Source organism: Micromonospora sp. CA-263727, assembly GCF_050942455.1.
Taxonomy (GTDB): Bacteria; Actinomycetota; Actinomycetes; order Mycobacteriales; family Micromonosporaceae; genus Micromonospora.
In genome coordinates, this window is sequence record NZ_CP192031.1 from 2,119,560 (window position 1) to 2,176,107 (window position 56,548).

A 56,548-nucleotide genomic window follows, 5' to 3' on the forward strand; every position below is an offset into this window, starting at 1 on the left:
GGTCCCGGACGGCCCAGCCGACCACCCGGACCGGCACGTCCCGGTACGGCCAGGCGTTGTGCCCGACCATCACGTCCATCCACTTCTTGTACTGCCGGGCCAGTGTGGCGTGGATCTGGTCGCGCTGGGTGCTGGTGACCGTGGCGCTGGAGTCCCAGCGGACGCAGAAGTTCAGGTAACCCCGGTTGGCCATCACCTGGTCCCAGCCGTAGTTCCGGAACCCGTACAGGTTGCCGTTGTTGTAGGTCTGCTCCACGTGCTGCCACACCTGGTTGAGCGGGGTGACCAGGTTTGCCGGCGGGTTCCAGCCGCTGGTCGGCGGTGGGCTGGTCGGGCTGGGCGCCGGGGTGGTCGGCGCGGGCGTGGTGGGCGCCGGGGTGCTCGGCGCGCCGGTGCAGGTCACGCCGTTGAGGGCGAACGAGGTCGGGGCCGGATTGCTCCCGCTCCACGAGCCGTTGAAGCCGAACGAGGTGCCGGCGCCGGTGCCCAGGGCCCCGTTGTAGCTGACGTTGGTGGCGGTGACCCGGTTGCCGCTCTGGGTCACGGTGGCGTTCCACGCCTGGGTGACCGTCTGCCCGGCCGCATAGGTCCAGGTCAGCGTCCAGCCGTTGAGGGGGTCGCCGAGGTTGGTGACGGTGACGTCGGCGCCGAAGCCGCCGGACCACTGATTGGTGATCCGGTAGTCGACCCGGCAGCCCGGGGCGGCCGCCTGGGCGCCGGTGACCACGAGCGCCGCGCTGCCGGTGGTGGCCAGGGCGGCCACCATCCCCACCACCAACCGGGTGCCTGTTCTGGACATTGTCATGGGAGGTTCCTTCGCCGTCGGGCTGGTGGTCGCCGGCATCGACCAGCCAGGATGCCAATAGATTGTCGTCAATCTAAACTAAAAAGCCCCGGCGGCGGGGACAAGCCGGCAACCCCGGTGTTCGCAGAACGCGGTGTTAATTGCCCGGACATCTTGCCGAAAAGGTTTTCGTCTACCAGAGTGGTCGACTTCCCGCCGTACCCGTCCCACCCGCCGCGGGCGCGCTTCCGCTCGTCGCCCGCGTGCCTGACCTGGCCCGGAACGGGTATGCGACGAGTCGTCCGGAGGACGACTGCGGGGGTTGATCATGCGGCGGACAGTGGCGGGGACGGCCGCCGTCGCCGCGTTGGGATTCGCGGCGCAGGCGCTGCCGGCGGCGACCGCCACCGCCTCGATTCGCCGCCGCCTCTGGCCACACCTCTCCGGTCTGGGGCCACCGACCCGCATCGCGTTGACCTTCGACGACGGGCCCGACCGGCGCTCCACGCCGCTGTTCCTGCGGCTGCTGGAGCAGGCGCGGATACCGGCGACGTTCTTCCTGCTCGGCCGCATGCTCGACCGCGACCCGGGACTCGGCCGGGAACTGGCCGCGGCCGGGCACGAGGTCGCGGTCCATGGCTGGGAACACCGGAACCTGCTCTGGCGATCTCCGGCCGGCACGTACGCCGACATCGCACGGGCCCGGGACCGGATCGCCGCGGTGACCGGCGCGAGGCCGATCTGGTACCGGCCACCCTACGGGGTGCTGACGACCGCCGCGGTGCTGGCCTGCCGCCGGCTCGGCCTGACGCCCCGACTCTGGACGGTGTGGGGGCGGGACTGGGAGGCCGGCCGGCCACCCGAATCGATCTGGCGGACGATGGTCAAGGACCTCGCCGGCGGTGGGACCGTGCTGCTGCACGACTCGGACTGCGCCGCCACGCCGGGATCCTGGCGGGGCGCCCTGGCGGCGCTGCCGTACCTCATCGAATGGGCTCGGGACCGGGACCTGACGATCGGCACCCTCGGCGCGCACCAGGCGTCCGACGCCGATCCGCGGCGACCGCGACCGCCGCCCCGGCGCTGACGGCGCGGCCGGCGCGGGCATGGTGGTGCCGATGGCGGGTAACCGCGCGCGGTGAGCCAGTGGCAGGAACGGACAGCCTGGTCCGGTGCCGTCATCTCGGACGGGGCCAGGATCCGACTGCCTATGGCCGCCACCGCGCCCGCCGGAGACCCGCAGGCGTCCGGCGACGCGCCTGACGGGCCGGTCGGCGACCGGATCGTGGTCGTGTCGGCGGACATTGGCGCCGGCCACGACTCCGCCGCCGCCGAGCTGGCGGACCGGCTGGCCGCCGACGGAATCGTGGTGGAGCACCTCAACTTCTTCACGGCGCTTCCCCGGCCCATGCACGCCGTCGTCCGCGAAGGCTACCGGGCCATGCTCCGCTGGCTGCCCTGGAGCTACGACGCCCTGTTCACGATCACCGACCGGTCACCCCTGGCGGTCACCGCGATCCGGGCAGCACTGCGGCTGGCCTCCCGGCGGATGCTGTTGCGGCTACCGCCCGGCACCCGGCTCGTCGTCACGACCTTTCCGTTCGCCAACCAGCTGCTCGGGCCGCTGCGCCGCCGGGGGCGGCTGAGCACGCCGGTGATCGCGTACGTGACCGACTTCGTGGTCCACCCGACCTGGATGTCACCCGGCGTCGACACCTACTGCGTGATCCACGACGCGGCCGAGCAACAGGCCACCGCGCGGGGCGCCCGCGACGTACGGGTGGTGAGCCCACTGGTGTCCGCCCGCTTCACGCCGCTGCCCGCCGACCGCAAACGCGAGGCACGCGCCCGTTTCGGCCTGCCCGATAACGGCCGGTTGGCGCTGATCGTGGCCGGCTCCTGGGGAGTGGGCGACGTGGCCCGTACCGCCGCGGAGGTGCTCGCCACCGGCTGCGTGAAACCGGTCATCGTCTGCGGAAACAACGAGACGCTGCGGCAGCGGCTACGGGGCTTTCCCGGATACGTGATGGGCTGGGTCGACGACATGCCCGGCCTGATGCGGGCGGTCGACGTCGTGGTGGAGAACGCCGGTGGGCTGACCTGCCAGCAGTCGTTGGCCTCCGGCCTGCCGACCGTCACCTACCGGCCGATACCCGGCCACGGCAGGGCCAACGCCGAGGTGCTCGCCCACGCCGGGCTGACCACCTACGTCACCACCCCGCGACACCTGCGGCCGGTGCTCACCGCGTTGACCGCCCCCGAGACGACGGCGCACACCGCCATCGTCACCGCGACCGACATGGCCGCGGTGGTCTCGGAAGCCGTCCGGCAGGCGGCCACCCGACCTGCCGGTCATCGCCGACACCAGCCGTGAAGAGGCCGCCACCGATGCCCCGTCCACCACGATTGTCGCCATGATCATCGTCGCGCTCGCCGCGGCGCTCTGCTTCGCGCTCTCCTCGGCGCTCCACCAGCGGGCCGCGAAGCAACAACCCCAGCGGGCGGCGCTGGACCCGCGCCTGATCCTGCACCTGCTCCGCAGCCGGTTGTGGCTCTCCGGCTGGATACCCGACTCCGCCGGCGTCGCGCTTCAGGTCGCCGCGCTCCGGCTCGGACCGCTCGCGGTCGTCCAGCCCGTGATGGCCAGCGGGCTGTTCATGGCGGTCCTGATCGAAGCCGCCCTGATCCGACGCCGCGTCGTCGGGCGGGATCTGATCGCGGTCGCCGTGGGCGTGGCCGGCCTGACCGGGTTCCTGGTCCTGGCGGAGGTCCGGGCCGGCGTGGGTACTCCCGATCCCGCGGCGTGGATCGGCCCTGCCATCGGTGCCACGCTGATCGTGGCGATCTGCCTGCTGACCGCACACCGGCTCGTCGGCACCGCGCGAGGCGCGGTGCTCGGGGTGGCCAGCGGGATCGCCTACAGCCTCGCGGCGGCGCTGGCCAAGGAGGTCACCGACCGCTACCGGGGCGACCTGCTGGAAACCGTGCTCAGCTGGCCGGCCCTGGGGCTGGCGGTGGCCGCCGCCGTCGGGGTGGTGCTGAACCAGAGCGCGTTCCAGCACGGCCGCCTGGCCGCACCGCTGACCGCGCTGACCCTCACCGACCCGGTCGTCAGCGTCCTGATCGGCATCACCGTCTTCCAGGAGACCCTGACGGCCACCCCCGGGCGCGTCGTCGGGCTCGCCCTGGCCAGCGCCACCGTCGCCGCCGGGGTCTGGCTCGCCGGCACGGCATCGGAGAAGAACTGAGGCGCACGCCGGCGTGACCGGGCCGGTCAGCGATGGTGGTCGCTGGAGGCGCGGACCAGCAGCTCGGGCTGGAACAGGACGTGGCGGTGCTGGTGACCGCCATCGTTGATCGACTCGTCGAGGAGAAGCTCCGCGGCGGTGCGGCCCAGCTGGTCCCGGGGTTGCCGGACGGAACTCAGCGGCACGGCCGCCGCGGCGGCGAACTCGATGTCGTCGTAGCCGACGATCGCGATCTCCTCGGGCACCCGCAGCCCGTGCGCGGTCACGCCCTGGAGGAGACCGAGCGCCAGCAGGTCGTTGGCGCAGAAGACGGCGGTCGGCCGCCGGTCCGCAGGGAGCGCCGCGAGATCGTCGGCGGCCCGCCGGCCGGCATTGACCGACAGGCTGGACGTCGTGACGAGTTGGAGGCCCAGGGACGGGTCGCGTTCGGCGAGCGCGGTGGCGGCGCCGAGGTGCCGGTCGGCCACCTGGCGGATCGTGATCGGCCCGCCGACGTACGCGATGCGTTCGTGTCCCCGTTCGGCGAGGTGTTCGGCGGCCAGCCGCCCGCCGGTGACGTCGTCGACGGCGACCGAGCAGCGACTCGGGTGCCCGGAGCCGCGGTCGACGAGCACCACCGGGATGCCGCGCTCGACGAACGCGTCCAGCCGGGGGTGCCGGCCGTCGGAGACGGGGGTGACGAGCAGGCCCTGCACCCGTTGCTCTTCGAGCATGTCGAGGTGGCGTTGCTCCCGGTGCGGGTCCTCACCGCTGTTGCACACGATCAACATCCCGCCGGCTTCCTCGACCACCGCCTCCGCGCCGCGTACGACGTCGGTGAAGAACGGGTTCGACACGTCGAGGACCAGGATCGCGACGGTACGGCTGCGCCCGGCGCGCAGTTGGCGGGCGGAGTCGTTGCGGACGTAGCCCAGCGCGGTGATGGCGTCGAGCACCTTCTGCCGGGTGGCCGGGGAGACCAGGTCGGGCCGGTTGAGCACGTTGCTGACGGTGCCGAGCGACACGCCCGCGTGCTTCGCCACCTGTTTGATGTTGGCGCCGGCCATCTCTTCCTCGGACAGTGCGGTGAGCGGTGTGCGCAGTTCCGGTGCGCCTGGTGAAACGTACCAGCGCCGGCGCCGGAGGGGGTACACCGCTGCCCGCGTCGGCGGTAACAGGAGAGGTCGGCGGGGGTCTGCGGGGCGCCCCGGACGACGCGTCGGTAACCAGCCAGAAACCCTTGACCGGGCCTCGGGGGGCGCTTAGAGTCGGGCCGCAAAGTGAAACGTTTCATAGGTGTGACGCTGGTTACTTCCCGTCAACTACAACCCCGAGGGGGCCGAGTGCTTCCGGTCTTGGCGCTGGAGGGTGTGGACAAGTCGTTCGGTGCCGTCGCCGCGCTGCGTGACGCCCGGCTCGAACTGCGCGCCGGCGAGGCGCACGCCCTGGTCGGCGAGAACGGTGCCGGCAAGTCCACCCTGGTGAAGATCCTGGCCGGCGTGCACGGGCCGGACACCGGCCGCCTGCTGCTGGACGGCGAGCCGGTCACGTTCGGCAGCCCGGCCGACGCCCGCGCGGCCGGCATCGCCGTCATCTACCAGGAGCCGACCCTGTTTCCCGACCTGTCGGTCGCGGAGAACATCTTCATGGGCCGGCAACCGCGCAAGGGGATGCGCCGCATCGACGCCCCGGCCATGCGCGAGCGCACCAACGAGTTGTTCGCCCGGCTCGGTGTCCGGATCGACCCGGACCGGCCGGCCCGCGGCCTCTCCATCGCCGACCAGCAGCTTGTCGAGATCGCCAAGGCGCTCTCCTTCGACGCCCGGGTGCTGGTGATGGACGAGCCGACCGCGGCGCTCTCCGGCGTCGAGGTCGAGCGGCTCTTCGCGGTGGCGCGCTCGCTGCGGGACAACGGCGCGGCGATACTCTTCATCTCGCACCGGTTCGACGAGGTGTTCGCGCTCTGCCAGCGGGTCACCGTGATGCGTGACGGCCGGTGGATCGCCACCGACGAGATCCGGAACCTGACCGTGGACGGCCTGGTACGCACCATGGTCGGCCGGGACATCTCCGCGCTCTTCCCCAAGGTGGCCACCGAGCCGGGCGAGGTACGCCTGGCGGTCGACGGGCTGACCCGGCACGGCTACTTCGACGACGTCTCCTTCACCGTGCGCGCCGGCGAGATCGTCGCCCTCGCCGGACTGGTCGGCGCGGGCCGCAGCGAGGTGGCCAGGGCGATCTTCGGTATCGACCGGTACGACGCCGGGCAGGTGCGGGTCGAGGGCCGCCGGCTGCGGCCGGGCGACCCGCCGGCGGCGATCGACGCCGGCCTGGCGCTGGTGCCGGAGGACCGCCGCCAGCAGGGGCTGGTGATGGAGCTGTCGATCGAGCGCAACGCCACGCTGCCGCGCCGCTGGTCACTCAGCCGGTTCGGGCTGCTCTCCGGCGGCAGCGAGCGGCGCTCGGCGGCGGAGTGGGCCAGGCGGTTGCAGGTGAAGGCGGCCCGGAACACCGCCCCGGTCTCCACCCTCTCCGGTGGCAACCAGCAGAAGGTGGTGCTGGCCAAGTGGCTCTCCACCGAGCCTCGGGTGCTCATCATCGACGAGCCGACCCGCGGCATCGACGTCGGCACCAAGTCCGAGGTGCACCGGCTGCTCTCCCAACTCGCCGCGGAAGGCGTGGCGGTGCTGATGGTCTCCAGTGAGCTGCCGGAGGTGCTCGGCATGGCCGATCGGGTGCTCGTCATGCACGAGGGCCGGCTGGTCGCCGACCTGCCCCGCGACCAGGCCGACGAGGAGAGCGTCATGTTCGCCGCGACCGGGCGACGGGAGGCCGCCGCATGACCACGGCAGACGTACGGGCCGGGTCGCGACCGGAGTCCGGCGCCCGCCTGGCGCACCGGCTGTTCGTCGTACGCGAACTGGGCATCCTGCTCGCGCTGGTGCTCCTGGTCGCGGTGACCTTCGGAGTCAACCAGCGGTTCCTCTCCGCGCAGAACATCAAGGACCTGCTGCTCAGCTCGACCATCCTGGCGATCCTCGCGGTCGGGCAGGCCATTGTGATCATCACCCGCAACGTCGACCTGTCGGTCGGCTCGATCCTCGGCCTCTCCGCGTTCGCCACCGGCGCGCTCTTCGTCGGCAACCCCGGCACACCGATCCCGGTGGCGATCGGGACCGGGGTGGCGCTCGGCGCGCTCTGCGGCGCGGTCAACGGCGGGCTGATCGCGGCGGCGCGGGTGCCGGCCCTGGTGGTCACGCTCGGCACGCTCTACGTGTTCCGCGGCATCGACCACACCTGGGCCACCGGGCGTCAGATCAACGCCGCCGACATGCCGCGCGACTTCCTGCGGATGGGCAACGCCACGATCCTCGGCGTCCCGGTGCTCGCCCTCTTCGCGGTCGCCGTGCTCGTCGCCGCCGGCTACCTGCTGAAGAACTACCGCAGCGGTCGGGAGCTCTACGCGATCGGCTCCGACCCGGACGCGGCCCGGCTCTCCGGCATCGCGGTGGGTCGGCGGGTCTTCTTCGCCTTCGTGGCCAGCGGCGCGCTGGCCGGGCTGGCCGGCGTGCTCTACGCGGCCCGGTTCGGCACCCTCGACGCCAACGCCGGGCTCGGCATCGAGCTCAACGTGGTCGCGGCCGTGGTGGTCGGCGGCGTCGCGATCTTCGGCGGCAGCGGCTCGGTGTACGGGGCCGCGCTCGGCGCCGTCCTGCTGACCACCATCGGCAGCGCCCTGCCGGTTCTCGGGGTCACTCCGTTCTGGCAGCGCGCCGCCGTCGGCGCGCTCATCCTGGCCGCCATCGGTCTCGACCGGGCGCTCGCCGTCCGGATGGCACGTCGTCTGCGAGGAGGCAGGACCCGTGGCAACTGACACCCGGGCCACACCGGGGCGTACCGCGAACGCGGGGCCGCCGGCCTGGCGGCTGTTCGGCTCGTGGGACGCCCTCCTCATCCTCGTGCTGCTCGTGGTGGTGCTCGTCGCCAGCGCCACGATCGAGGGTGTCGGCAGTCCGCGCTTCTACCGGTTCCTGGCGCTGGAGGCGATCCCGATCGCCCTGATCGCGCTGCCGATGACCCTGGTCGTCATCACCGGCGAGATCGACCTGTCGGTGGCCAGCACGGTCGGCCTCACCTGTTCGGTGCTCGGCCAGCTCTGGCACCTCGGCGTCACCTCGCTGCCGGCGCTGATCCTGCTGAGCCTGCTGCTCGGCGCGGTGCTCGGCGCGGTCAACGGCGTCTTCGTCACCGTGTTCGGCCTGCCGTCCCTGGCGGTCACCATCGGCACGCTCGCGCTCTACCGGGGCCTGGCCTATGTCGTCCTCGGGGACCGGGCCATCGCCGACTACCCGCCGGCCTGGACCCAGCAGGCGGTCGCGCCCATCCCGGGCACCGTCATTCCCTGGTTCGTGCTGGTCCTGGCGGCCCTCGCCGTCGTGTTCGGCGTGCTGCTCTATGCCACGCCGATCGGCCGCTCGCTCTACGCGATCGGCAACAACGCCGAGGCGGCCACCTTCGCCGGCATCGCGGTGCTCCGTACCAAATTCTGGCTCTTCGTCGCCACCGGCGTCATGGCGGCGCTGGCCGGCGTCTTCTGGACCTTCCGGTTCGCCAGCGCCCGCGCCGACAACGCGACCGGCCTGGAGCTGGCGGTGGTGGCCGCCGTGCTGCTCGGCGGCGTCTCCATCTTCGGCGGCCGGGGCGGTCTCGTCGGCGTGCTCGCGGCGGTGGCCCTGCTCGGCGTCCTGCGCAACGCGCTGCAACTGGCCGACGTGCCGGCGAACGCGCTGACCATCGTCACCGGAACCCTGCTCATCCTCTCCGTTGTCGGACCGAACCTCGTGCGGATGACGCGCGAGCGGCTACGTCGGCGCCGACCCGCCACCACCCTCGAAAGGAAAACATCATGAGCATCAGACGTGCCCGGGTCGTCGCGACCGCCGCCCTGGCCGCCCTGGCCCTCACCCTGGGCGCCTGCGCCGAGGAGACCGGCTCCGGCGGCGACACCGGCTCCGGCGGCAACCCCTCCGGCACCATCAAGGAGGGCCTCAAGGTCACCTTCCTACCCAAGCAGGTCAACAACCCGTACTTCGACACCTCCGACAACCAGGGCGGCAAGCCGGCGGTCGAGGAGTTCAAGGGCCAGTACGCCCAGACCGGCCCCTCCGAGGCGAGCCCGTCGGCGCAGGTGTCGTACATCAACACGCTGTCCCAGCAGGGCACCGACGTCATCATCATCGCGGCGAACGACCGGGACGCCGTCTGTGGCTCGCTCACCGAGGCCAAGGCCGCCGGGGCGAAGATCGTCACCTACGACTCGGACACCAAGCCGGAGTGCCGGGACGCGTTCGTCAACCAGGCCACCTCGGCGGGCATCGCCCAGGCGCAGATCAAGCTGATCTCGGACGCGGTCGGCCCCGAGGGCGGTGAGATCGCCATCCTGTCGGCCACCGCGAACGCCACCAACCAGAACGCCTGGATCGAGCTGATGAAGACCGAACTGGCCAAGCCGGAGTACAGCAAGCTCAAGCTGGTGGCCACCGTCTACGGTGACGACCAGGACGAGAAGTCGTTCCAGGAGGCGCAGGGCCTGCTGTCGAAGTACCCCAACCTCAAGGGCATCATCTCGCCGACCACGGTCGGTATCGCCGCCGCCGCGCGTTACCTCTCCGGCTCGTCCTACAAGGGCAAGGTGCAGCTGACCGGCCTCGGCACGCCGAACCAGATGCGCGAGTACGTCAAGGACGGCACGGTCAAGGCCTTCGCCCTGTGGAACCCGGCCGACCTCGGCTACCTCGCCGCGTACACCGGAGCGGCGCTCGCCTCCGGGATCATCACCGGCAAGGAGGGCGAGACGTTCACCGCCGGCAAGCTCGGCGAGTTCACCCTCGGCGCCAACGGGGAGGTCCTGCTGGGCGACCCGTTCGAGTTCACCGCGTCGAACATCGACCAGTTCAACTTCTGAGCCGCGGGTAGGTGTGGCGTGCGCCGGATCTGCTTCACCCTCCAGGTCAGGCCGGAGCGGATGGCGGAGTACCGGCGCCGCCACGCCGCCGTCTGGCCCGACATGCTGGCCGCGCTCAAGCGCGCCGGCTGGCACGACTACTCACTCTTCCTTTCCGACGACGGACTGCTGGTCGGCTACTTCCTGACCGAGGACCTCGACGCCGCGCTCGCCGCGATGGAGGCGACCGAGGTCAACGCCCGGTGGCAGGCCGAGATGGCCCCGTTCTTCGCCGACCTGCCCGACGGGCGGCCCGACCGCGGGTTCCGCGTCCTGACCGAGATCTTCCATCTCGAAGAGCAACTTGGGGAGCAACGATGACCGAGATCGAGCCGACCACGCGCCGGCGAGTCCTCGATGCCCTGCGCGGGCAGCGCATCGAGACGCCGTCCTGGGCGTACGGCAACTCGGGCACCCGGTTCAAGGTGTTCGCGCAGCAGGGCGTGCCCCGCGACCCGTACGAAAAGGTGGCGGACGCGGCGACCGTGCACCGCTTCACCGGTGTCGCGCCGACGGTGGCGCTGCACATCCCGTGGGACCGGGTGGACGACTACGCCGCGCTGGCCCGCTACGCCGAGGAGCAGGGCATCGAGCTGGGCACGATCAACGCGAACGTGTTCCAGGACGACGACTACAAGCTGGGCTCGGTCACCAACCCCGACCCGGCGGTGCGGCGCAAGGCGATCGGGCACCTGCTGGAGTGCGTCGACGTCATGGACGCCACCGGATCGCGGGACCTGAAGCTGTGGTTCTCCGACGGCACCAACTATCCGGGGCAGGACAGCGTCCGGGAGCGCCAGGACCGGCTCGCGGCGGCGCTGCGGCAGGCGTACGACCGGCTGACCGGCCGGCAGCGGCTGCTGCTGGAGTACAAGCTCTTCGAGCCGGCGTTCTACCTGACCGACGTGCCGGACTGGGGCACCGCGTACGCGCACTGCCTCGAACTCGGCGAGCGGGCCCAGGTGGTCATCGACACCGGCCACCACGCGCCGGGCACGAACATCGAGTTCATCGTGGCGTTCCTGCTACGCGCCGGGAAGCTGGGCGCCTTCGACTTCAACTCCCGGTTCTACGCCGACGACGACCTGATGGTGGGGGCGGCGGACCCGTTCCAACTGTTCCGGATCATGCACGAGATCGTCCAGGCGGACGCGTTGCGCCCGAGCTACGGCATCGCGTTCATGTTGGACCAGTGCCACAACATCGAGCCGAAGGTGCAGGCCGTCATCCGGTCGGTGCTCAACGTCCAGGAGGCGACCGCCAAGGCGCTGCTGGTCGACGTGCCGGCGCTGACCGCCGCGCAACGGGCCGGTGACGTGCTGGAGGCCAACGCGGTGCTGATGGACGCGTACAACACCGACGTGCGCCCGCTGCTGCGCGAGTTGCGCGCGGAGATGGGCCTGGATCCGGACCCGGTCGCCGCCTACAAGCGCTCCGGCTACCTGGCGCGGGTCACGGCCGAGCGGGTCGGCGGCGAGCAGGCCGGCTGGGGCGCCTGATGTCCGAACCGTTGCCGAGAAGTGCCACCTCTCCCGCTGCGAAGGAAACCATGACGAATCCCGCGGTACGCGACCTGTTGGCCCGCAGCAACCGGCTCGGCGCAGACCCGGCCAACACCAACTACGCCGGTGGCAACACCTCCGCGAAGGGCGTGCAGACCGACCCGGTGACCGGCGGGCCCACCGACCTGGTGTGGGTCAAGGGCTCCGGCGGCGACCTCGGGACGCTCACCGAGCGTGGGCTGGCCGTGCTCCGGCTCGACCGGCTCCGGGCGCTGGTCACCGGCTACCCGGGCGTGGAGCGCGAGGACGAGATGGTCGCCGCCTTCGACTACTGCCTGCACGGGCGCGGCGGTGCCGCGCCCTCCATCGACACCGCCATGCACGGTCTGGTCGAGGCGGCGCACGTCGACCACCTGCACCCCGACTCGGGGATCGCGATCGCCACCGCCGCCGACGGACCCGAGCTGACCAGGAAGATCTTCGGCGACCGGGTGCTCTGGGTGCCGTGGCGTCGGCCCGGCTTCCAACTCGGCCTCGACATCGCCGCCGTGCAGCAGGCCAACCCGCAGGCGATCGGCGTGATCCTCGGCGGGCACGGCATCACCGCCTGGGGCGCCACCAGCGACGAGTGCGAAGCGAACTCTCGCGAGATCATCGCCACCGCGGCGCGGTACCTCGCCGAGCACGGACGCCCCGAGCCGCTCGGGGCGCTGGTGCACGAGCCGCTGCCGGAGCCGGAGCGGCGGGCCCGGGCCGCCGCCCTCTTTCCGGTGCTGCGGGGCCTCGCCTGCACCGACCGGGCCCAGGTGGGCCACTACACCGACAGCGACGTGGTGCTCGACTTCGTCGGCCGCGCGCGGATGCCCGAGCTGGCCGCCCTCGGCACCTCCTGCCCGGACCACTTCCTGCGCACCAAGGTCCGACCGATGGTGCTCGACCTGCCGCCCACCGCCGGGCTGGACGAGACGATCACGCGGCTCGGGGAGCTGCACGCCGCCTACCGGGACGACTACCGCGCCTACTACGAGCGGCACGCCGGCCCGCAGAGCCCGGCGATCCGCGGCGCCGACCCGGCCATCGTGCTGGTGCCCGGGGTCGGCATGTTCAGCTTCGGGGCGAACAAGCAGACCGCGCGGGTGGCCGGCGAGTTCTACGTCAACGCCATCAACGTCATGCGGGGCGCGGAGGCGGTGTCGACGTACGCCCCGATCGACGAGGCGGAGAAGTTCCGCATCGAGTACTGGGCGCTGGAGGAGGCCAAGCTCCAGCGGATGCCCGCGCCCAAGCCGCTCGCCACGCGGATCGCGCTGGTCACCGGCGGTGGGTCCGGCATCGGCCGGGCGATCGCCCACCGGCTCGCCGCCGAGGGCGCCTGCGTCGTGGTCACCGACCGGGACACCGCCGCCGCGCAGACCGTGGCCGGCGAGATCGGCGGGGCGGACGTCGCGGTCGCCGTACCGCTCGACGTCACCGACGAGGAGCAGGTCGCCGCCGCCGTACGGGCCGCGGTGCTCGCCTTCGGCGGGGTCGACCTGGTGGTCAACAACGCCGGGCTGTCGCTGTCGAAGTCCCTGCTGGACACCACCGTCCGGGACTGGGACCGGCAACACGACGTGATGGCTAAGGGGTCGTTCCTGGTCTCCCGGGAGACCGCCCGGGTGCTCGTCGCCCAGGGCATCGGCGGCGACATCGTCTACATCGCCAGCAAGAACTCGGTCTTCGCCGGGCCGAACAACGTCGCGTACGGCGCCGCCAAGGCCGACCAGGCCCACCAGGTGCGGCTGCTCGCCGCCGAACTCGGCGCGCACGGCGTCCGGGTCAACGGGATCAACCCGGACGGGGTGGTCCGCGGCTCCGGCATCTTCGCCGGTGGCTGGGGCGCCGACCGGGCCGCCGTGTACGGCGTGCCCGAGGAGAAGCTCGGCGAGTTCTACGCCCAGCGCACCCTGCTCAAGCGGGAGGTGCTGCCGGAGCACATCGCCAACGCCGTCTTCGCCCTCACCGCCGGCGACCTGTCGCACACCACCGGCCTGCACGTTCCCGTCGATGCCGGCGTCGCCGCCGCCTTCCTGCGGTGACGACTCCGCAGCCCCGCGGCGGCGGGGAGGTGGCCGTCGCGGCCGTCGACCTCGGGGCCGCCAGCGGCCGGGTCATGGTCGGCCAGATCGGTCCGGGCGTGCTGCGCCTGTCGGCCGCGCACCGGTTCGCCAACGAGCCGGTGCGTGTCGGCGGGACGCTGCACTGGGACATCCTCGACCTGTACCGCAACGTGCTCGCCGGGCTGCGTTCGGCCGGCCCGGTGGCCAGTGTCGGCGTCGACTCCTGGGCGGTCGACTACGGGCTGCTCGACTCCGCCGGGGCGCTGCTCGGCAACCCGGTGCACTACCGCGACGCCCGTACCGAGGGCGTGCTGGAACAGGTGACGCGACGGGTCGGGGCCGAGCGGCTCTACGCCACCACCGGTCTACAGCAACTGCCGTTCAACACGCTGTACCAGCTCGTGGCCGCCGCCGGCTCGCCGCAACTCGCCGCCGCCCACCGGTTGCTCATGATCCCGGATCTGATCGCCTACTGGCTCACTGGCGAGATCGGCGCCGAGGTCACCAACGCCTCCACCACCCAGCTGTACGACCTGCACCGGCGGGCCTGGGCCACCGACCTGATGACCGACGCCGGCATCCGTGCCGACCTCTTCGCGCCGCTGCGGGAACCCGGCGCCCGGATCGGGCCGGCGCGGTCCGAACTCGACCTGCCCGGCACGCCGGAGGTGGTTGCGGTCGGCTCCCACGACACCGCCTCCGCCGTGGTCGCGGTGCCCGCCACCGGCGAACACTTCGCCTACATCTCCTGCGGCACCTGGTCCCTGGTCGGCGTCGAGCTGGACCGGCCGGTGCTGACCGAGGCCAGCCGGCAGGCGAACTTCACCAACGAGGGCGGGGTCGACGGCACCATCCGCTATCTGCGCAACGTGATGGGTCTGTGGCCGTTGCAGGAGTCGCTGCGCGGCTGGGGAGCGCCCGACCTGCCCGGACTGCTGGCCACCGCCGCGGCCGAACCCGCCTTCCGCAGCGTGGTCGACATCGACGAGCCGGCGTTCCTGCCGCCGGGCGACATGCCGGCCCGCATCGCCGAGTCCTGCCGCCGCACCGGTCAGCCGGTGCCGGAGTCGCCGGGCGCCGTCGTCCGCTGCATCATCGACAGCCTGGCGCTGGCGCACCGGCGGGCGGTGCGGCAGGCCCAGGAGCTTTCCGGCCGGCACGTCGACGCCGTGCACATCGTCGGTGGCGGCGCGCGCAACGCGCTGCTCTGCCAGCTCACCGCGGACGCCTGCGGCCTGCCGGTGCTGGCCGGCCCGGTGGAGGCCACCGCGCTCGGCAACGTGCTGGTGCAGGCCCGCGCGGCCGGCGTCGTCGGTGACGACCTTGCTGCGCTCCGGCGATTGTTACGGCAGACTCACGAGATCGTGCGCTACGAGCCGGGCGGCGAGTCCGCCGGGTGGCGGGCGGCTTCCCGGCGGCTGGAGGTGTGACGTGCGGATCGCGCTCTTCGTGACCTGCCTGGCCGACACCATGTTTCCCGAGGCGGCAAAGTCGACGGTGCGGTTGCTGGAACGGCTGGGGCACGAGGTGGTCTTCCCGACCGGGCAGACCTGCTGCGGGCAGATGCACGTCAACACCGGCTACCAGCGGGAGGCGCTGCCGCTGGTGCGGCGGCACGTGCGCACCTTCGACCCGTACGACGTGGTGGTCGCCCCGTCCGGCTCGTGCGTCGGGTCGGTGCGGCACCAGCACGCCATGGTGGCCCGGCGGGCGGGCGACCCGGGGCTGGCCAGCCGGGCCGAGTCGGTGGCCGGGCGGACGTACGAGCTCTCCGAGCTGCTGGTCGACGTGCTCGGGGTGACCGACGTCGGCGCCTACTACCCGCACCGGGTCACCTACCACCCGACCTGCCACTCGCTGCGCATGCTGCGGGTGGGGGACCGGCCGCTGCGGCTGCTGCGCGAGGTGCGCGGTCTCGACCTGGTCGAGCTGCCGGCCGCCGAGCAGTGCTGCGGGTTCGGCGGGACGTTCGCGGTGAAGAACGCCGACACCTCGACCGCGATGCTGGCGGACAAGATGCGGCATGTGCTCTCCACCGGTGCGGACGTCTGCGCCGCCGGGGACGCCTCCTGCCTGATGCACATCGGTGGCGGGCTGTCCCGGCTGCGGAGCGGGGTCCGGACCGTGCACCTCGCCGAGATCCTCGCCGCCACCGAGCAGCGCGAGACACCGGGCGAGCCGAGCGAGTTGGTGGTGCGATCGTGACCCGGACCTTCCTCGGCCTGCCCGCGACCGCCCCGCCCGGGGTGGGACACCTGCGCGGCGACGAACCGTTCCCGGTGGCGGCGCGGCGGGCCCTGGACGATTCGCAGCTGCGCCGCAACCTCGGCCACGCCACCACCACGATCCGGGCCAGGTCCGCCGCCGTCATCGGCGAGCTGCCCGACTGGGAACAGCTACGGGCGGCCGGCTCGGCGATCAAGACGGACGTGCTGGCCCGCCTGCCGGAGCTGCTCGAACAGCTGGAGGCGAAGGTGACGGCGGCCGGCGGCGTGGTGCACTGGGCCGCCGATGCGAAGGAGGCCAACCGGATCGTCGCCGACCTGGTACGCGCCACCGGCAGCGACCGGGTGATCAAGGTCAAGTCGATGGCCACCCAGGAGATCGGGCTGAACGAGGCCCTCACCGAGGCCGGAATCGAGCCGGTGGAGACCGACCTCGCCGAGCTGATCGTGCAACTCGGCGACGACCGCCCCAGCCACATCCTGGTGCCGGCGATCCACCGCAACCGCGCGGAGATCCGGGAGATCTTCCTGCGCGCGATGCCGGGCGTGGACCCGGCGTTGACCGACGAGCCGGCGGCGCTGGCCGCCGTCGCCCGTCGCTACCTGCGGCAGACGTTCCTCAGCACCCGGGTGGCGGTCTCCGGGGCCAACTTCGCGGTGGCGGAGACCGGCACCCTGGCGGTGGTGGAGTCCGAGGGCAACGGCCGGATGTGTCTCACCCTGCCGGAGACCCTGATCACCGTGATGGGGATCGAGAAGGTGGTGCCGACCTGGCGGGACCTGGAGGTGTTCCTGCAACTGCTGCCCCGGGCGTCGACCGGGGAGCGGATGAACCCGTACACCTCGATGTGGACCGGTGTCACGCCCGGGGACGGGCCGCAGGAGTTCCACCTGGTGCTGTTGGACAACGGGCGCAGCGCGGTGCTCGCCGACGAGGTGGGTCGGTCGGCGTTGCACTGCATCCGCTGCTCCGCCTGCCTCAACGTCTGCCCGGTGTACGAGCGCACCGGCGGGCACGCGTACGGGTCGGTCTACCCGGGCCCGATCGGCGCGGTGCTCTCCCCGCAGCTGACCGGGGTGGCCGACAACGCTTCGCTGCCGTACGCCTCGTCGCTCTGCGGCGCCTGCTACGACGCCTGCCCGGTGAAGATCAACATCCCGGAGCTGCTGGTGCATCTGCGCGACCAGGCACCCCACCCGCGCGGCGAGTCCGCCGCGCTGGCCGCCGCCGCGTACACGATGGACCGACCGCGGCTGTACGAGGCCGCGCAGCGCGCCGCCCGGCTGAGCCGGTTCGCCGGGCGGCGCGGCCGGGGCCTGCCGCCGCCGCTGGACGGCTGGACGGGCAGCCGCGACCTGCCGGAGCCGCCGCCGCAGACGTTCCGCGAGTGGTGGGCCGAGCGATGAGCGAGCGACAGCGAGTGAACCGGCAACGCGGCGCGGAACAGGCCCAGGTCGACGCCGAGCGTAGCGAGGTGGTGGCGTGAGTTCCCGCGACCTGGTCCTCGGCCGGCTGCGCGCCGCCCTGGCGTCCGGCGGCCCGGCCCCGGTCCAGGTGCCCCGCGACTACCGGTCCGGGGGCACGCTCGACCTCGACCGGTTGGTGGAACGGCTGACCGACTACCGGGCCCACGTGCACCGGGTGCCCGAGACGGCCGTCGCCGACACGATCGCCGACATCCTGCCGGCGGGAGCCACCATCGTCGTACCGCCGGGGTTGCCGCCGGCCTGGCTGCCCCCGACGGTGACCGCGCTGACCGACGACGGGCTCGACATCGGGCAGATCGACGCCGCCGACGGGGTCGTCACCGGCGCGGCGGTCGCGGTCGCCGAAACCGGCACGGTCGTCCTCGACGGCTCGCCCGACCAGGGCCGCCGGGTCCTCAGCCTGCTGCCGGACCGGCACGTCTGCGTGCTCCGCGCCGACCAGGTGGTGGCCGCGGTGCCGCAGGCGCTCGCCCGGCTCTCCCCGCACCGCCCGCTGACCTGGATCAGCGGTCCGTCGGCCACCAGCGACATCGAGCTGAGCCGGGTGGAGGACGTGCACGGGCCCCGCAACCTGCACGTCGTCCTGCTGACCTGAGTGGGCTCCGGCCGGTCGCGCTCGGCGTGGCAGGATGTGGCATGGCCGATGATCGGAAACCGTCGATCGAGTTCGAGACCACCGCCGTCGTCGCGGCCTCGCCGGAAACGGTGTACCGCCACCTGACCGACCCGCACAGCTACATCGGGCTGTCGCCGCTGATCGTGGCGGTCCGCGACGTGCGGACCGGCCACGACGCCGAGGGCCGCGCGGTCACCGACTACCTCGCCGTCGAGCGGTTCCGGCTGGTCGGTCCGTTGCGCTGGGACAACCGGATCCGGGTACGCATGATCGCCACCGAGCCGGGCGGTCAACTGGTCAGCGAGGTGTCCAGCCCGGGATGGGTGTGGCTGCGGGCGCAGGTGGACCTGACCGCCGTGGCGGAGGGCACGCGGGTACGGGAGTCGGTCACGGCCGGCGCACCGGCACCGCTGCGGCGGTTCGTGACGACGCAGGCGCGTCAGGTCGCGTCGTACCGGGCGGCCGAACTGACCCGCCGGATGGCGGCCGGATAGCCGGTGCCGACAGGGGCCGCCACTCACGTTTCCTCGCCTTCCGCGTTCGGGTTGCCAGCAGGCCGCGTACGAGTCGGTTGTAGGCGCGGTTGTCGGGTGCAAGCCGGCCGCCGTCGGCGGGCTGTTTGATCGGCGTCGCTATTTCTCAGTGAAATCATGGCCGTGGGCAGGAGCCGCCTCGGTGGAGGTGGTTGGCGGACCGTGACGGCTGGTGTTGGATCGAGGGCTACCAGATCGACACCAAAGGCAACGCCGTTGCGCGGCGGGCACTGTTCGTGCTGATCAAAGGCAGACAGAAGCTCTGAACTCAGAGTCGGTCCTGGACCCACCGGGCGAGGATCCGGGCGCAGCCGTCCACCGACTCCTGCCAGGTGCGGTCCGCCCCGTCGCCGGCCTCGTCGCTGACGTGCTTGATCAGGCGGACCGGTACGCCGAACCGCCGCGCCGTCGAGGCCAGCGCGTAGCCCTCCATGTCCACCAGTTGGGCCTGGGCGGCCAGTGCGGCGCGTACCTCGTCGTCGGCGATGAACTGGTCGCCGGTGGCCAGCACCGGGCCGTCGCCGGCCAGGGCCAACGGTGCCCCGACGGTCTGCCCGGTCAGCCGCCGGATGAACTCCGTGTCCAGGTCGTGCTGGACGACGCTGCCCACCTCGTGGGTGCCGGTCCAGCCGGAGTGCAGCGCCCCGGCGGTGCCGAGGTTGACCACCGTAGCGGGCAGCGGACCGCGGGCCAGCGTCGTCGCGAGGGCCGCCGCGGCGTTCACCTTGCCCATCCCGGTGAGCAGCACCGGGAGGTCCGAGTCGAGGTAGGCGGCCTCCTCGGCGATGGCCAGGACGAGTAGCGGACGGTCCGGACTGATCGTTCCTCGAAGACCCACCGCGCGATGGTAGCCGCCTGGTCGACCCGGCCCGCCGATGAGGGCGCGGCGGTCCAGACAGCTCAGTTGTTGGCATGCCGGCGGCCGGGCGCAGCGCCAGCAGCGCCTGGCTTAGCGCGAAGACCGCGCTGGCCGACCAGGCCTGCGGGGAGCAGGAGTTCGGGTAGACGCCGGGGTGGGGATGCACGTCGTCGCGGGCCAGCCCGATGCCGATGGTGCCCGCCTCGACCGGCCAGACGCCGCCGATACACCCGCGAGTCGGCCGGCTCGCGTCGAGATGCGGGTCAGCTCTGGGGCTGGGTGATGTTCACCATCCATCCGATGCCGAACCGGTCGATACACATGCCGAACTCGTCGCCCCACATCTGCTTGGCCAGCGGAATCGTCACCATGCCGCCGTCGGAGAGCTTCTCCCAGTACCCGCGCAGGCCGTCGGCGTCGTCGCCGCTCAGGCTCACCGACACGTCGTTGCCGGGCACGTGTTCCATCCCGGGTGGGGTGTCCGAGGCCATCAGCGTGTAGCCGTTCGGGGTCTCCAGCATGGCGTGCATGATCTTGTCGGCCAGCGCGGGATCATCCGTGCCGAACTCGCCGAAGGTGTTCTGCGTGAGGTCGCCGCCGAAGACGCTGCGGTAGAACTCCATCGCCTCGCGCGCGTTGCCGGAGAAGCTGAGGTACGGATTGAGTCGGGAAGCCATTACGCCCTCTCTGGTTCGACCAGGGTCATCGTGACAAACGACCGGTGCCGGACAACGATGCGGACGGCCCCACCCACGGCCGCCCGCATTGATATTCTCAAATGCAAAATCGGCCGCCGTGCTGACCATCGTCGATCGGCCATCCGTCGTGGCCGATGCCCGCAACCCCGGGAGGTACGGATGATCCGCACGTTCGGCGCGGTGCTGGCCGCCGCGACCCTGACCCTGGTCGGCGGGGTCGGGTCGGCCGGCGCCACCGAGGCACCGCCCGTCCCGAGCCCGTCGCCGTCGACCCCGATCGCGTGCCCGCCCGCGCTGCCCATCAGCGGCCTGGTGACCGGGACGACCGCCACCAGCGTGACGGTCACCTACTCGGTGCTGTTCGTGCCGCCCTGCGGGTACGACCCGCCGATCACGGTCACCCTCTTCACCAGCCGGGAGAACGCCGCGAAGTGGCAGGATCCGGTGGCCGAGGCGGTCTCTGAGCCCCAGCGCTTCGGCAACGTCACCATCGGCGGGTTGACCCCGGACACCGAATACTGGTTCCGGTTCAGTGACACCGAGGGCCGGCGGGATCCGTACGTGATCGGCGGGCCGGCGCGGACCGCACCACCGCCGGTGTGCCATGCGACCGCCGCGATCGACGTCGGCTGGGGGAGTGGTTTCCTCGCCACCGTCACCGTCCGCAACACCAGTGATCAGCAGCTGAGCGGTTGGCGGGTCTCCTGGCGGTGGTCCGGTGACGAGCGTCTCCAGTCGCTCTGGGACGGGGTGGCGGACGCCGCGGGCACCGACGTCACGGTCCGCAACGCCTCCTACAACGGCACCCTCGCCCCGGGCGGCTCGACCACCTTCGGGCTGGTGGCGGCGACCAGCGTGGTGCCGGGAAGCATCGCGCTGACCTGCGGGCGGTGACCTGCCGCCCGCGAGGCGGGTGTCAGCGGTGGTGCGGCGACCGCGACCGGCGTCAACGTCCGGGTCGCGGCCAGCCGGCGGGGATGCGTTCCAGGACCCCGCCGGCGAAGACCTCCCGCAGCCCGAGCGGCTTGAGGTGGACGTACCCGATGTGGCAGTCGCAGATCGCGTTGCCGCACGGCCGGGGCGTCAGGGCGGCCCGCCAGGAACCGTCGTAGAGGTTGCCGATGGGCGTCGGGATGAAGTGGCAGCGGCGGACGGTGCCGTCGCCGAGCACGGAGATGGCGGTCTCCCCGGCATGGCAGGGGCGGCCGAGCGACAGGTGCGGGCGGACGCTGTAGCCGAAGTGCGGGTCCAGCTCCGTCCAGCTCGCCTCCTCGGCGGCGTCGTAGCGCCGTCCCTCGGCCGCGTTGACCCAGAGATAGACCTCCTCGGGCAGGCACGCGCGGAGTGCTCGCGCCTCGGCGAGATGCTCGGGCAGCCCGACCACCCCGACCGAGTAGCGGATGCCCAGCTCGGCGAGGCGGGCGCAGCGCGCCAGGAACCGCTCCCGGGTGACCTGGCCCGGATGGTAGGTGCACCACAGGGCGGCCCGGCCGGTATCCGCCTCGCCGAGCCACTCCACCCGGGCGGCCAGGTTGGTCTGGATGACGACCCGCTCGACGTGCGGCAGCCGGGACAGCGACACCATCGCCTCCCGGTACCAGCGGCGGGTCAGCCCCTCACCCCACGGGGTGAACAGCACCGACAGCCGGACGTCGGTGGTCGCCGCCACCCACTCGGTGAACCGGGCCAGCGCCGCCCGGTCCGCGCGCAGCAGCTCCGGCGGATCCCGCCGCTTGGCGAACGGGCAGTACGGGCAGTCGTAGTTGCAGCTGGCCAGCGGCCCACGGTAGAGGACGGCCAGGTTCATCGCGGCACGTACCCGGCCATCGCCCGACGGACCTCGGTGGAGGTGAGCCACGGGCCGATGGCGTCGGAACGGGCCAGCCCGGCGGGCGTGAGCCGGAGCCCGTCCTCGGTGGCCCAGCCCCGATCGACCAACCGACCGAGCTGCGGGAAATCCTCGGCGGGCGGACGCCCGAAACGGGCCCGGTAGGCGGCCGGGTCGACGCCGTCGGCGCGCAGCAGCGACTTGAGCAGCCAGCGGCGGCGTTGCTCGGTGCCGTCGAGGTGGTACCCGAACTCGGCGTACCGGAAATCGTCGGCCGGCCGGGCCAGGTAGTCGTCGAGCACCGCCCGCACCTGGGAGACGCTGACCGCGTAGTCGAAGGAGTAGTGCAGGGTGGTGGTGTAGGAGCGGGCGCCGCAGCCCAGGCCGACCATGCCGTCGTCCTGGCAGCAGTAGTCCGGGCCGTCCGGAGCCGGCACGTCGGCCCGGCGGAACTGGCGCATCGACTCCTGCCGGTAGCCGGCCGCGCCGAGCCGCTCCACCGCCTGCCGGTACAGGGCGAGCCGCTGGGCGTCCCAGTCGGCGCGGGCGTGCGCGCGCCGGCCCAGCCCGGTCAGCGGCCGGACGTAGAGCGGGTAGAGGTACAGCTCCTCGGGACGCCAGGCCAGCGCCGCGTCGAGGCTCTCCCGCCAGGTGCCGGCCGTCTGCCCGTCGATGCCGTAGATCAGGTCGATGTTGAGCACCGGGATCCGGGCGTCCCGGATCGCCGCGAGCGCGGCCTCCACCTCGCTGCGGCGCTGCGGCCGGCCGGCGGCCCGCGCCTCGGCGTCGAGGAAGCTCTGCACCCCGATGCTCACCCGGGTAGTGCCCTGCCCGGCCAGCACCGCGAGCCGGTCCGGGGTCGCGGTGGCCGGCGAGGTCTCCACCGACAGCGGTACGCCGGGCAGCCGGGTGCCGACCGTGCCGGTGACGATGTCGAAGAGTTCGGTCAGCTCGTCGGCGGTGAGATAGGTGGGGGTGCCGCCGCCGAACGCCGCGCGGGCGTACCCGGTCTGTCCGCCGAGCGCCTCGCCGACCTGTTCGGCCTGCCGGCGCAACTGCCGCAGGTACGCGGTGACCTGCTCGGCGGGCGCGTTCGCCCGGGTGAACAGGTTGCAGAACCCGCAGCGCATCTCGCAGAACGGCAGGTGGAGGTAGAGGAAGAGCGCGTCGCGCGGCTCCGGCCGCCACACGTCTGCGATCAGCGGCCGGGGCCGCAGCGGACGGTACGAGGTCTTGTGCGGGTAGGCGTAGAGGTACTGCTGGTAGGGCGAGCCGTCGAGGCCCGGGTCGACGCTGCTCACCATTCTCCCGGGTGCAGGGTGAAGTGGGCGTACGGGACGTTCCACACCACGTCGTGGCCGATCCGGTGCCCGCTGTGCCCGTCCTCGCCGTACGCGGTGCCGTGATCCGAGCAGATGATCGTGAACACCGGCCGGCCCCGACCGGTGACCAGGCCGAAGAGCCGGCCGAGGCGGCCGTCCACATACTCCAGGGCGGCGGCGTGACTGGCCAGGTCGTCGGTGTCGGCGCCGGGCAGGTGGTGCCGGTTCGGCTGGTGCAGCGCGGCGACGTTGAGGAAGGTGAACAGCGACTGCCGCGGCGGCACCCGGGTCAGCACCTCGTCCAGCCGGTCGAGCTGGGCGTCCAGGCAGGTGGGGGAGGTGACCCCGAACTCCGGCTCCCAGTGCGCCTCCCGGAACAGGCCGGGCAGCACCGCGCCGAGCGGGCTGCGCTGGTTGAAGAACCCGACGCCGCCCAGGCACAGCGTGTGGTAGCCGGCGTCGGCGAGCGCGGTCGGCAGATCCGCGGCGTCGAACACCCAGGTCTCCGCGCCGGAGGTCGCGCTGCCCGGGAAGGCCGCCGCGTACAGCCGCTCGTGCCGGCCCGGCAGCACCGGCGTGGGCAGGAACCCGGCGAAGAAGGCGTGGTGCGCAGCGTAGGTGAAGCTGGCGGGGGAGTGCCGTCGCTCCCACCGGCCACCCGGCAACGCCCGCGCCAGCCCCGGGGTGCGCCCCGCCGCGACCAGCTCCGCCGCCACGTCGTAGCGCAGCGTGTCGAGCGTGACCAGCAGCAGGTCGTGACTACCGATCAGGCGGCGCACGTCAGCACCTTCCCGGCCCCGGCGTCGGCCCGCCAGCGCTCCCACCGGCCGCTGGTCAGCGCGTGCACCTGCTCGGCGTAGCTGTCGCGGCCGTCGGCCAGCACGCCGGGCAGCAGGTCGCCGAACGCGTTGACCTCGGCCACGGCGTGCCGCCGCCAGCCGACCAGGAACATCAGGTCCACGCCGACGTGCAGCGAGCCGGGGAAGGCGGCGGCGGCCCGTTCGCACGTCTCCATCGCCGCCGACCACGCCTGCGGCCCCGCCGCCGCCCGCAACGCGGCGAGATCGCCGCGCGCGTTGCCCAGGTGCAGGTTGGTCAGCGGCCCGTGGGCGGCGCGGACCACCACGTGGCTGGGCCGCCCGGCGACCACCAGCACCCGTACGTCGACCACCCGCTCACCCAGCCCGGCCTTGGGCAGCCACCGCTCGACGTGCAGACCCTCCGGGGCGAGCCGGTCCACCATCGCGGCGACCTGCGACTCGTCGGTGTACCGGCGGACCCGCAGCGAGTTGAACAGCGCCTGCGGGGTGTGCTCGATCGTGGTCACCGCCTGCACCCGCCGGGGGCCGACGGCCAGCGCGATCACGCCCGCCGCGGAGGAGCCGTGCGCGGGCTTGACGAACACCCGTGCCCACCCGGCCTGCGCCATCGCCGCCCGCAGTTGGGCGTACCCGCCGATCCCGGGAAGCGCCGCCGGCACCGGCACCCCCGCCGCCGACAGCAGCGCGTGACACCGCCGCTTGTCGCAGAGCACGGCGACGTCCGCCGGTGAGTTGAGCAGGGACGCGCCGCCGCCGGCCAGCCGGGCCATGCCGTCGACCAGCCCGGCGTACGCGTCGGCGAGGCCGATCAGCTCGCCGTGCCGGGCGGCGCGGGCCGACCGGCGCAACAACCGGTCGACCTCGGAGTCCTCGCCGGGCGAGTCCACCCGGACCAGCGTGCCCGGCGGCGGCGGTGCGGCCCCGGTCAGCACCTCGACCCAGGGCAGCACCTCGGGTCGGGGCAGGCCGGCGGCGAGCGCCGCGCCGGTGAAAAGCTCCACCCGGCGGTTGCCGGGGTTGCCGACCACGGTCAGCCGCATGTCACTCCGCCACCGCCGTGTACCGGTAGCTCTCGCCGTCGTACTCGTCCGGCTCCTGCGGGTCGGAGACGTCGACCTGCACGCCCGGCAGCGCCGCGACCACCGACGCGGCGACCTCCGGGGAGAGGAAGTGGTGGTGCAGGTCGAGTGCGGTGAGGTGGGTCAGCGGCTGGCCGGCGAGCAGCGCCGCCGCGCCCTCGTCGCCGAGCGTCCCGTTGGAGAGGTCGAGCCGCTCCAGCCGGCCCACCACGGGCGCGGACGCCAGCGCCACCGCGAGCCCGTCGGCGATCTCCGCGTTGCGCAGCCCCAACCGGCGCAGCTGCGGAAACAGCTCCCCGGCCAGCAGCGGCGTGAGGTCCTCCACCGTCGTGTCGCCCCCGTAGTCCTCGGTGCCGAACCACAGCTCCAGGTCGGTCAGCGCGGGCAGGTCGGAGGCGAGCACCGCCCCCACGAACTCCCGGGACAGGCCGCCGCTCTCCACCGCCAGCTCGCGCAGCCGGTCGTGCCGGACGGGGGAGAAGTCGAACTCCTCACCGCCGCGCACCCGCAGCACCTCCAGGGCCGGGTACGCGGTCAGCAGCGGGCTGACGTCACCGACCTTCATCCAGGAGATCTCGCACTCCTCGGAGGTCATGTCGCCGAGGAACAGGGCGCGCAACGCGGGCAGCCGCTCGGCCGCCGCGCAGAGCTGCCGGATCGGCGCCGGGTTGAACGCGGCGTACCCCCAGGCGCCGATGACCAGCGACTCCACCGACGGGCCGGCCTGCGCGACGAAGCGCTCGAACGCGTCGCGGAACTCCTCGGACAGGGTGTCCTCGGACTTCTCCTCGAAGTCCCAGCGGGAGAAGCGCCAGGAAACCGGAGCGTCCACGGTCGGCAGCGGGCCGTCGACCGGGACGGTGACCACCGGGCGGCCGGCGAACTCACTGGCGTGGGAACCGAATGTCATCGTCGATCACTCTCCGACTGCGGTGAAGCGGTAGCGCCGGCCACTGAACTGCTGCGGCGGCGAGACCGTAACAGGCCACCCCGACACCCCGATCAGCGTGGTGACGCCGGCCTGAGCGGTTGGCGGGGTGGGTGTTCCGCTGGCGGTGCGCTGCTCGTCCCCACGATCAGTCGCCCATGGCGGACCGCTCCGCCAAGCTGCGTTCCACGCAGAACTCGTTACCCTCGGGGTCGGCGAGGACCGCCCAGCCGGTGCCGTCGGGCCGACGGTGATCGGCGACCAGCGACGCGCCCAGGCCGAGCAGCCGATCGATCTCCTCGTCGCGGGTCCGGTCGACCGGCTGTAGATCCAGGTGCAGCCGGTTCTTGGCCACCCGGCCTTCGGGCACGCGCTGGAAGAGCATCCCGCCCTCGGCGACGTCCGCACCCGACAACAACGCGCACTCCGGCGCACCGGGCTCGTTGTCCGGATCGGGCCGCAACCCGGTCGCCTCGGCCCAGAAGCTCGCCACCCGGAACGGATCGGCACAGTCGAAGTCGACCCAACGCACCCGCGACACCATGATCCCAGCCTCTCACCACGATCAAGCCGATATCAGGACGAGCGCGTTCTGCCCGGCCGGATGGGGGATTGCGAGGGCGTTACCGGGTGGTAACGATATTGGGTCATGGACTCAGCCTTGACTCGGGTCGGACTGCCCATCGCGCTCGGCATCATCATGCTCGGCCTTGGTCTCGGACTGACCGTGGGGGACTTCCGCCGGGTGGCCCAACACCCGAAGGCCGCCGTCATCGCGCTGGTCTGCCAGGTGCTGCTGCTGCCGGCGCTCTGCTTCGGCCTGGTGCTCGGCTTCGACCTGCCGCCGGAACTCGCCGTCGGGATGATGCTGCTGGCCGCCTCCCCGGGCGGCACCACGGCCAACCTCTACAGCCACCTCTTCGGCGGGCATGTGGCCCTGAACATCAGCCTGACCGCGATCAACTCGGTGCTCGCCGTGTTCACCCTGCCGATCGTGGTCAACCTGTCGGCGTCGTACTTCCTGGCCGACGCGGCGAGCATCGGGTTGCAGTTCGACAAGGTGGTGCAGGTGTTCGCGATCGTGCTCGTCCCGGTCGCGATCGGCATGCTGATCCGGGCCCGGGCGTCCCGGGTCGCCGAGCGCCTGAACCGCCCGGTGCGGATCCTCTCCGTCGTGGTGCTCGTCGCGGTGATCGTCGGCGCGGTGCTCGGGGAGCGCGAGAACCTCGCCGACTACTTCGTCTCCGTCGGTCTGGCCGTGCTGGCGTTCAACCTGCTCAGCCTCGCGATCGGGTACGGCGTGCCGCGGTTGGCCGGGGTCGAGCGGAGCGCCGCCAAGGCGGCCGGATTCGAGATCGGTATCCACAACAGCACCTTGGCCATCACCATCGCGCTCAGTCCGGCGCTGCTCGACAGCACCCAGATGGCGATTCCGGCGGCCGTCTACGGCATTGTCATGTTCTTCACCGCGGCGGCCTTCGGCTACCTGGTGAATCGGGTCGGCCTCCGGTCCGTCAGCACCGGAGGTGAAGCCGCCGCACCCTGAGATTGTGACCGATTGGTGACTCTCGGTGCTCCAATTTGCGCGCCGGTCGGATCGGAGCGCGGCGTCTGTGCAACGATCGTCGTTCATCATGCCGTCCCCCGTCCCCCATCCCGCCGGTCTGCCGTGCGCCGGTCACCGGTTGGCCGGCGGGACAGCGGCACACCTCGTACCCCTTGGAGAGCACGATGGCCCTCTCTCCGGCTCGGGTCTTCGCCGCGCTGAACGCGGTGCGACCGCCCGACCAGGCGTTTCCGGTGATGGAGAAGGCGGTGGTGCTCGGTGGCAGCGTCGCCGGGCTGCTGGCCGCCCGGGTGCTGGCCGACCACGCGGAGTGCGTCGTCGTCATCGACCGGGACGACCTGCACGTGACCGGCGGGCGACCCGGCGTGCCACAGGGGACGCAACTGCACGCGCTGCTGCCCGGCGGCTTCCTCCAGCTTGAACGCCTCTTCCCGGGCTTCCGCGACCAGGCCCTCGCCCAGGGGGCGGTCGAGGCGCCCCCCGCGGCCCGGCGGAGCTACCTCGACGGCCGGCTGAAGGTCGTCGTACCCGACGACGCCGACAGCCTCGCGGGCAGCCGGCCGCTGCTGGAAGGGCTGATCCGCCAGCAGGTGCTGCGACTGCCGAACGTCAAGACGGTCACCGCCCGGGCCACCGGGCTCGTGTTCGACGGCGGCGTGGCCACCGGAGTCCGGTACGACGTCGGTGGGGCGTCCGGCGTCGAGAGCGCCGATCTCGTGGTGGACGCGATGGGCCGTTCGAGCCGGCTCTCCGACTGGCTGGAGCAGGGCGGTTGGGACCGGCCGGCGATGCGGCGGATGACCGTGCACCTCAACTACGCGACGGCCCTGTTCCGGCGCCGGGAGACGAACCCGGATCTCACGGTGGTGCTGGCGCTGAACAGTCCGAGACTGTCGTCGGAGGTGGCCGGCGCCGCGTTCTTCGCGATCGAGGACGGCCGGTGGATGGCGATGATGGCCGGCTACGGGGACAACCGGCCGGGACGTACCGCCGAGGATTTCGTCCGCCGGCTGCGGGACCAGTTCCCACCGGAGTTCGGCGAGGTCGCCGGCAGCGAGCTGCTCGGCGACGTGCAGACCTACCGGCACGCCGACAGCCGGCGGCGGGACTTCCACGCGCTGGCGCGGTTCCCGGCCGGGCTGGTCAGCGTCGGTGACGCGGTCGCGTCGTTCAATCCGGTGTACGGGCAGGGAATCACGTCGGCGGCCATGCAGGCGGCCTGCCTGTCGGCGTACCTGCGGTCGAAACCGGATCTGGGCGTACCCGCGCGTCACTTCCTCGATCTGCAGCGGGTCGTGGTCGACGCGGCCTGGTCGACATCGACCTCCGCCGACCTGGCGCTGCCGCACGTCGACGGGCCCTACCCGCGCGGCTACCGCTTCTCCAGCTGGGTCAGCCGGCAGATCGTCGCGGCGACCGTCACCGACGTGACGACCGCGCGGCGGTTCAACGACGTCGTCTCCATGCGGCAACACCCGAGCTCGCTCGCCACCCCGGGCGCGGTCCTGGGCGCCCTGCGCGCCAACCGGCGGGCCCGCTGATCGGTCGCCGTCAGGCGGGCCCCACACCCCCCTGGTGCGGCCTGCCGCGGCCGGGCCAGGATGTGGCCATGAGTGATCAGGTTCCCGAATCCCCAGTTCCCAGCCGTGTCGTGGTCACCGGTGCGGCCGGCAAGCTCGGTCGCGCCGTGGTGGCGCACCTGCGCGAGGCGGGCGTCGACGTGCTGGCGCTGGATCGCGCCAGCGGGCGCGACCCGCGTGAGGTCGACGGAAAGTTCCTGCTCGTCGACCTCACCGACTACGGGCAGGTGGTGGAGGCCCTCACCGGCGGCGTCGACGAACACGCCGGCCGGGTCGACGCGGTCGTCCACCTGGCGGCGGTGCCGGCGCCCGGGATGATGCCGAACGCGACCACCTTCGCGAACAACTCCGCCGCGACGTACAACGTCTTCGCCGCGGCCCGGGCGGCGGGGATCAAGCGGGTGGTGTGGGCGTCCAGCGAGACGGTGCTCGGGCTGCCGTTCGACACCCCGCCGCCGTACGCGCCGGTCGACGAGGAGTACGCGCCGCGCCCGGAGTCGACGTACTCGCTGAACAAGGCGCTGGAGGAGGAGATGGCGCGGCACTTCTGCCGGTGGGATCCCGAGCTGGTCATGGTCGGCCTGCGGTTCTCCAACGTGATGGAGGTCGAGGACTACGCGGGGTTCCCGTCCTTCGACGCCGACCCCCAGCTGCGCCGATGGAACCTGTGGGGCTACATCGACGCCCGCGACGCGGCCCAGGCGGTCGAGCGGGCGCTCGCCCACGAGCGGCCCGGTGCCGACGTCTTCATCATCGCCAACGCCGACACGGTGATGAGCAGGTCCAGCGCCAGCCTGATGGCCGAGGTGTACCCGGGCGTCGAGATCCGCCGGGAACTCGGCGAGCACGAGACCCTGCTCAGCATCGACAAGGCACGGCGGGTGCTGGGTTACGACCCCCGGCACTCGTGGCGGGACCACGTACGGACGTACTAGAAGGGGATGTGGGATGGCGTACGTCTTCCTGTTGCTGGCCATCGCGGCCGAGGTCGCCGGCACGAGCCTGCTCAAGTCGACGGAGGGGTTCACCCGGCTGTGGCCCACGCTCGGGCTGGTCGTGGCCTACGTGACGGCGTTCGCGCTGCTCGCCCAGGCGGTCAAGGGAATCCCGGTCGGCGTCGCCTACGCCATGTGGTCGGGGCTCGGCACCGCCGCGATCGTCGCCATCGGGGCGGTCTTCCTCGGTGAACCGCTGACGCTCACCAAGGTCCTCGGCGTCGGCATCGTCATCGCCGGCGTCGTCCTGCTCAACCTCGGTGGTGCCCACTGAGCACCGAACGCCCGGTTACGGTTGCACTCATTGCAATGTCAGCATATGTTTCGGGGAGGTCGAAGCAGGGAGGGACACAAGGTGGGTGCCGGGCACGATCACGGGCAGCAGGTGTTGCGCGCCGGGGCGAAGCATCGCGGGCGGCTGTGGACGGCCTTCGTCCTGCTGGCTGTGTTCATGCTGGTGGAGGCGGTCGGGGCGTGGTGGACCGGCTCGCTGGCGCTGCTGTCGGACGCCGGGCACATGTTCACCGACGTGCTCGGCATCGGCATGGCGCTCGCGGCGATCACCGCGGCGAGCCGGGCGTCCCGGGACGGCCAGCGCACCTTCGGCCTGTACCGGATGGAGGTCCTGGCGGCCCTGGCGAACGCGGTGCTGCTGTTCGGGGTGGCCCTCTACGTGCTGGTGGAGGCGGTGCGCCGGCTCGGCGAGCCGCCCGAGGTGCTGGCCGGCCCGATGCTGGCGGTGGCCCTGGCCGGTCTGGTGGCGAACATCGTGGCGTTCCTGCTGCTGCGGTCCGGCTCGAAGGAGAGCCTGAACGTGCGCGGCGCCTACCTTGAGGTCCTCGGCGACCTGTTCGCGTCGATCGGCGTGATCGTCGCGGCCGGGGTGATCGCGGTGACCGACTGGTGGTACGCCGACCCGATCATCGCCGTGGCCGTGGGCGTGTTCATCCTGCCCCGCACCTACCAGCTCGGCCGCGCGGCCCTGCGGGTCCTCGTGCAGGCCGCACCGCCACACGTGGACGTCGCCGAGGTCCGTGACGGGCTGCGCGCGGTCGACGGCGTCGCCGACGTGCACGACCTGCACGTGTGGACGCTCACCTCGGGGATGGAGGTGGCCTCGGCGCACCTGACCCTCGGCGGCGGAGCGGACCTCGCCGACGTGCTGGCCGCCGCCCGGCGGGTGCTGCACGACCGGTTCGCCATCGAGCACGCCACCCTCCAGGTCGAGCCCCAGGACGCCGACGGCGTCTGCGGCGGCGCGCACTGGTGACCTACCGGCTGGCCCGAGCCGAGGTGCGCCGTGCTGCCCGCCACAGGCCACATGCCCCGTCAGCCTGATTTCACAGCGAAATCATTATTTCTCTATGAAATCAGGCTCTGAATAAAAGCGACCGGCAATGAGGCGGTGGGAGCGAGGCGAACGTCACCGGCATCAGGACGACGATTCCGGGCGCGGTGCCGGGGGACGATTCGGTCAGGGGGCCCGGCGGGCGCGGCGCGCCGCGCGGTGGTGCCGCCATACCGCCAGCACCAGGGCGAAGAGGACCACCGCGAGCAGGACGTGGGTGCCGATGCCCAGCTCCCGCTCCAGGTAGTGGATCGACGCCGCGCCGAGGTAGCCCAGCAGTCCCACCGCCGTCGCCCACACCAGCCCGCCGGCCACGTTCGCCCACCCGAACGACGTCCGGCGCATCCCGCTGGCCCCGGCGACGATCGGCACCACCGTCCGCAGCACGGCCACCCACCGGCCGATCACCACCGCCGTCGTGCCCCGGGTGGCCAGCAGCCGCCGGGCCCGGTCCAGGTCCACGTGGCGTCGCGCCACGGCGGGCGCGCGGGCCAGCACCGCCGCTCCGTAGCGCCGGCCCAGCAGGTAGCCGATCTGGTCGCCGAGGCACGCCCCGGCCGCCGCGGCGACGATCACCGCCCAGAGCGGCAGCCCGCCGCCGTGCGCCACCACCCCGCCGACCAGGAGGGCGGTCTCGCCGGGCACGACCAGCCCCAGCAACGTCGAGGACTCCAGCGCGGGCAGGACGAAGACCAGCGTCAACACGGCCGCCGGCGGCAGCGCGGTGATCACGGCCAGCACCCGATCCATGCCCTGATTGTGGCGTTCCCGCCGGCCCGGGGTCCGCCGATCGAACGGCGGAAAACCGCGGAGCGGAATCGGGCCAGCCCGTAGGGTTCGATTCGACAGCAGGCCCACGGCCGCCTCACCGGAAGGCGAGGACTGGTGGTATCCCGGACGCATCGCCCGTCGCCGGCGTTGCTGGTCAGCCTGGTGGTCTCGGCCGGCCTGCTGGTCGCGGTGAGCCTGCTGGTGCGCCACCACCCGGTCGGGGCGTGGGAACGGGACGTGTTCACCCTGCTCAACCGCATGCCGGCCGGCGTGACCCCGGTGCTGGTCGTGATCATGCAGGTCGGCTCGTACCTCGCGGTGTTCGCCAGCGCCGCCGTCGCCGGCCTGCTGCGGCGGTTCGCGGTGGCGCGGGACCTGCTGCTGGCCGGCAACCTGGCGTACTGGCTGGCGGTCGTCAACAAGGCCGCGGTGGCCCGGGACCGGCCGGCGGCCCTGCTGATCGACGTCACCCTGCACGACACGGTCACCGGCGCGCTGGGCTACCCCTCCGGGCACGTCGCGGTCGCCACCGCCCTGGCCCTGGTGGCGGCGCGGTCCGGCGGCGCCCGCTGGCGTCGCCTGCTGTGGCTGGTCATCGTCCTGGTCGCGGTGGCACGGGTGCACGTCGGCGCCCACCTGCCCGTCGACGCCATCGGCGGGGTCCTGGTCGGCTGGCTCGCGGTCTGCCTGACCCGGCTGCTGGTCGGGGAGGTCGGCCCGGAACGGTCCGCCGGTGGCCTGCGCCGGACGCTGCGGCGGCGCGGGTTCGAGGTGGTGAGCCTGGAGCCGTTGACCGGCGACGCCCGCGGCTCGTGGCCCTGGCGGGCGGTCACCGCCGACGGGCGGCGGCTCTTCGTCAAGGTGACCGGCGGGCAGCAGCGCGATGCGGACTGGGCCTACAAGCTCTATCGGCGGCTGCGCTACCGGCACGTCGCCGACGAGCCGCCGTACCTGAGCGCGAAGCAGCAGAGCGATCACGAGACGTACCTGGCCCTGCTGGCGGAACGGGCGGGGGTGCGCGTACCGGCGGTCGTCGCGACCGCCACCCTGCCCGGCGGCGACGCCGTGCTGGTGCAGGAGTTCGTCGACGCCGCCGCGCTGGACTCGACCGTCGGGCCGCTGCCGGTCGCGGTGGTGGCGGACGCGTGCCGACAGGTGGCGCTGCTGCACCGGGCCGGCATCGCCCACCGGGACCTGCGGGCGGCCAACATCCTGGTCGGCGACCGGGCCGTCCACCTGGTCGACTTCGGGTTCGGCATCGACGGCGCCCCGGCCGATCAGCAGGCCCGGGATCTCGTCGAGCTGCTGGTGACGCTCGCCGGCCGGGTCGATCCGGCGACCGTGGTCGGCGTCGCGATGGACGAACTCGGTGCCACGCAGGTCGCGGAGAGCCTGCCGTACCTGCAACGGCCGGTCCTCTCCCGGGCCGGCCGCCACTCCCTGCGCCGCAGCCCCGGCCTGCTGGAACAGGTACGGGAGGCGATCCGGCGTCGCTGCCCGCAGCGGGAGCCGCAGCTGGCCCGGGTCGTCCGGATCACCCCGCGCGGCATCCTGCTGCTGGTCGCGCTCGGCCTGCTGGTGTACGTGCTGTTGCCGCAGGTCGGCGAGGTACGCACGGCGCTGCACCTGATGCTCCACGCGCATCCGCTGGCGCTCGTCGCGACCCTGCTCGGCTCGGTCGCCACCTACCTGCTCAGCGCCCTCACGCTGCGCCTGGCCGCCGCCGGCCGGGTCCCGTTCGGGGAGATCACCGTCGTGCAGGTGGCCGCCTCCTTCGCCAACCGGCTGGCCCCGGGCAGCGTCGGTGGCGCCGCGTTGAGCCTGCGTTACCTGCACCAGAAGGGGTTCAACACCGCCGAGTCGGCCACCGTGGTCGCGATCTCCCGGACGGCCGGGGTGGTGTCGGTCGCGGTGCTGCTGCCCGTGCTGCTGCCCTTCGCGCGCCAGCCCACCCGTACCGTCGAGCACGCCGCCACCGGCAAGGCGCTGCCGCTGCTGCTCGGGGTCGTGCTGGTCCTGCTCGCCGCCACGGCGGTGCTCGCGGTGCCGCGACTGCGCCACCGCGGCCGTGCCGCGGCCCGGCAGAGCGCCGACGCGCTGCGGGCCCTGACCCACCAGCACCGGCTGATCTGGCTGATCGTGTCGGCCGTGGCGCTCACCCTCGCCTACGGCCTCAGCCTCTATGCCGGGTTGCTCGCGGTCGGCCAGCCGGTCGGCCTCGCCCTGCTGCCCCCGGTGATCCTGGTCTGCGTGATCGGGGAGGGCGTCGCCACCGTCGCGCCCACGCCGGGCGGCCTGGGGGCCACCGAGGCGGCCCTCGTCTCCGGGCTGCTGCTCTACGGCGTGCCCGTCGACGCCGCCGTGGCCGGCGTGCTGATCTACCGGCTCGCGACGTTCTGGATACCCGCTCCGGTCGGCTACGTCGCCCTGCGTGCGCTGCTCCGTCGACGCCTGCTGTGACCGGGGCGCCGCCCGTGGGTCGCGGCCCCCGCGTTCCCGCTCGCGGCGGGCCTCGTCACCGCCGCACCGCCAGCAGTTGTGACACCGTGGCGAACTCGTAGCCGCGTGCCCGCAACTGGTCGATGATCTCCGGCAACGCGTGCAGGGAGACCAGGCGCTCTCGGCGACCCACGTCGTGGGCGAGGATGATCGCGCCGGGGTGCACGTCGGCGACGATCCGCCGCGCCTGCCCGGCCGGGTCGTCGGGGAAGTCGGCCTCCCGCATCTGCTGCGACCAGAGCACCAGCTGGTACCCCATCCGCACGGCCGCCGCCAGGGTGCTGCCGGCCAGGTGGCCGTACGGGGGACGCAGCAGCCGCGGCTCCTGCCCGGTCACCGCGACCAGTTCCCGGTGGGTCCGCGCCAGGTCCTCGTACGCCTCCTCGACCGGGAGTCGGGCCAGGTCGTGGTGCGCCCAGCTGTGGCTGCCCACCTCGTGTCCGGCGAGCCGGCCGCGGAGCAGCTCGCCGTGCCGGCGGGCCCGCTCGCCGACCATGAAGAAGGTGGCCGGCACGCCGCGCTGGTGCAGGGTGTCGAGGACCATCGGGGTCCAGTCGGGCCCCGGCCCGTCGTCGAAGGTGAGCGCGACGATCCTGCGTCCGGTCGGGACGAACCAGTTCGCCTCCAGCCGGCCGTTCCCCAGCAGGTCGGGGCGGCCCGGCACCACCGCGCTCGCCGCGCCGCCGCGCAGCGGCAGTTTCCGGTCGACCACGTCCGCCGCCTCGGCGAAGCCGACCACCCCGAGCCCGGCCCCGAAGGTGACCAGGACGCCGCCGCGCAGCAGATCCCGCCGTCGGCTGCGCGGCAAGCCGGTCATCCCCACCTCACCGGCGGGATGGCCTCGGCGACGACGGAGGCCATGTCGACCCGGGTGTCCGGCTCGGCGTGGGCATCCCGGGCCATCAGGTCGGTCAGCGTCGATCGCAGCCGCTGCGGGGAGGCGATGTAGCTGGTCAGCGCGGAGCGGCTGAGCAGGGCGGCGTTGGCTCGGCCGTGGCCGGGGATGGGCCGGTAGGTGATCGTGGGCCGGCCCGAGGCGAGCGCCTCCTGGCAGGTCAGGCCCCCGGCGTTCTCCACCACGACGTCCGCGGCGTGCATCAGGGTGGGCATGTCGTCGACCCAGCCGAGCACGTGCCCGGGGAACCGCCGGAGCCGGCGGTGGAGCCGCTCGTTGCGCCCGCACACCACGACGGGCTCGGCGCACCCGGTGGCCAGCACCTCCGCCGCGGTCCGTGCCACTTCCCCGATGCCCCAGGAACCGGCGACGATCAACGCCAGCCGGGCCTGCTCGGGCAGCCCGAAGCGGTGCCGGGCGGCCCGGACGCTCAGCTCGGCCGGTGCCGCGAAGCGGGCGTTCACCAGCGGGCGGACCACCCGCACCGGGCCCGCGCCACCGGCCACGGCCTGCTGCCGGGAAAGCTCGTGCACCACGCAGTAGAGGTCCACGCCGGGCGAGATCCAGGTCGGGTGTACGGCGAAGTCGGTCACGTAGGTGACCAGCGGGGCGTTGATCAGCCCGGCGGCCCGCAACGGCCCGAGGAGTTGGTTGGCGAACGGGAAGGTGGTCACCACGGCCCGGGTGTCCACGGGCAGCCGGGCCAGCAACCGGCGGGCCACCGGGCGCAGCGTGGCGCGCAGCAGCTCCACCGACGAGGGCGACCGGCTGGTCGCGCTGAACAGCGCGTCGTAGCACCAGGGCAGCCAGCGCAGCATGCCCCGGTAGGTCTCCCGGACCGTGGTGTTCAGCGGCCGGGGCAGCAGCGAGAGGAAGTTCAGCCGCTCCACCCGCAGGCCCTGGCCGGTCAGCCGGTGCGCCAGCTCATCGGCCGCCGCGTCGTGTCCGGCCCCGATGTCGGCCGAGACCACCACGACCCGGCCGGCGGCGATCCTGCCCGGCATCGTCGTCCGGGTACGCCGGGTCACCCGGCCGCCGTGGCGGTGGAGCCTCGACTCCATCGACCTGCTGCCCCTCGGACCCGCCCATTCCGCCTCCGGCCTGCACTCGGTCACGGGGGCGCATACCCGCCCAGGCGGATCTCAGTCCCGCTCCCGGGGGTGACCACCGGCTGGCGGGTGTGAGCGCCGCCGGATTGGGAAGGCAGCGCCCGCTCCGGTGAGGGGGTGAGGGTGATGGCTGGCGGAACCTTCGTGGTGGTGGGTGGGACGAGCGGGATCGGGCTCGCCGTCGCCCGCCGGTTGATCGGCAGGCGCCGGGTGGTGGTCGTCGGCGACGAGCCGTGGGAGGTCGCGGCGGTCGCCGACGAGCTGGACTGTCCCGGCGCGGCCTGCGACATCACCTCCTACCGGCAGGTGCGGGAGTTGTTCGCGGGGGTGGTCGAGCGGTACGGCGAGATCGGCGGGGTGGCCGACTGCGCCTCGGTGTGGGCCGGTGGCGACCTGCTCGACCTGGACCCGGAGCGGATCCGGCGGGCCGTGGAGGTCAACGTGCTCGGCACGACGTACGTGCTCAAGGAGGCGCTGCACCACCTGGGCCGGCAGGGCCACGGCAACGTGGTGTACGTCGGGGCGCTGGCGGTGACCAGGTCGCAGCCGGGGATTCCGGTCCACCGGGCCACCGAGAGCTACGGCGCCAGTCTGGTCGAGTCGGTGGCCGGGGCCCAGCCCGGCAACCGGGTCAAGGTGATGCGGCTGCACCCCGGGCCGATGCCGACGCGCCCTCAGGAGCGCGCCGGCGCCGAGTTCCTCGACGAGGCGTACGCCCGGGCGGAGCAGGTCGCCGCCGAGGCCGTCCGACTGCTGCTGCTGGCCGCCGACGACCGGTACATCTCCGGTGAGCAGGCGCTGCGCGCCGACGGCCGGTGGTGAGGGGCGGGCATCGTGGCCCGCGGTGAGGGGCGGGGCGGCGTGGCCCCGCCCGGTGCCTACGGCGCGGGGACGACCTCCTGGCCCAGCGGCCAGAGCGCGGCCGGAACGAGCTTGAAGTTGGCCACGCCGAACGGGATGCCGATGATGGTGAGGCAGAGGCCGACGCCGGCGACGATGTGCGACAGGGCGAGCCACCAGCCGGCCAGCAGCACCCAGATGACGTTGGCGATGCCGGAGACCACGCCGACGCCGGGCTTGGGCACCAGAGTGCGGCCGAAGGGCCACAGCGAGTACGACGCCAGGCGCAGCGACGCGACCCCGAACGGGATGGTGACGATGAGGACGAAGCAGATCAGGGCGGCGATGCCGTAGCCGACGGCCAGCACGAGTCCGCCGCCGAAGATGAGCCACAGCACGTTCAGCACGAATCGGATCATGGCTACATGATGACGGCCGGGCGCCACCGGCCACCCGGGGGCGGCCGGTGGCGCGGGCGGGTCAGCCGGTGACGCCGGTGACGTTGCTGCCGGACTTCGTGACGCGGTAGGTCACCTGCGCACCGCTCCAGAAGTGGAAGGTGAGGGTGACCGGGGAGCCGTCGCGTACCTCGTTGAAGAAGGTGCTGGTCAGGGCGATGCGGTTGCCGGTGTAGTCGGGGGCGAAGGTGACGTCGAACTCCTTGAACGACGTCCAGTCGTGCGGGCCGGCGTTGCTGCCGTCGGCGTACCTCGCCTCCATGGTGGCGAGTTGGTCGCCGCGGAACTGGGTCGGTACGGCGAAGGAACCTGTCGATCCGGTGGCGTTCGACAGCACCGGGACGTCGTAGGTGATGACGTCGATCCGCCACGGGACGCCGGCCGAGAACCGCGCCTGGAGGCTGGCGTTGACGCCGTACGCCCGGCTGCCGACCAGTCGGGTCAGGGCGCTCGCGGTGATGGTGAGCTGGTTGCCGGAGACGGTGAAGTCGGTGCCCTGCACCAGGTTCGTGGTGCCCTGGCGCAACCCCTGGAAGGTGGTGCCGTTCAGGTTCAGGGTGAGCGACTTGGCGGTGATCGAGCCGGTACGCGGCACGTACACCTGGTCGGCGGAGGCGGTGCCGGAGCGGGTCGTCCAGCTCGACCTGATCTGCGCGAACAGCTCCGCGTCGCGCCACTGGAAGGTGGTCCGGTTGAAGTGCTGCCCGTTGTCCCACAGCTGGGTGGTGATCTGCCGGCTGCGGGCGTAGTGGCCGAGGAACTCGAAGAACTTGAGCTTCTCGCCCTGCTGGATGGTGCCGGTGTGCCGGTCGAAGCCGAGCAGCCCGTACTCGCCGATGACCACCGGGATGCCCCGGGTGACGAAGGCGTTGTAGACCCGGTCGAAGGAGTCGGTCAGGTCCTGCTGGGTGACCGCGTCGAAGCGGGTGCCACCGGCGACGTTGACGCTGAACGGCCAGTACCCGTAGAAGTGCACGGTGGCGATCAGGTTGCGGTCGTTGAGCTGGCTGATGGTGGTGGCCAGTTCGTTGACCCGGGGTTGGTCGGCCGAGGTGTGCAGGGTCGGCAGGACCAGCATCCGGGTGGCGTTGTTGCCGCCGGAGGCGCGCACGATCCGGTGGAAGTTGACGTTCAGCTCGTTCAGCAGTTGCGCGTTCTGGGCGTCACCGGAGCTGTTGGCGAATTGCGGCTCGTTGACGCTCTCGAAGTGCAGCCGCGGCGAGGAGTCCCGGAACGCCGTGGCGATCTGGGTCCAGAGCGCGTTGTAGCGGTTGAGGACGGTGGTCCGGTTGGTCGGCATCTCGTGGATCCACTGCCACGAGTCGTGGTGAATGTTGATCATCACGTAGAAGCCGTCGTCCAGCGCCCAGCCGACGACCTCCTTGATCCGGTTCAGCCAGGCGGTGTCGATGGTGTACGACGGCGCCGGCCCGTGGTGGTTGCTCCAGGTGATCGGGATCCGGATGCTGTTGAAGCCCTGTGCCCGGATGGCGTCCAGCTGGGCCGCGGTGACCCGGGGGTTGCCCCAGGCCGTCTCGTCGGCGCCGACGGCGTCGAAGCTGTTGCCGAGGTTCCAGCCGGGCTGCATCGCCGCCACGTAGGCCATCGGGTCACCGGCCGGCGGCGGCGTGGTCGGTGGCGGGGTGGTCGGCGGGGGCGTGGTCGGGGGTGGGGTGGTCGGCGGCGGGGTGGTGCCGCCCACGCTGCCGGTGCAGGTGACCCCGTTGAGCGCGAACGAGGTCGGGGCGTTGTTGCTGCCGGACCACGACCCGTTGAAGCCGAACGACACGGTCTGGTTGGTGCCGAGCGCGGCGTTGTAGCTGACGTTGGTGGCGGTGACGTTGCTGCCGGAGGAGGTGACGTTGGCGTTCCACGCCTGGGTCACCTGCTGTCCGGAGGGGAATGTCCAGGTCAGCCGCCAGCCGTTGAGCGGGTCGCCGAGGTTGGTCACGTCCACGTTCGCGGTGAACCCGCCCGGCCACTGGCTCGGGGCGGAGTACGCCACCCGGCAGCCGGCCGCCGCGTGCGCGGCGCCCGCGTTGATCAGGCCGACACCGGCCAGCAGTACGGCGATGCCGCTGCCGACCAGACCGAACCGCCATCGTGTCCTTCGTAGTGTCCCGCTCAGCCCGGCCATGACGCTCCTCGTGTGGTGATGGTGTCGACGGGTGGCTGGCCGGGCGCCGCCGGAACCACCGGAAACATCCGGCCGGCTCGCACAATAAGTTGGGATCATGAACTTTGTCAATCGACAGACTGCTATGCGAGCGGCCTCTGCGCAGGTCGATCGGGTGGCCGCGGGAGAGCGGTAGCCGTCCGGCGTGCCACGACAAGGCGGCCGACCAGACGAATCGGGTGCGGATCCACGATGGATCCGCACCCAGAGTCCTGGTCGGCCGCCGGCCGCCGGTGGGGTCAGAGCCGTCCGGCCACCGTCCGGGCCAGGTCGGTCAGGCGCTTGTTGTACGTGGCCGGGTCGTCCAGCCGGACCAGCCGGATGGCCACCCAGACGCCGGAGGCGTTCACGAAGACCGCGCCGTCCTCAAGGTACGCCTCGTCGCCGATCCCGGAGAGCGTCTCGAACTTGTGATCGAGATCGCGATCGATGTCGAGGATCTTCTTCGCTCCGTCGCCGACGTAGATCTCCACCTGGGCCAACGGCCCGGAGACCGGCCCGGTGTACGAGCAGCTCTCCCCGCCGGACACCGCGTCCTCCAACGCCGTGCCGGCCAGCTTCTCGGCCTCCTGCTTGGCGACCAACGCGCACGCGTCGACCTTGGGCGGGTCGGCCGGCGGCTCGGGCGGGTCGGCCGCCTCGGTCGGCAGCACCGTCTCCAACCCGTCGATCGTCGGCATCGGCGCGGCGGCCGGCTCCTTCGCGCCGCCGCAGGCGACGAGGCCGGCCAGGGCGAGGGCGGTCACGGCGAGCCGGGCGGCGGAGGGCAGGTACCTCACGATTGTCTCCTTCGTGCGGACGTCACCGGGGCAGGGCGTCGAGCAGCCGGCGCAACGCCTGCTCGTACCCGTCGGACTGGGCGCCGAGGCGCTCGAAACTGCTCAAGGTGATGGTGAAGCTGCCCGCGTTGCCGATCACCACCGCCTCGGCCCCGATGTCCTTGACCGCCAGGTAGCCCTTGCCGTCACCGCCGAGATCCGTGACGCTCTGGTAGATCTCGTCGGCCTGCTGGCGCTGGTAGTCGTAGGTCACCTCGCCGGCCAACCGGGAGGCCGTCGTCACGGCGAGCAGGGCGACCCCCTTGCCGTCGCCGAAGCTGCAGTTGCCCTGGTCGACCATTGACTGGCCGACGAACTCGGTGATCTGGTCGGCGGTGAACGGGCAGTCCGGGCGTACCCCGTCGGCGTCGCCGGTGGGCAGGTCGAGGTCCGCGTCGGCGTCCACGCCGGCTCCCGGCCTCGGCGACGAGGGTTCGTCGCCACCGCAACCGGTCAGCGTCAGGAGAGCCGCGAGGACCGCGGGCAGGATCAGTCGCCGCACGTGTTCTGTTCCCTTCTTCCGCACCCGGCCACCGGCACTCCGACCATCCGACGGCGGCCGACAGGTGACATCTCGACGCTACGGCCGGTCGCCCGCGAAGGAATCCGGCGTTTCCCTAGCCATTGAGCGGGTCCCCGGCGTTCGAGCGGGCCAACGCGGCACCGAGTTCGGCCCGGCGGGAGATGCCCAGCTTGCGGTAGACGCGGGACAGGTTCGTCTCGACCGTCTTCGGGCTGACGAAGAGTTCGTCGGCGATGGCCCGGCTGGTCCGCCCCTGCGCGGCGAGCCGGGCGACCCGCTCCTCCGTGGCGGTGAGGTCCGACGGCGCGGGCGGGCGTCCGCCGAGCCGGGCGGCCTCGGCCCGGGCCCGCTCGGCGAACGCCGCCGCGCCGATCGCGTCGAACTCGGCCGCCGCGACCTGCAACGCCTCCCGGGCCGGGCGCTTGCGGCGCAGCCGGCGATTCACCACGCCGGCGACCAGCAGGCAGCGGGCCCGATCCAGGGGCAGCACGTCGGGCGCCACCACGGCCCGCGCGGCGGCGAGGCCGTCCAGGGCGGCCGACGGGTCGCCGCCGCCGGCGCTGTCCAGCAGGGCGCGACTGCGTGCCAGGCCGAGCAGCGTCCAGGGCCGGGGCATCCGCCGGTGCCGCTGCGCCAGCCGATCCAGGGTCGCCCGGGCGGTGGCCAGGTCACCCGCGCCCACGCAGGCCTCGATCCAGTCCGGTTCAAAGCGCTGGGCCAGCGGCTCGGCCAGGCCCATCCGGTCGACCGTCGCGGCGAGTCGGCCGTACCCGGCCGCCGCGTCGGCCGTCCGCCCGGCGCAGAGCGCGACGAACGCGGCCAGTTGCAGGTGGATGCGCCGGCACCAGTCGTCGTCGAGCTTCTCGCCCAGCCGTACGCCCGCCTCGGCCACCTGCGCCGCCGCGTCGAGCCGACCCCGGAGCGCGTCGAGCAGCCCGGCCAGCCAGGTCTCCGCGGTCAGTTCGGTGCCCAGCAGCTCACCGAGCGCCCGGGCCGCCGCGATGTGCCGCTCGGCTACCGTCCAGCGCCCGGCGAGCAGTTCGGTCTCACCGAGATGCTTGAGCAGTTCGTACTGGGAGGGCTCGTCGCCCCGCGCGGCGGCCCGGTCCAGCAGCCCGGCGAGCCGGGCCCGGGCCCGGGCCGGATCGTCGATGGCCTTCCACCAGATCGCCGGGATCGTGCCGGCCAGCCAGGACGGCTCCGCCCCCTCCATGACGAGCGCGCGGTCGAGCAGCTCGGTGCGGGGCGACTCACCGGCGCGTACCTCGTTGAAGAACAGGTGCAGCAACGCGGCGGCCAGCAGCGAGCGGTCCCCGCCCGGCCCGGTGAGCAGGGCGATGGCCGCTTCCGCGTGCGCGCGTGCCGGGTCCGGCAGGTCCACGAAGAGGGCCAGGTGGGCGTGGATCCGCCCGGCCAGCGGGGAAGCCGGCCGGGCCGCCGTCAGCGCCTGCCCGGCGGACTCCACCGCGGTGACCCCCGGTTCGTCGGCGCTCCAGGCGACGACCGCGCGCAACAGCAGCGCCTCGGCGCGGATGTCGCCGTGGAAACCGGCGGCCACCGCCTCGGCGGCGGCTCGCGCGCCGGGATGATCGCCGCAGTCGAACCGGCACCGGGCCGCCGCCAGCAGGCGCTCCCCGTGCCCGGCCCGGTCGTCGGGCGGAGTGAGCCGGGCAGCCGCCTCGTAGAGGTTCGCGGCGGCCTCCGGCGCGCCTCGCGCGTGCTGCCGGGCGGCGGCCGCGGCGAGGGCGTCGGCCACCACCGGATCCGCGCTGGTGGTGCAGAGGGCGAGATGCCGGACCCGCTCGTCCGGGTCGGCCACCACCTCGGCCAGCCTGCGGTGCAGCCCCCGCCGCACGCCGGGCGGGATGCCGGCGCGGACCGCCGCCGCGTACACCGGATGGGCGAACTCGACCCGCACCGGCGTCACCACCAGCAGCCCCGCCTCCTCCGCGGGGTCGAACGCCTGAGCGGCCACCCCGGCCGCCGCCAGATCGCGCAGCAGCGGAACGCCGAGCAGGGCGGCCAGCCGTACGGCGTCCCGGCACCAGACCGGCAGTCCGGCGAGCACCTCACCGAGGAGTTGGTGCATGGACGAGGCCACCGGCAGGTCCTGCGCCGGCTCCGGTGGCTGTGGCAGGCGCTGCACCGCGCGGGCCACCTCGATGGCGACCAGCGGGTTGCCGCCGGCCTCCCGGGCGATCCGGGCGAGCAGCGGGCGGCTCAACGTCGTGCCGATCCGCTCCCGCAGGACGTGGTGCAGGGCCCCCACGTCGAGCGGCTCCAGGGCCAGCCGGGTCAGCCGGCCGGGGCCGGCGTCCAGCCCGAGGGGCGCGGCCCGGAGCGCCGGCCCGTTGCTGCTCCGGGAGCTGACCAGGGTGGCCAGCCCCGGGTCGACCCGGCGCAACGCGAACCGCAGCGCACGTTCGCTCGGCCGGTCCAGCCACGGCGCGTCGTCCACCGCGACCAGCATCGGCCGGTCCGCGGCGAGCGCCGCCTCCAGCAGCGAGCGGGTGGCCGCGCCGACCACCCGCTCGTCGACGGTCTCGTCGCTGTCGCGGGTGAGCAGCACCACCTCGGCCGCGACGCGCTGCGGACGCGGCAGGTCCACCACCAGGTCCGCCAGCGGGCGCAGCAGGTCGGCGAGGGCGGCGAACGGAAGGTCGGTCTCGCACTCGGTCGGCGCGCAGGTCAGCACGGACCAGCCGGCCCGCCTCGCCTCGGAGATCAGCACCCGCAGCAACGCCGTCTTGCCGATCCCGACCGGCCCCTCCAGCAGCACCGGCCCGGGCTCGCTCAGCGAGCGCCAGGCATGGTCGAACACCTCGTCCCGGCCGACGAGCGCACGCCGCATGGGGCGATTCTGGCACCGCCCAGGGCCAGCGACCATCGTGCGGACGGTGACCCGCCGACGGCGGTCGGCCCCCCGGGCGTCAGGCGTGCAGGGTCCGGCTGGGCGGGATCCCGTAGGTGGCGTGGTAGCGGGCGGTGAACCGGCTGTGGCTCAGGAATCCCCACCGGGAGGCGATGGCCGACACGGTTTCCTGTCGCGGGTCGGCCTGCAACAGGTCGTGGTGCGCGCGGTCGAGCCGGACCCGGCGCAGATGTGCCATCGGGGTGGTGTCGAGGTGCCGGCGGAACGCCAGTTGCAGGGCCCGCAGTGAGACCTGGGCCGCGGCGGCGATGTCGGCCGCGACGATGTCGCGGTCGGCGTACTCGTCGATGAACGCCGTCGCCCGACGCAGCGTCGCGTTGGTCGCGGCGCGGCGATCCGTCGCGGCCGGGCGGCCGGTGATGGTGTTGGGAAAGACCGCGAGCGCCGAGGCGGCCAGCATCCGGGCGGCGTTGGCGATCACCAGCGGCTGCCGGTAAGCGTACGGGTTGCGGAGTACGACGTGGTCGAGGTAGCTCGTGGTGTGCCGCCACAGCCGCGCCAGGGCCGGCGAGGCGGGAGCCAGTCCGGTGAACCGGATCGTGCCCGCCCGACCGGGCAGCGTGCCGCCGGCCACCTTGGCCAGCACCGAGAGGTCGAGCAGGCACGACTTGACCCGTCCGGGCAGCCAGGACATCGAGTACGGGCGGCCGGGTGCGGCGGCGAGGAAGACGTCTCCCGGCCCGAATCGGCCGCTCACTCCGGCACAGGTTCGGTCGATCCGCCCGCTGACCACCTGGACGACCACCAGGGCACCGATGCGTCCGACGTCGATCTCCAGCCGGGTCGACTGCTCCATCGTCTCCAGGCAGAACGGGCCGGCGTCGACGCGGTGGTGGCGGAATCGGTAGCCCTCCGCGGCCCGGATCGTCATCTCGGTGCCGTAGGCGCTGGTCAGAAAGGCGTGGATGGTGTCGGGGTCGCGGCTGTCGAACCGATGCGTGGCCGGGAGCTTCGTATTCACCTCGTCTCCATCGACACGGACGGAGGGCGATCGTTCCGTGCGTAGACGGGTCCGACGCGGCCTTGCAGAGGCCGGTGATGAGCACGGCCGGCGAGCGGGATTCCTTTCCGATGGTATCCACAGAGGAAGGAATCCCATGAGGTTCCCACGGTATCTGCGTCGCGTGGAGGGGACGTCGCTCGTTGCGGAGAGCAGAGGGGCTTCGTTTTCGGGCTAACGCGCCCGGTCTCGTGCGCACTTCGGGCTAGCCGCGACCGAGCGTGGCCATGATCATGCAAAGGGTGTCGAGTGAGAGGTAGTTGATCGACCGAAAGGGATGAGGGAATGGGGTGGTTGGAGATCAACGATCTGGCTGACATCGTCCGCCTGGCAACGGCTGACGCGCTCCGGCGGATCGCCGGGGAGACACTCTTGACCGGCATCCTGGGAACCCGGCTGGCCGCCCTCGGCGACGGCCTGCGGGAGGTGTTGCGTACCGGCCTGGTGACGCAGCGGGTGGCCGCGCCGTCGCGGCTCATCGCGCTCTGCCGGGACCTCGCCCTCGGACCGGACGCCTTCGACCTGCTGGGGCACCACGTGCTGGGTGCCCTGGTCGGCTATCGACCGGGGCCGGACGCGCTGGTGCGGGTCGGCGGCGCCCTCGGGCTGGCCCGCCGGGAGCTGTTCGCCCGCCGGCAACCGGCGTCCGACGAACCGGCCCGGGTCCGTACCCAACGCGGCCGGCGCAACAGCGCCACCGCTCATTACCGCTCGACGAAGCCGCCGGAGCACCTGCCCTCGCCGCCGGAGTGGACGTGCACGGGGTGCGGCCGGGAGTGGCCGTGCGCGGTCAAGCAGAGTCAACTGCTCGCCGAGTTCGGGGGTGCCCGCGCCGCGCTCGCGGTCTACCTGGGCTCGTGCCTCTTCGCCGCCGCCCGGGACCTGCCCGGCATGCCGTTGGCCCACGCTCGCAGCCGGTTCCTCGGCTGGTTGCCGCGTCGACCGTGCTGACCGTCGAGCGCCCCGCCCGACCAGCGCGGCCCCGCGCCGACTCGACCCGACGGCGACCCCGGGCCGCCCGCGCCCACTGTGGAGCGCGGGACGGCCCGTAGCGCCCGCTGGCGGGCAGGGCCGGCGGTCGTTGCGACGCGGCGGCTGGCGGCCTCGGGTCAGTGCGGCGCGGACGCGGGCGCGCGGTCGGTGTTCGCCTCGGTTTCCGGGCCGTCGGTCTCGTCGTGCTGTGCCGTCGCCCCCGGCCCGGCGAACCAGTCGATGCCGCCCGGACCGGCGGCGGCGACGGCCGCCTCCGCGCGGGCCACCGGGTCGTGTGGCGGGCGGGCGGGCGGCTCGGGCTGCGGCTGGTCGGCCCGGGTCTCCGCAGTGCCCTCCGGATCGCCGGTGGCCGGCTCCGGGCCCCTGGTCGCCGCCGGGTTCGCCGCCGGTCCGGCACCCACCGGCCCGGCCTCTGCTGGGACGGCCTCTGCCGGCACGGCGTCCGTACGGCCGGCGACGCCCTCACCGGACCGGGGTGCACCGGTGGTTGCCGGGCCCGGCTCGCCGCCGGCCCGGGGTGCCGGGATGTTCGCGCCTCTGGCGGCCACCATCGGATACTCGGCGGTCTCGCTGCCGCCGGCCGCGGCGGCCATCACCGCCGCGGCGGCCAGATCGGCGACCCGCTTGGCCTCCCGCTGCACCCGCGCCCGGGTCTCCTTGGCGTGCCGCTCGGCCGCCTCGGCGGCCCGGCGCACCTCGTCCAGCCGCTGGCTCTCCGTCGCGAGGTCGCGGCTGGTCTCCTCAAGCTGCTGGCGCAGCCCGGTCAGCTCGGCGTCCGTGGCGTCCTTCTCGCGGCGCGCCTCGTCGAGCTGCTGCCCGGCGGTATCCAGTTCCTCCTGGAGTTGGGCCAGCGCGTCCCGCTGCTTGCCGACCTCCAGCTGTACGGCGTGGAGCTGCTCCTCGGCGGCTGCGGCCTGCTCGTCGCTGTGCTTGCGTACCTCGGCCGCCTGCTCGTCGGCACGCTTGCGGATCTCCGCGGAGTACTGCTGCGCGTCCGCGATCATCGAGCTGACCCGCTGCTCCGCGGCGGTCCGCTGGGCGGCCAACTCGCGTTCGGCCGTCGCCCGCTGCTCGGTCAGGTCCTCCTCGGCACTGGCGCGCCGCTCCGCCAACTCCTCCTCGACGGTGGTCCGCCACTGGGCCAGCTCCTGCTGGTTCTTTGAGCGAGCCGCCTGGATCTCCTGGTGGATCTGGGTACGCGCCGACGCGGTCAGCGCCTCGGCCGCCGATCGCGCCTGCTCGACCTGCTGGCGGCACTGCTCGCCGATCTTCTGCGCCTCCTGCTGGGCGCGTTCGTGCGTGGCCTCACCCTCGGCGCGCAGCTTGTCGGCCCGCTCGCGGGTCTCGGTCAGCTCGGCGTCGGCGGCGGACTTCAGTTCCTCGTACTTCTTCTCGTGCTCGGCCCGCCGGCCGGCCAGTTCCTCTTCGAGGTCCGCCAGCGCCTTGACCGTCCGTTCCCGGGCGTTGGCGAGCGTCTTGTCCGCCTCCGCCTGGAGTTTGGCCGCCAGATGGGTGGCCTCCTCGATCATCTTGGCGCCCTGCTTGTCGGCCAGCTCGATCATCTCGGCGACGATCGGGCCCAAGTCCCGGATGGTCGCCTTGTCCAGTTGCGCCGGTCGCTGGCGCAGCTCGGTCACCTCGGCCTGGAAGGCCTGGAGCTTGCCGGTCAGGTCCCGCACCCGCGCCGCCGCCCGGTCCCGCTCGGCCGAGGCGGCGGCGAGGCGGTTCTCCACCTGCTCGACGTAGCGCTCGACCTGCCGTCTCTCGTACCCGCGCATGGCGACCTCGAACTCCGGCCGTGAGGTCAGGTCGTCGCGGGTTGCGAACGGCTTCTCGCCGATGGACATGCCCATCCTCCGTACGAATCGCGAGCGGCACACCGGCGTCCCGGCGGCGATGACGCGCAACGCTACCGCTGCTTGCGGGGGTCTGTCGTCCCACCCCGGTACCGTTTCGCGCCACCCGCCGGATGGCGCCGCGCGCAGCCCGGCATCTGCGCCGGGACGCGGGTGTCCAACCGGGGTGGCCTGCGGCGCTCCGGACGATGCATCGGACAGTGTCTACCTGCGACGTTGCCGTCACCCGGAGGGTGGCCGGGAGCCGGACCCTCGCCTTGACAGCAAGTTAGGTTAGGTTAGCCTAACCACATGTCGAGCGGACTGGCGTCGGGCGACGCCGAGCAGAGCCTTCGCGGAGCCGACCTCCGCTTGGGCTACCACGGCACGCCGGTGGTCCATGGCGCGAGCATCGCCCTGCGACCCGGCCGGGTGACCGCCCTCGTCGGCCCGAACGGCAGCGGCAAGTCGACCCTCCTGCGAGCTCTCGCCCGGCTGCACCCGATCGACCACGGCACGGTTCACTTGGCCGACGGCGCCACCGCGGCGGGATTGCCGGCCAAGGAGTTCGCCCGCCGGGTCACCCTGCTGGCCCAGAGCCGGCCGGTGCCCAGCGGGGTCACCGTCCGTGACGTGGTCGGCTACGGCCGTCACCCGTACCGGGGCCGCTGGCGCGCCGACGACCCCGCCGGGCCCGCCGCCGTCGCCCGCGCGATGGCCGTCACCGGGGTCACCCCGATGGCCGACCGGCCGGTGGACGAGCTTTCCGGCGGCGAACTGCAACGGGTCTGGTTGGCGACCTGTCTGGCCCAGGACACCCCCGTGCTGCTGCTCGACGAACCCACCACCTTCCTCGACCTGCGCTACCAGGTGGAGATCCTCGACCTGATGCGTGACCTCGCCGACGACCACGGCGTCGCGGTCGGCGTCGTGCTGCACGACCTCAACCAGGCCGCCGCGGTGGCCGACGAGGTGGTCCTGCTGCACAGCGGCCGGATCCGCGCCACCGGCACTCCGGCCGAGGTTTTCACCGAGCAGGACCTGACCGAGACCTACGGGATCACCATCGAGGTCACCGTCGATCCGCTCAACGGACTGGTGACCACCCGGCCCGTCGGCCGGCACCTGACCCGTATCCCGGTCTGAACCCGACCAGCCAACACCCGCACCCGAGAAAGAACGTCATGTCCCGTAACCGTGTCATTGCCCTGGTCGCTGCCGCCAGCGCGCTGCTGCTGGCCGCCTGCGGCACCACCGAGAACACCGCCGAGCCCACAGCCTCGGCCTCCGCCACCGGCGGACCGGTCACCGTCACCGACAGCCGCGGCAAGGAGGTGAAGCTCGACAATCCCGCCACCAAGGTCGTCGGCCTGGAGTGGGGTGAGGTCGAGATGCTGGTCAGCCTCGGCGTCATGCCGGTCGGCGTCGCCGACCCCAAGGGCTACGCCACCTGGGTGACCGCCGCCAAGCTCGACTCCGGCGTCAAGGACGTCGGCACCCGGGGGGAACCGAGCGTCGACTCGATCGTCGCGTTGCAACCCGACCTGGTGGTGATGGAGGACGACCGCGGCGCCAACCTGATCAGCCAGCTGGAGAAGTACGTCCCGGTCATCGTCGCCAAGGGCAGCGATGCCTCGGACAACCTCGGCCGGATGCGTACCGACCTCAACATGATCGCCAAGGCGGTCGGCAAGACCGCCGAGGCGGAGAAGCTGCTCGCCGACTTCGACGCCGCCATCGCCGAGGGCAAGCAGAAGATCGCCGCCGCCGGTGCGGCCGGCAAGCCGTTCGCCATCGCCGACGGCTGGAAGGAAGGCAGCACGGTCAGCATCCGGATGTTCGGTCAGGGCGCGCTGGTCTCCCAGATCGGCATCGCGCTCGGCCTGACCAACGCCTGGGAGGGCAAGACCGACGAGGCGTGGGGCCTGGGCCAGACCGACGTCGAGGGCCTGACCGTCTTCAAGAGCCCGGACCTGCACTTCTTCTACAACGCCTCGGACGGCAGCGACGTCTTCGCCGACGGCCTCGCCGACAACGCCATCTGGAAGTCGCTGCCCTTCGTCAAGCAGGGCAACCTGCACCGGATGCCGGACGGCGTCTGGACCTTCGGCGGGCCGCTCTCCGGCAAGCAGTACATCGACCAGCTCGTCAACACCTACACGGTGTGACCACGCTGACCGCGCCCCCGCGTTCGGAGCCGGCCCTCGGGTCGGCTCCGGCCGGGCGCCTCTCGGCCCCTCGCGTCGTCGGGGCCTTCATCGCGGCCACCGCGCTGCTGCTGGCGGTCGCCGCCGTGCACCTCACCCAGGGCACCTCCGCCGTCGGCGCGCTCGACCTGCTGCGGCTGCTCACCGGTGGCGACGACGAGACGGTCCGGGTGCTGGTCGCCTCCCGGGTGCCCCGGCTGCTCGCCGGGCTGGCCATCGGCGTCGCCCTCGGCTTCGCCGGCGCGGCCCTCCAGTCCATCGCCCGTAACCCGCTCGCCTCGCCGGACACCCTCGCCGTCAACGCCGGCGCCCACCTGGCCATCGTCTCGGTCGCCGCGTTCGGCATCGCGTTGCCCGCGCTGCCCGCCGGGGGCCTGGCCTTCTGTGGCGGGCTCGCCGCGGCCGGCCTGGTGATGGCGATGTCCGCTGGCGGGCAGGCCGGCACCACCCGGCTCATCCTCGCCGGATCGGCCACCGCGCTGGCCCTCGGCTCGGTGACCACCCTGCTGCTCCTGCTCTTCGAGCAGGCCACCATCGGCCTCTTCGCCTGGGGCAACGGCTCGCTGGTGCAGAGCGACCTGAACGCGCTCACCCAACTCGCCCCGGTGATCGGCCTCTCCATCGTCGCGCTGATGCTGCTCGGGCACCGCCTCGACATCCTCGCCCTCGGCGACGACACCGCCACCGTGCTCGGCCTCGACGTACGGCGTACCCGGCTGCTCGTCACGGTGCTGGCCGTGCTGCTCTCCGCGGCGGCGGTCACCCTCACCGGACCGGTCGGTTTCGTCGGCCTCTGCGCCCCGGTGATCGTCCGGCTCCTCGGCCCGCTGGTGCCCGGGGTGCACCGGCACCGGGTGCTGCTGCCGCTCGCCGGCATCGCCGGAATGATCATCGTGCTCAGCTCCGACGTGCTGCTGCGGGCCGTGATGGGCGGCCAGGCCGGCGTCGACATCCCCACCGGCGTGGTGACCACCCTGCTCGGTGCGGCCATCCTCATCTGGCTCGCCCGCCGGCACCGCGACGCCGGCCCCACCCGCCGCCCGCCCGGCGGCCACGCGGCCATCCGTTCGGCTGCCTTCCACCGCGCCGTCGTCGCCGTGGCGGCCACGGTCACCGCCGTCGCGGTGCTGGTCGGCATGCTCTTCGGGGACACCTGGGTGCTGGTCGGCGACATCGTCAACTGGATCAACGGCGACACCGGGCCGGCGTACACCTTCGTGCTGGACCAGCGGTGGCCGCGGGTCGCCGCGGCGATGCTGGCCGGCGCGGCCCTCGCGGTCGCCGGCACCACCGTTCAGGCGGTCTGCCGCAACCCGCTGGCCGAACCCGGCATCCTCGGCATCACCGCCGGCGCCGGGCTGGGCGCGATCTCGCTGCTCACCTTCGTGCCGCTGGCCGGCGTCTGGGCGGTCTCCGGAGTGGCCGGGCTCGGCGCGATGCTCGCCTTCGCCCTGGTCTACGGGGCGGCCTGGCGCGGCGGGCTCAGCTCCGACCGGCTGGTCCTGATCGGATTCGGCACCTGGCAGGGCGGCATGGCAATGATCACCTTCCTGATCGTCGCCTTCGACCCGTGGAACACCGGCAAGGCCCTCACCTGGCTCTCCGGCTCCACCTACGGCCGGACCGCCACCCAGGTGCTGCCGGTGGCGATCGCCCTGCTGGTGCTCACCCCGGCGGTGGTCGCCGCCCGGCGCGAACTGGACCTGATGACGCTCGACGACGACACCCCGCGGGTGCTCGGCGTCCGGCTGGAACGTACCCGGCTGGTCGCGCTCGGCGCGGCGGCGCTGCTCACCTCGACCGCGGTCTCCGCGGTCGGCGTGATCGGCTTCGTCGGCCTGGTCGCCCCGCACGCCGCCCGCGCCCTCGTCGGTGGCCGGCACGCCCGGGTGCTCCCGGTCGCCGCGCTGCTCGGCGCCGGACTGGTCAGCCTCGCCGACACCCTCGGCCGCACCGTGATCGCCCCAGCCCAGGTCCCCGCCGGCCTGGTCACCGCCATGATCGGCACCCCCTACTTCGTCTGGCTGCTGTGGCGTTCACGCGCCTCGGCACCCCGAATCCGGTAACGCGTCGACGCGACCCGGCCCGTACCCAGAGAGGCAACATGACCAACACCCTGCCCGCCACGCCCTGGCGGCTGTTCTCCGTCGAGGTTCGCGCGGTACGCCGGCTCAGCCCGTCGTTCGTCCGGGTCACCTTCACCGGCCCGGACCTGGACCGCTTCGCCGACAACGGCTACGACCAGCGGATCAAGCTGGCGCTGCCGCTGCCCGGCCAGCGCGCGGTGTACCTGCCCCAGGGCCCTGACTGGTACGCGCAGCTGCGGGCCCTGCCGGAGCACCGGCGCAACCCGGTCCGCACCTACACCGTCCGGGCGGTCCGGCCGCACCTCAGCGAGGTCGACGTCGACCTGGTGCTGCACGGCGAGGGCGGCCCGGCGACCCGGTGGGCTCGGCGGGTACGCCCCGGCGACGAGATCGCCATCGCCGGCCCGGACGCCGAACACCCCGGCCCGCACGGCGGGCTGGAGTTCCGGCCGCCGTCCACCGGGTGCCTGCTGATCGCCGGGGACGAGACGGCGGTGCCGGCGATCAGCGGCATCTGCGAGCGGCTGCCGCTGGACGCCCGGGGCCGGGTGCTGCTGGAGGTTCCCACGGCAGAGGACGTGCTGCCGCTGGTCGCGCCGCCCGGCGTGGAGGTGACCTGGCTGTCCCGCGACGGCGGCCGGTACGGCGACCGGCTGGTCGGTGCCGTCGCCGCCGCGGCCGGGGAGCTGCTCTCCAGCGAGGTGGGTGTGCCGGTCGCCGCGGTCACCGGTCCCGGGTCGCCGGGTCAGCCGGTCGACGACGTGGACGTGGACCGCGCGATCCTCTGGGAGGTGCCCGACGTGATGCCGACGGCCCCGCTCTACGCCTGGCTGGCCGGGGAGGCGGGCGTGATCCGTACCCTCCGCCGGCACCTGGTCGCCGAACGCGGCCTGGACCGCCGGGCGGTGGCCTTCATGGGCTACTGGCGGCACGGCCTGGCCACCCCCTCCTGACCGCGGCGGCCGGCCCGGGTCAGGGGAGGGGGTGGGAGATGCCGCGGGCGTGGTCGGTGAGGGCGGCGGCGACCACGGTCGCCTCCAGCGGCAGCACCTCCAGGCACCGGCGTACGGCGGCGGCCATCAGCGTGTTCGGGACCCGCATGGACAGCGTGCAGTGCGGCACCCACCGGCCGGGCTGGTAGTGCTCGACCAGCCCAATGCCGGCCGCGGCGAGCCGGTCGTGCACCCGCCGGTGGTGCTCCAGCAGTTCCACGGTGGGCGCCGGGCCGAGCCAGAGCACCCGGCCGACGAACTGCCCGGCCTGCTGGAACGACAGCCGCAGCGGCGCCGCCACGGTGGTGCCGGTGAGCGCCGCCGCCACCTGTTCCGGGTCGAAACGCGGCGCGACCGCGAGCGAGACGTGTGGCCGGTGCCGCTGCTCCAGCAGGGAGCGCATGCTCTGCACCCCCTCGGCCTCCAGGGCGTCCCAGAGCACCCGGATCCGTCGGGTGGCGGCGGTGTCCAGGTAGAGCTCCAACGCGGCGACCACATGATCACTGTAGTCACGGCACGATGACGGCCCGGCCCTCCAACGTGCCGTCCTGCATCTTCCGGTAGGCGGACATCGCGTCCTCCAGGCGGAACGTGGTCGTCTTCGGGCGCACCAGCCCGCGCGCGCCGAGGTCGAGCACCTCGATCAGCTCGGGGCGGCTGCCCCAGTACGTGGTCTGGATGCTCACCTCGTAGGGCACCGAGAAGAAGCTGACCGGCAGCGAGCCACCGCCGATGCCGACGATGGACAGGTCACCCACGGTGCGTGCGGCGGCGGCGCCGATGCGCAGCGTGGCGTCGGCGCCGACGAAGTCGAGCACCACGTCGGCCCCGTGACCGCCGGTGGCCTTCCGGATCTCCTCGGCGGTCTGCTCGCTCGAACGCAGCGCCAGGTCGGCGCCGTACTCCTCGGCGAGCCGCAACGCCTCGTCCCGGGTGTCCACCGCGATGATCCGGGCCGCGGTGGTGGCCTTGAGAATCTGCACGCCGACGTGCCCGAGCCCGCCGACGCCGATGACCACCGCGGTGCTGCCCGGCGGGAGCTTGGACCAGGACCGGCGGATCGCGTGGTACGGGGTGAGGCCCGCGTCGGTCAGCGGCGCGGCCTGCACCGGGTCCAGCCCCTCGGGCAGCGGCACCACGTGCCGGGCCGCCGGCACCAGTTGGTACGCGGCCATGCCGCCGTCCAGCCCGAGCCCGCCGCCACCGCCCGGCACCGGCGCACCGGCCGGGTTCTCGCAGTAGGTGTCGATCCCGAGCCGGCAGCGGGCGCAGGTGCCGCATCCCCACGGGCCGTACACGGCGACCGGCTGGCCCACCTCCAGCCCGGTGACCCCGGCGCCGAGCGCGTGCACCCAGCCGGCGTTCTCATGCCCCAGCGTGAACGGCGGGTTCCAGGGCAGGGCGCCCGCCTCGAAGTCGTGCATCAGGTGCAGGTCGGAGTGGCAGGCTCCGGCACCACCGATCTTCACCACCACCTGTCCCGGGCCCGGCGTCGGCTCGTCGACCTCGACCAGTTCCGGTTCGGTCTTCCAGGCGGGCAGCCGCAGCGCACGCATCTTTGCCTCCCGTTCTCCGACGACGCCGGCACCGCCGCGTCCCCGGCAGACGCTGCACCAAACGCCCTTGGGATCACCGTGGCACGGCTCCCACCAGCGCGGCAGTGTCCTTGGTCCCGCCGACCACGGCCGTCCGGCACCGCCCGCCGGGGTCCGGCCGGAGCACGGCCGCTAGGGCAGCCGGCCGCAGCCTGGCCGTCAGGGCAGCCGGCGCAGCGCGGCGTGCGCCATCAGGTGGAAGGCCTGTGCCTCGCCGGAGGTGCCCGGCGCGCTGAACTCCGGTGCCCCGCAGACCTCGGTGACCAGCCCCCGTTCGTCGACCAGCCGGTCGGCGGCGGCCACGAGGTCCCGGCCGGTGTCGGCGTACGAGGGCGGCAACCAGCCGTCGGCGACCCCGGTCAGCATCGCGTACGCGAGCATCTGCGCCACGTTCGCCTCGCGGAACGTCGCCGGATCGTCCAACACGTCCCGGAAGAGCCCATCCTCGCCCCGGTACGCCAGGCAGGCGTCGATCACCTCGCGGGCGTGCCCGGCGAGTTCGTCGCGGACGTCCGGCGGCCACTGGGCCGACAACCGCAGCGCCCGGGCGATCGCGGCGACCACCCAGCCGTTGCCGGTGCCCCAGTGCTGCGGATGGGTCAGTCGGCCCCGCTCGTCGTCCCACCGGGCGGCGTAGAGCCCGCTTTCCGGTTCGTGGAGCCGCACGCGATGCCCGCGCACCTGTTCGACGGCCAACCTCGGATGCCCGGTCAGCGCCAGCAGCGGCACCACCATGTACACCGTGTCGGCCCATACCTCCCGGCCGCCGAGGAGGTGGTACAGCGTGCCGTCGCCGGCCCGGGGCGCCCCGACGAGCAGCCAACGCAGCTGCGCCTCCAGGGCCACGGCGAAGCGACGCTCGCCGGTGACCGCCGCCGCGTGCCGTACCGCCTCGCCGCAGGCGGCCCCGTTGACCACGCCCGTCTCGCCGCCGGCATCGCCGAGCCGTCCGTCCCGGTGCTGCCGGGTGACCGCCGCGTCGGCCAGCAGCACCGCCAGGTCATGGCGGCCCAGGTCGAGTGCCGCCTGCGCGGCGACGCCCTGCTCCCACGACTGTCGCTGCATGGCCAGCAACGCCGTCAGCACCCGATCCGTCCCACCGCTGCCGTTCACCGGCGTGCTCACGCTGCCGACCGCCCCGAGACGGCCGTGCCGCTCGGGCCGGGCGTGCCGTCTGTCGCCGCTGCGGGCTGCACCACCTGCTCCGGGGTTCCCGCACCCGCGGGGGGCGCCGGCCGGAGCCGGGCCAGGGCCCGGTCGACGCCGACGAACGCCAGGCCGAGCAGCCAGAACGAGAGAGCGAGGATGGCCGAGA

52 protein-coding genes (2 of these 52 only partly in view) are annotated in these 56,548 nt (G+C 73.0%); 28 read left to right on the plus strand and 24 right to left on the minus strand.

Annotated features, from left to right (window positions below; all coding sequences use genetic code 11):
* Positions 1-805 carry the 5' portion of a cellulose binding domain-containing protein gene (locus tag ACQPYA_RS09640; RefSeq protein WP_433532265.1) on the minus strand. It extends 434 nt beyond the left edge of the window, so only the first 805 of its 1,239 coding nucleotides appear in the window; its start codon is at positions 803-805; its stop codon lies beyond the left edge, outside the window.
* A 307-nt stretch (positions 806-1,112) separates the two neighbouring features.
* Between ACQPYA_RS09640 and ACQPYA_RS09645 the strand changes: the two genes are divergently transcribed.
* From ACQPYA_RS09645 to ACQPYA_RS09655, 3 genes are all read left to right on the plus strand, one after another.
* Positions 1,113-1,871 (plus strand): polysaccharide deacetylase family protein, encoded by a 759-nt coding sequence (locus ACQPYA_RS09645; protein ID WP_433532266.1) that lies wholly within the window; start codon positions 1,113-1,115, stop codon positions 1,869-1,871.
* 93 nt (positions 1,872-1,964) lie between these two features.
* The gene (locus tag ACQPYA_RS09650; protein WP_433533447.1) at positions 1,965-3,158 is read left to right on the plus strand and encodes an MGDG synthase family glycosyltransferase; all 1,194 of its coding nucleotides are present in this window, start codon (positions 1,965-1,967) and stop codon (positions 3,156-3,158) included.
* A gap of 40 nt (positions 3,159-3,198) precedes the next feature.
* Positions 3,199-4,032, plus strand: coding sequence for a DMT family transporter (locus ACQPYA_RS09655; protein WP_433532267.1), 834 nt, complete (start codon positions 3,199-3,201; stop codon positions 4,030-4,032).
* 26 nt (positions 4,033-4,058) lie between these two features.
* Here the strand turns inward: ACQPYA_RS09655 and ACQPYA_RS09660 are convergent, their stop codons facing one another.
* Positions 4,059-5,054, minus strand: coding sequence for a LacI family DNA-binding transcriptional regulator (locus ACQPYA_RS09660; protein ID WP_433532268.1), 996 nt, complete (start codon positions 5,052-5,054; stop codon positions 4,059-4,061).
* A 300-nt stretch (positions 5,055-5,354) separates the two neighbouring features.
* Between ACQPYA_RS09660 and ACQPYA_RS09665 the strand changes: the two genes are divergently transcribed.
* The 12 genes from ACQPYA_RS09665 to ACQPYA_RS09720 all read left to right on the plus strand — a co-directional run bounded on the left by ACQPYA_RS09665 (position 5,355) and on the right by ACQPYA_RS09720 (position 18,439).
* Complete coding sequence (locus ACQPYA_RS09665; RefSeq protein WP_433532269.1) at positions 5,355-6,854, plus strand: sugar ABC transporter ATP-binding protein; 1,500 nt, start codon at positions 5,355-5,357, stop codon at positions 6,852-6,854.
* Complete coding sequence (locus tag ACQPYA_RS09670; RefSeq protein WP_433532270.1) at positions 6,851-7,885, plus strand: ABC transporter permease; 1,035 nt, start codon at positions 6,851-6,853, stop codon at positions 7,883-7,885. Before ACQPYA_RS09665 ends, ACQPYA_RS09670 begins: the two co-directional genes overlap by 4 nt.
* Positions 7,875-8,921, plus strand: coding sequence for an ABC transporter permease (locus ACQPYA_RS09675; protein WP_433532271.1), 1,047 nt, complete (start codon positions 7,875-7,877; stop codon positions 8,919-8,921). Before ACQPYA_RS09670 ends, ACQPYA_RS09675 begins: the two co-directional genes overlap by 11 nt.
* Complete coding sequence (rhaS, locus tag ACQPYA_RS09680; RefSeq protein WP_433532272.1) at positions 8,918-9,976, plus strand: rhamnose ABC transporter substrate-binding protein; 1,059 nt, start codon at positions 8,918-8,920, stop codon at positions 9,974-9,976. Before ACQPYA_RS09675 ends, rhaS begins: the two co-directional genes overlap by 4 nt.
* Before the next feature lie 18 nt (positions 9,977-9,994).
* Positions 9,995-10,336 (plus strand): L-rhamnose mutarotase, encoded by a 342-nt coding sequence (locus tag ACQPYA_RS09685; RefSeq protein ID WP_433532273.1) that lies wholly within the window; start codon positions 9,995-9,997, stop codon positions 10,334-10,336.
* Positions 10,333-11,514: an L-rhamnose isomerase gene (rhaI, locus tag ACQPYA_RS09690; protein WP_433532274.1), complete on the plus strand. Its 1,182-nt coding sequence runs from the start codon at positions 10,333-10,335 to the stop codon at positions 11,512-11,514. Before ACQPYA_RS09685 ends, rhaI begins: the two co-directional genes overlap by 4 nt.
* 50 nt (positions 11,515-11,564) lie before the next feature.
* Positions 11,565-13,595 (plus strand): bifunctional aldolase/short-chain dehydrogenase, encoded by a 2,031-nt coding sequence (locus tag ACQPYA_RS09695; RefSeq protein WP_433532275.1) that lies wholly within the window; start codon positions 11,565-11,567, stop codon positions 13,593-13,595.
* A complete protein-coding gene (locus tag ACQPYA_RS09700; RefSeq protein WP_433532276.1) occupies positions 13,592-15,046 on the plus strand; it encodes a rhamnulokinase in 1,455 nt (484 codons plus the stop codon). Before ACQPYA_RS09695 ends, ACQPYA_RS09700 begins: the two co-directional genes overlap by 4 nt.
* 1 nt (position 15,047) lies before the next feature.
* Positions 15,048-15,821 (plus strand): (Fe-S)-binding protein, encoded by a 774-nt coding sequence (locus tag ACQPYA_RS09705; RefSeq protein WP_433532277.1) that lies wholly within the window; start codon positions 15,048-15,050, stop codon positions 15,819-15,821.
* On the plus strand, positions 15,818-17,248 hold the full coding sequence (locus ACQPYA_RS09710; protein ID WP_433532278.1) for a LutB/LldF family L-lactate oxidation iron-sulfur protein: 1,431 nt from the start codon (positions 15,818-15,820) through the stop codon (positions 17,246-17,248). The genes ACQPYA_RS09705 and ACQPYA_RS09710 overlap by 4 nt, the downstream gene beginning before the upstream one ends.
* A gap of 76 nt (positions 17,249-17,324) precedes the next feature.
* Positions 17,325-17,924 (plus strand): LutC/YkgG family protein, encoded by a 600-nt coding sequence (locus tag ACQPYA_RS09715; RefSeq protein WP_433532279.1) that lies wholly within the window; start codon positions 17,325-17,327, stop codon positions 17,922-17,924.
* Between the two features lie 41 nt (positions 17,925-17,965).
* Entirely contained in the window at positions 17,966-18,439 is a 474-nt protein-coding gene (locus tag ACQPYA_RS09720) for an SRPBCC family protein (protein WP_433532280.1), read from the plus strand.
* A 307-nt stretch (positions 18,440-18,746) separates the two neighbouring features.
* Here ACQPYA_RS09720 and ACQPYA_RS09725 read toward each other — a convergent pair whose 3' ends face one another.
* Both ACQPYA_RS09725 and ACQPYA_RS09730 read right to left on the minus strand, forming a co-directional pair.
* Positions 18,747-19,316, minus strand: a complete 570-nt coding sequence (locus tag ACQPYA_RS09725) for a nucleosidase (protein WP_433532281.1) — start codon at positions 19,314-19,316, stop codon at positions 18,747-18,749.
* 284 nt (positions 19,317-19,600) lie between these two features.
* Entirely contained in the window at positions 19,601-20,014 is a 414-nt protein-coding gene (locus tag ACQPYA_RS09730) for a VOC family protein (protein WP_433532282.1), read from the minus strand.
* Positions 20,015-20,194: 180 nt separating this feature from the next.
* On the opposite strand from ACQPYA_RS09730, the gene ACQPYA_RS09735 reads away from it, so the two are divergent.
* Positions 20,195-20,929, plus strand: coding sequence for a cellulose binding domain-containing protein (locus ACQPYA_RS09735; protein ID WP_433532283.1), 735 nt, complete (start codon positions 20,195-20,197; stop codon positions 20,927-20,929).
* Between the two features lie 52 nt (positions 20,930-20,981).
* Here the strand turns inward: ACQPYA_RS09735 and ACQPYA_RS09740 are convergent, their stop codons facing one another.
* The 6 genes from ACQPYA_RS09740 to ACQPYA_RS09765 form a co-directional block, all read right to left on the minus strand.
* A complete protein-coding gene (locus ACQPYA_RS09740) occupies positions 20,982-21,842 on the minus strand; it encodes an STM4011 family radical SAM protein (RefSeq protein WP_433532284.1) in 861 nt (286 codons plus the stop codon).
* Positions 21,839-23,167: an STM4012 family radical SAM protein gene (locus ACQPYA_RS09745; RefSeq protein ID WP_433532285.1), complete on the minus strand. Its 1,329-nt coding sequence runs from the start codon at positions 23,165-23,167 to the stop codon at positions 21,839-21,841. Before ACQPYA_RS09745 ends, ACQPYA_RS09740 begins: the two co-directional genes overlap by 4 nt.
* Positions 23,161-23,964, minus strand: a complete 804-nt coding sequence (locus ACQPYA_RS09750) for an STM4013/SEN3800 family hydrolase (protein WP_433532286.1) — start codon at positions 23,962-23,964, stop codon at positions 23,161-23,163. The genes ACQPYA_RS09745 and ACQPYA_RS09750 overlap by 7 nt, the downstream gene beginning before the upstream one ends.
* Positions 23,952-25,046 carry an STM4014 family protein gene (locus tag ACQPYA_RS09755; protein WP_433532287.1) on the minus strand — a complete coding sequence of 365 codons (1,095 nt, stop codon included), beginning with the start codon at positions 25,044-25,046 and terminating at the stop codon, positions 23,952-23,954. The genes ACQPYA_RS09750 and ACQPYA_RS09755 overlap by 13 nt, the downstream gene beginning before the upstream one ends.
* Before the next feature lies 1 nt (position 25,047).
* Positions 25,048-25,995, minus strand: coding sequence for an STM4015 family protein (locus ACQPYA_RS09760; protein ID WP_433532288.1), 948 nt, complete (start codon positions 25,993-25,995; stop codon positions 25,048-25,050).
* Between the two features lie 166 nt (positions 25,996-26,161).
* Positions 26,162-26,557, minus strand: coding sequence for a VOC family protein (locus ACQPYA_RS09765; protein WP_433532289.1), 396 nt, complete (start codon positions 26,555-26,557; stop codon positions 26,162-26,164).
* A gap of 105 nt (positions 26,558-26,662) precedes the next feature.
* Here ACQPYA_RS09765 and ACQPYA_RS09770 point away from each other — a divergent pair, with 105 nt between their 5' ends.
* From ACQPYA_RS09770 to ACQPYA_RS09790, 5 genes are all read left to right on the plus strand, one after another.
* Entirely contained in the window at positions 26,663-27,559 is an 897-nt protein-coding gene (locus ACQPYA_RS09770; protein ID WP_433532290.1) for a bile acid:sodium symporter family protein, read from the plus strand.
* A 185-nt stretch (positions 27,560-27,744) separates the two neighbouring features.
* On the plus strand, positions 27,745-29,121 hold the full coding sequence (locus ACQPYA_RS09775; protein ID WP_433532291.1) for an FAD-dependent oxidoreductase: 1,377 nt from the start codon (positions 27,745-27,747) through the stop codon (positions 29,119-29,121).
* A gap of 68 nt (positions 29,122-29,189) precedes the next feature.
* Positions 29,190-30,095, plus strand: a complete 906-nt coding sequence (locus ACQPYA_RS09780; RefSeq protein ID WP_433532292.1) for an NAD-dependent epimerase/dehydratase family protein — start codon at positions 29,190-29,192, stop codon at positions 30,093-30,095.
* Between the two features lie 13 nt (positions 30,096-30,108).
* On the plus strand, positions 30,109-30,429 hold the full coding sequence (locus ACQPYA_RS09785; RefSeq protein ID WP_433532293.1) for a DMT family transporter: 321 nt from the start codon (positions 30,109-30,111) through the stop codon (positions 30,427-30,429).
* An 81-nt stretch (positions 30,430-30,510) separates the two neighbouring features.
* Complete coding sequence (locus tag ACQPYA_RS09790; RefSeq protein ID WP_433532294.1) at positions 30,511-31,425, plus strand: cation diffusion facilitator family transporter; 915 nt, start codon at positions 30,511-30,513, stop codon at positions 31,423-31,425.
* Positions 31,426-31,629: 204 nt separating this feature from the next.
* Here ACQPYA_RS09790 and ACQPYA_RS09795 read toward each other — a convergent pair whose 3' ends face one another.
* The gene (locus ACQPYA_RS09795) at positions 31,630-32,253 is read right to left on the minus strand and encodes a DedA family protein (protein WP_433532295.1); all 624 of its coding nucleotides are present in this window, start codon (positions 32,251-32,253) and stop codon (positions 31,630-31,632) included.
* A gap of 135 nt (positions 32,254-32,388) precedes the next feature.
* On the opposite strand from ACQPYA_RS09795, the gene ACQPYA_RS09800 reads away from it, so the two are divergent.
* Positions 32,389-34,734 (plus strand): lysylphosphatidylglycerol synthase domain-containing protein, encoded by a 2,346-nt coding sequence (locus ACQPYA_RS09800; RefSeq protein ID WP_433532296.1) that lies wholly within the window; start codon positions 32,389-32,391, stop codon positions 34,732-34,734.
* Positions 34,735-34,789: 55 nt separating this feature from the next.
* On the opposite strand, the gene ACQPYA_RS09805 is transcribed toward ACQPYA_RS09800, so the two are convergent.
* Both ACQPYA_RS09805 and ACQPYA_RS09810 read right to left on the minus strand, forming a co-directional pair.
* Positions 34,790-35,590, minus strand: coding sequence for a polysaccharide deacetylase family protein (locus ACQPYA_RS09805; RefSeq protein WP_433532297.1), 801 nt, complete (start codon positions 35,588-35,590; stop codon positions 34,790-34,792).
* Positions 35,587-36,729, minus strand: a complete 1,143-nt coding sequence (locus tag ACQPYA_RS09810) for an MGDG synthase family glycosyltransferase (RefSeq protein ID WP_433532298.1) — start codon at positions 36,727-36,729, stop codon at positions 35,587-35,589. Before ACQPYA_RS09810 ends, ACQPYA_RS09805 begins: the two co-directional genes overlap by 4 nt.
* 174 nt (positions 36,730-36,903) lie before the next feature.
* Between ACQPYA_RS09810 and ACQPYA_RS09815 the strand changes: the two genes are divergently transcribed.
* A complete protein-coding gene (locus ACQPYA_RS09815; protein ID WP_433532299.1) occupies positions 36,904-37,599 on the plus strand; it encodes an SDR family NAD(P)-dependent oxidoreductase in 696 nt (231 codons plus the stop codon).
* Between the two features lie 56 nt (positions 37,600-37,655).
* Here ACQPYA_RS09815 and ACQPYA_RS09820 read toward each other — a convergent pair whose 3' ends face one another.
* The 6 genes from ACQPYA_RS09820 to ACQPYA_RS09845 all read right to left on the minus strand — a co-directional run bounded on the left by ACQPYA_RS09820 (position 37,656) and on the right by ACQPYA_RS09845 (position 45,485).
* Positions 37,656-38,036: a YccF domain-containing protein gene (locus ACQPYA_RS09820; RefSeq protein ID WP_433532300.1), complete on the minus strand. Its 381-nt coding sequence runs from the start codon at positions 38,034-38,036 to the stop codon at positions 37,656-37,658.
* Between the two features lie 61 nt (positions 38,037-38,097).
* The gene (locus ACQPYA_RS09825; RefSeq protein WP_433532301.1) at positions 38,098-40,212 is read right to left on the minus strand and encodes a cellulase family glycosylhydrolase; all 2,115 of its coding nucleotides are present in this window, start codon (positions 40,210-40,212) and stop codon (positions 38,098-38,100) included.
* A gap of 278 nt (positions 40,213-40,490) precedes the next feature.
* Positions 40,491-41,030, minus strand: a complete 540-nt coding sequence (locus tag ACQPYA_RS09830; RefSeq protein WP_433532302.1) for a hypothetical protein — start codon at positions 41,028-41,030, stop codon at positions 40,491-40,493.
* Positions 41,031-41,052: 22 nt separating this feature from the next.
* Positions 41,053-41,571: a hypothetical protein gene (locus tag ACQPYA_RS09835; RefSeq protein WP_433532303.1), complete on the minus strand. Its 519-nt coding sequence runs from the start codon at positions 41,569-41,571 to the stop codon at positions 41,053-41,055.
* Between the two features lie 115 nt (positions 41,572-41,686).
* Entirely contained in the window at positions 41,687-44,443 is a 2,757-nt protein-coding gene (locus tag ACQPYA_RS09840) for an AAA family ATPase (protein WP_433532304.1), read from the minus strand.
* Between the two features lie 79 nt (positions 44,444-44,522).
* Positions 44,523-45,485, minus strand: a complete 963-nt coding sequence (locus ACQPYA_RS09845) for an AraC family transcriptional regulator (RefSeq protein ID WP_433532305.1) — start codon at positions 45,483-45,485, stop codon at positions 44,523-44,525.
* Positions 45,486-45,809: 324 nt separating this feature from the next.
* On the opposite strand from ACQPYA_RS09845, the gene ACQPYA_RS09850 reads away from it, so the two are divergent.
* Positions 45,810-46,475, plus strand: a complete 666-nt coding sequence (locus ACQPYA_RS09850) for a hypothetical protein (protein WP_433532306.1) — start codon at positions 45,810-45,812, stop codon at positions 46,473-46,475.
* Between the two features lie 158 nt (positions 46,476-46,633).
* On the opposite strand, the gene ACQPYA_RS09855 is transcribed toward ACQPYA_RS09850, so the two are convergent.
* Positions 46,634-48,364 carry a hypothetical protein gene (locus ACQPYA_RS09855; protein ID WP_433532307.1) on the minus strand — a complete coding sequence of 577 codons (1,731 nt, stop codon included), beginning with the start codon at positions 48,362-48,364 and terminating at the stop codon, positions 46,634-46,636.
* Between the two features lie 300 nt (positions 48,365-48,664).
* On the opposite strand from ACQPYA_RS09855, the gene ACQPYA_RS09860 reads away from it, so the two are divergent.
* From ACQPYA_RS09860 to ACQPYA_RS09875, 4 genes are read left to right on the plus strand one after another with little or no spacing between them, the layout of a single operon-like run.
* On the plus strand, positions 48,665-49,498 hold the full coding sequence (locus tag ACQPYA_RS09860) for an ABC transporter ATP-binding protein (protein WP_433532308.1): 834 nt from the start codon (positions 48,665-48,667) through the stop codon (positions 49,496-49,498).
* A gap of 38 nt (positions 49,499-49,536) precedes the next feature.
* Positions 49,537-50,520, plus strand: a complete 984-nt coding sequence (locus ACQPYA_RS09865) for an ABC transporter substrate-binding protein (protein ID WP_433532309.1) — start codon at positions 49,537-49,539, stop codon at positions 50,518-50,520.
* Between the two features lie 5 nt (positions 50,521-50,525).
* Positions 50,526-52,625 carry an iron ABC transporter permease gene (locus tag ACQPYA_RS09870; protein WP_433533448.1) on the plus strand — a complete coding sequence of 700 codons (2,100 nt, stop codon included), beginning with the start codon at positions 50,526-50,528 and terminating at the stop codon, positions 52,623-52,625.
* Positions 52,626-52,663: 38 nt separating this feature from the next.
* Entirely contained in the window at positions 52,664-53,599 is a 936-nt protein-coding gene (locus ACQPYA_RS09875; protein ID WP_433532310.1) for a siderophore-interacting protein, read from the plus strand.
* Positions 53,600-53,618: 19 nt separating this feature from the next.
* Here ACQPYA_RS09875 and ACQPYA_RS09880 read toward each other — a convergent pair whose 3' ends face one another.
* From ACQPYA_RS09880 to ACQPYA_RS09895, 4 genes are all read right to left on the minus strand, one after another.
* Positions 53,619-54,134: a 2'-5' RNA ligase family protein gene (locus tag ACQPYA_RS09880; RefSeq protein WP_433532311.1), complete on the minus strand. Its 516-nt coding sequence runs from the start codon at positions 54,132-54,134 to the stop codon at positions 53,619-53,621.
* Between the two features lie 13 nt (positions 54,135-54,147).
* Positions 54,148-55,194 (minus strand): NAD(P)-dependent alcohol dehydrogenase, encoded by a 1,047-nt coding sequence (locus tag ACQPYA_RS09885; protein ID WP_433532312.1) that lies wholly within the window; start codon positions 55,192-55,194, stop codon positions 54,148-54,150.
* A gap of 198 nt (positions 55,195-55,392) precedes the next feature.
* Complete coding sequence (locus tag ACQPYA_RS09890) at positions 55,393-56,358, minus strand: glycoside hydrolase family 88 protein (protein ID WP_433532313.1); 966 nt, start codon at positions 56,356-56,358, stop codon at positions 55,393-55,395.
* Positions 56,355-56,548, minus strand: partial view of a Pr6Pr family membrane protein gene (locus ACQPYA_RS09895; RefSeq protein ID WP_433532314.1) — the 3' end only. The gene runs 358 nt beyond the window's last position; the window shows 194 of its 552 coding nt (coding positions 359-552); the start codon falls outside the window, past its right edge; it ends in the stop codon at positions 56,355-56,357. The genes ACQPYA_RS09890 and ACQPYA_RS09895 overlap by 4 nt, the downstream gene beginning before the upstream one ends.

Excerpts from the sequence above, each read along its gene's own strand:
- ACQPYA_RS09745 (WP_433532285.1), bottom strand. The coding sequence starts at position 23,167 with ATGGTGAGCAGCGTCGACCCGGGCCTCGACGGCTCGCCCTACCAGCAG.
- ACQPYA_RS09855 (WP_433532307.1), bottom strand. The coding sequence starts at position 48,364 with ATGTCCATCGGCGAGAAGCCGTTCGCAACCCGCGACGACCTGACCTCA.
- ACQPYA_RS09730 (WP_433532282.1), bottom strand. The coding sequence starts at position 20,014 with ATGGCTTCCCGACTCAATCCGTACCTCAGCTTCTCCGGCAACGCGCGC.
- ACQPYA_RS09805 (WP_433532297.1), bottom strand. The coding sequence starts at position 35,590 with ATGACCGGCTTGCCGCGCAGCCGACGGCGGGATCTGCTGCGCGGCGGC.
- ACQPYA_RS09695 (WP_433532275.1), top strand. The coding sequence starts at position 11,565 with ATGACGAATCCCGCGGTACGCGACCTGTTGGCCCGCAGCAACCGGCTC.
- ACQPYA_RS09865 (WP_433532309.1), top strand. The coding sequence starts at position 49,537 with ATGTCCCGTAACCGTGTCATTGCCCTGGTCGCTGCCGCCAGCGCGCTG.
- ACQPYA_RS09795 (WP_433532295.1), bottom strand. The coding sequence starts at position 32,253 with ATGGATCGGGTGCTGGCCGTGATCACCGCGCTGCCGCCGGCGGCCGTG.
- ACQPYA_RS09775 (WP_433532291.1), top strand. The coding sequence starts at position 27,745 with ATGGCCCTCTCTCCGGCTCGGGTCTTCGCCGCGCTGAACGCGGTGCGA.
- ACQPYA_RS09765 (WP_433532289.1), bottom strand. The coding sequence starts at position 26,557 with ATGGTGTCGCGGGTGCGTTGGGTCGACTTCGACTGTGCCGATCCGTTC.
- rhaI (WP_433532274.1), top strand. The coding sequence starts at position 10,333 with ATGACCGAGATCGAGCCGACCACGCGCCGGCGAGTCCTCGATGCCCTG.
- ACQPYA_RS09760 (WP_433532288.1), bottom strand. The coding sequence starts at position 25,995 with ATGACATTCGGTTCCCACGCCAGTGAGTTCGCCGGCCGCCCGGTGGTC.
- ACQPYA_RS09720 (WP_433532280.1), top strand. The coding sequence starts at position 17,966 with ATGGCCGATGATCGGAAACCGTCGATCGAGTTCGAGACCACCGCCGTC.
- ACQPYA_RS09670 (WP_433532270.1), top strand. The coding sequence starts at position 6,851 with ATGACCACGGCAGACGTACGGGCCGGGTCGCGACCGGAGTCCGGCGCC.
- rhaS (WP_433532272.1), top strand. The coding sequence starts at position 8,918 with ATGAGCATCAGACGTGCCCGGGTCGTCGCGACCGCCGCCCTGGCCGCC.
- ACQPYA_RS09875 (WP_433532310.1), top strand. The coding sequence starts at position 52,664 with ATGACCAACACCCTGCCCGCCACGCCCTGGCGGCTGTTCTCCGTCGAG.
- ACQPYA_RS09655 (WP_433532267.1), top strand. The coding sequence starts at position 3,199 with ATGATCATCGTCGCGCTCGCCGCGGCGCTCTGCTTCGCGCTCTCCTCG.
- ACQPYA_RS09825 (WP_433532301.1), bottom strand. The coding sequence starts at position 40,212 with ATGGCCGGGCTGAGCGGGACACTACGAAGGACACGATGGCGGTTCGGT.
- ACQPYA_RS09815 (WP_433532299.1), top strand. The coding sequence starts at position 36,904 with ATGGCTGGCGGAACCTTCGTGGTGGTGGGTGGGACGAGCGGGATCGGG.
- ACQPYA_RS09860 (WP_433532308.1), top strand. The coding sequence starts at position 48,665 with ATGTCGAGCGGACTGGCGTCGGGCGACGCCGAGCAGAGCCTTCGCGGA.
- ACQPYA_RS09755 (WP_433532287.1), bottom strand. The coding sequence starts at position 25,046 with ATGCGGCTGACCGTGGTCGGCAACCCCGGCAACCGCCGGGTGGAGCTT.
- ACQPYA_RS09735 (WP_433532283.1), top strand. The coding sequence starts at position 20,195 with ATGATCCGCACGTTCGGCGCGGTGCTGGCCGCCGCGACCCTGACCCTG.
- ACQPYA_RS09820 (WP_433532300.1), bottom strand. The coding sequence starts at position 38,036 with ATGATCCGATTCGTGCTGAACGTGCTGTGGCTCATCTTCGGCGGCGGA.
- ACQPYA_RS09810 (WP_433532298.1), bottom strand. The coding sequence starts at position 36,729 with ATGGAGTCGAGGCTCCACCGCCACGGCGGCCGGGTGACCCGGCGTACC.
- ACQPYA_RS09840 (WP_433532304.1), bottom strand. The coding sequence starts at position 44,443 with ATGCGGCGTGCGCTCGTCGGCCGGGACGAGGTGTTCGACCATGCCTGG.
- ACQPYA_RS09780 (WP_433532292.1), top strand. The coding sequence starts at position 29,190 with ATGAGTGATCAGGTTCCCGAATCCCCAGTTCCCAGCCGTGTCGTGGTC.
- ACQPYA_RS09740 (WP_433532284.1), bottom strand. The coding sequence starts at position 21,842 with ATGAACCTGGCCGTCCTCTACCGTGGGCCGCTGGCCAGCTGCAACTAC.
- ACQPYA_RS09770 (WP_433532290.1), top strand. The coding sequence starts at position 26,663 with ATGGACTCAGCCTTGACTCGGGTCGGACTGCCCATCGCGCTCGGCATC.
- ACQPYA_RS09885 (WP_433532312.1), bottom strand. The coding sequence starts at position 55,194 with ATGCGTGCGCTGCGGCTGCCCGCCTGGAAGACCGAACCGGAACTGGTC.
- ACQPYA_RS09785 (WP_433532293.1), top strand. The coding sequence starts at position 30,109 with ATGGCGTACGTCTTCCTGTTGCTGGCCATCGCGGCCGAGGTCGCCGGC.
- ACQPYA_RS09850 (WP_433532306.1), top strand. The coding sequence starts at position 45,810 with ATGGGGTGGTTGGAGATCAACGATCTGGCTGACATCGTCCGCCTGGCA.
- ACQPYA_RS09645 (WP_433532266.1), top strand. The coding sequence starts at position 1,113 with ATGCGGCGGACAGTGGCGGGGACGGCCGCCGTCGCCGCGTTGGGATTC.